Origin of the sequence: Pseudanabaena sp. UWO311 (assembly GCF_006937785.1) — a bacterium.
GTDB lineage: Bacteria > Cyanobacteriota > Cyanobacteriia > Pseudanabaenales > Pseudanabaenaceae > Pseudanabaena.
This window is the reverse complement of sequence record NZ_SJEE01000034.1, coordinates 1-57,671: the sequence shown is the minus strand read 5'-3', so window position 1 is coordinate 57,671 and position 57,671 is coordinate 1. Positions and strand designations below refer to the sequence as shown.

Here is a 57,671-nt window from a genome sequence, read left to right as displayed (position 1 = left end):
ACCTCTCTGTGTATTTTCTTTATTTTGCCATGCATTTAATATCTTCTGCCGTAAATCAAGCGAATATGCTGACATATTTTGTTTAACTTTAGTGATGCTTTAGATTACTAGACTTGTGGCGTGTTTGATCGGAATTTGCTGTAAGCTTTTAAAATCACACATAATCCTTGCCCTACGGACACCATCTTCCCCTCATTACAGAGGATTTCTGTTACCGTACCCGTCACATTAGCAACTATGGTCATTTCCATTTTCATGGATTCTAGAACGATTAAGCGATCGCCTACTTTGACCTCACTACCAACTTGCACTACAACTTGCCAGACATTGGCAGGAATATGAGAAATTACCAGTTCGCTATTGGGTGGAAGAATAAATTCATCTGCGTCAGGGATAATATCGGGTACGGAGTCTGCATCGATAAGCAGATTATCGGCTACCCAGCGATCGCGCTCCGCATCAAAGGACTGCTGCTGTTGAGATTTAAATATAGCCGCTTCATCGGCAATAGCTGCCAGAAAATCATTGTATTTCTTCAAACTGAAAGTTTCATGTTCGATCCGCAGTTTAAATCTGCCGTGGATAAAATCTTGTCGATGCTGTAGTAACTCTGCTTCGGAGACAGGATAAAAACGAACTTGATCGAAGAAGCGGAGCAGCCAAGGTTTTCCTGCTTCAAAATCAGGGGTTTGGCGATAGGTATTCCACATTTGTACGGTGCGCCCAAAAAACTGATAGCCACCAGGACCTTCCATCCCATACACGCACATATATGCGCCACCAATGCCAACGGCATTTTCGGGAGTCCAAGTACGGGCAGGATTGTATTTAGTAGTAACAAGGCGATGACGGGGGTCGATAGGAGTCGCCACGGGAGCGCCTAAGTACACATCTCCTAACCCCAACACTAAATAACTAGCATTAAAGATAATTTGCTTAACAGCTTCTATATCATCTAAACCATTGATGCGCCGAATAAATTCAATATTACTGGGACACCAAGGCGCTTTAGGATTAACTGATCGCATATACTTCTCAATTGCCAATTTAGTCGAGGCATCATCCCAAGATAAGGGCAGGTAGACAATGCGCGTTGGCACTTCCATCTCTGTCACAGATGGCATTTCAGTTTCAGCGACAATCAAGATCTCTAGTAATTTTTCTAGGGGTAGGATCTGACTGTCGTAATGTACTTGCAGCGATCGGATGCCAGGGGTCAATTCCAAAATTCCAGCTAGAGGATTTAGAGCTAACCATTCCATTAGAGCATGAATCCGAAAACGAAGATTCAGATCGAGAACTAGTTCTCCATATTCAATGAGAATATTGTCATCTCCCGAACGGCGATATTTTACGGCAATTTCGTTATGGGGTAATTCATGCAATATCGCCGCCGTACTCAAGGCTGCGATATTTAAGGACGAGCTAGGCAAAAGGGAGAATTCTGTGGATCTACTTTCAATAGCGGCAGTACTGAATTCTAGGGTCGCGACTTGATAGTCTTGTTGAATTTTTTGCTGTAACGCTTGCTCATGGCTAATCCGCACAAATCTGACGGTATTCCCTGGCTTTAGCTGACCAATCTTCCAGATCTCGGCGAGGGCAATAGTGGCAGGACAAACAAACCCGCCCAAGCTTGGGCCATCAACACCGAGAATGATCGGCATATCGCCAGTAAAATCGATCGCCCCCACCGCATAGGCATTGTCATGGATGTTAGAAGGGTGAAGCCCCGCTTCGCCGCCATCGGTTCTCGCCCATTGGGGCTTCGCTCCAATTAATCTGATACCAGTTCTTGCCGAGTTATAATGCACTTCCCAATTACTCGCAAAAAACATTTCGATATCATCATCGGTAAAGAAATCTGGAGCGCCATGGGGGCCATAAAGCACTCCTATTTCCCAATGTTGTGGATACTCAGGGATCAGGGCTGGGGGTAGACGCAAAAGTGTTGCGGAATCAATTGTTTGCTTGTCAGAAGGATTAAGCTTAAGCACATCACCAATTCGTAAAATCCTTCCACAATGTCCACCAAATTTACCTAGAGTAAATGTTGATTTACTCCCCAGATAATCAGGAACATCAAAACCATTTTGGACTGCTAGATAAGATCGCAGCCCATTGCCTGCGATCGCCTTCATTTGTAAAATGCTGCCTTTATTTACCTGTATCGCTGTCCAATAGTCAATTGGATTTCCGTCCAATTCCGCTTGCATGGTCGCCCCTGTCAGACAAATGATCGTATCAACATTAAAACGGAGGGTCGCTCCATTAACTGTAAATTCTAGCGCCGCCGCCGCTTCAGAATTACCAACCAAACGATTAGCATACCTTAACGCTAAAGTGTCCATTGCTCCCGAAGGTGGCACGCCAATATTCCAGTAACCGACACGCCCTGGATAGTCTTGAATAGTGCTGAAAGTACCTGCTTCTAAGACATCTATAGTTCGGGGTGTATAGCTAAAAGAATTCAAAAATTTAGTATGAATATGTCCCGCTATAAACTCAGGTGCTTGGAGGATTTGGTAAAGATAATCTAGATTGGTTTCAATCCCTGCGATTTGGGTATTACCTAAAGCTGATTGTAATTTGGCGATCGCATCGGTTCTTGTCTCTCCATAGACAATCAATTTTGCCAACAACGGATCATAGTAGGGCATGATCTCAGTGCCAGTCTCAATCCAGAGATCGCAACGAATATCTTCTGGTAATCTCACCTCAGTTAAAACGCCCGAACTGGGTTGGAAGTTTTTGGATGGATCTTCGGCATAAATTCTGACTTGGATAGAATGACCGTGAGGAGAATGGTCATAGGTATCAAAAAAACTAGCATCACCCGCCGCCAGCCGAATCATCCATTCGACTAAATCAATCCCTGTAACCGCCTCTGTAACTCCATGTTCAACTTGGAGTCGCGTATTTACCTCTAAAAAATAAAATTCTTGGCGATCGCTATCAAATACAAATTCTACAGTCCCAGCTGACTGATAATTGACCGATGCCCCCAGTTTGAAAGCTGCCTCGTAAAGTTGTTGGCGCAAAGCATCGGAAATATTAGGCGCAGGAGTCTCTTCAATTACTTTTTGATTGCGGCGTTGAACCGAACAATCGCGATCGCCTAAGGTCAACACACGTCCATTGCCATCGCCAAAAATTTGCACTTCAATATGACGAGCTGATTCCACATATCGTTCTAAATAAATGCCACTTTGTTTGAAGTTATTCTGACTCAATCGCTTAACTGTCGCAAACAAATCTGGTAACTGTGCTTGACTGCGACAGAGTTGCAAGCCAATACCGCCACCACCCGCCGTGCTTTTGAGCATCACAGGATAACCGATCTTGTCAGCTTCCCTTAAAGCCTCCTCCACATCTGTCAATAGTCCAGTCCCTGGCAGTAATGGAACTTGATTCTGTGCTGCTAATTCTCTAGCTGTATGCTTTAGTCCAAAACTACGCATTTGGCTTGGCGTAGGCGCAATAAAAATGAGCCCTTGACTGGCGCAAGCCTCCGCAAATTCGGCATTTTCACTCAAAAATCCATAGCCAGGATGGATTGCTTCTGCCCCTGTTTGTTTTGCAGCTTCTAAAATTCTTTCCCAACGTAAATAGCTCTCGGCAGCCAATGCTCCTCCAATTTCTACCGCCTCACTTGCCATGGATACATGCAGAGCATAGGTATCCGCTTGCGAATAAACAGCAACAGATTTAATCCCTAAGCGATCGCAGGTGCGAATGATCCGACAAGCAATTTCACCACGGTTCGCAATTAGAATTTTAGAGAACATAAGAACATAATTAGTATTATTAAAATGATGAAGATTTAGTCAATAGTTATGGGCAGCGCTTTGCACTGCCCATAACTAAATTGTTTTGCGCCTAGCTAGGCATCCCAAATCATCAATTGGATTGGAGTAGGATTGTAAGCATTGCAAGGATTATTAATCTGAGGACAATTGGAAATCAAGAACAGTACATCCATCTCAGCCAGAAGGTCAACCGTACTGCCGGGGTCGGAGATGCCATCAACAATCTCTAAAGTTCCATCTTCACTGACTGGCACATTCATAAAGAAATTGATGTTACTCACCAAATCCCTCTTGCCCATATCATAATCTTTGAGTGCATATAAGTAGTTCTCTACACAGGCATGTAGCCATTTCTTATCCAAACCATACCGCACCGAATTGCTCTCTCGGCTACAGGCTCCACCAGAGGTATCATGTTTACCGCAAGTATCCTTTACAACTGTCATCAGTACATTACCATCACTGGAATAGAGCTTTGTACCAGTCGTGATAAAAATGTTCCCCTGCATTCGGATCGTATCAGGTGCGCTGTAGCGATCGCTAGTATCAGCAGCATTATAAATCAGTACATCCACCGCCTGATTGCCGCCAAGATCGACGATGCGTAATGTTTGTCCCTTCTTGATCAATTGCATCCAAGGGCGGCGTGCAGGTAGGACTTGATTGTAGATAGCCTTTTGAGGATCGAGTTCAACTAAAGTTGCTAACATATACTTCTCCAAATTGAATGTTGTGATTATATAGAGTCGAAATTAAACTAGTGGGCTAAAATCGATAATTCTTCAAAATAGGCATCAGTATTTTGAAATCCCCTGATCGCCTCTGGGCAACTTGTACGGCAGAGATCATCGCTTGTAGGTGCAGGAGATTTCCAAACAGTGACTTGAATCGGTTTAGGATCGTACACAGGATTAGGATCAAGTACATGTGGAGTATTAGAAATTACCGCTAATACGTTCATCTCAGCACGCAAATCAATAAAGTCTCCAGCTTGGGCAACCTGCTCAGCCCAAACCAGATTTCCGTTCCCATCCACCGCAACATGGGCAAACCAATTCACATTAGGCATGATATCGCGTTTACCCATATTCCGTTTTGCCAAAGCCAACAGAAAATTATCCCGCGCACTGCGATAGAAACTATCTTCTCCATATTTTGCAGAATTAGTTGCTACATTACTACATCCAGATAGGGTGTCATGATTTCCACATGTATCTTCTGTAATCGAAAATAAGACCCGTCCCATGTCGGTATATAGCAATTTACCTTTTGTTAGGAATGCATTAAATTGAATTTTAGCGGTGTCAGCAGCATTGTAACGCTCAATCACGTTATCAGCGTTATAACAAAGAAAAGATAGACCCCTAGAACCTTCAGGTGCAGAGATCCGCAGTGTTGTTCCCTTCCTAATCAGATGTGACCAGTAGGTTCCACCAGGAATAGCTTCGTCCCAGATTACCAAGGCTGGATCGAGGTTAGATTTTGTAAGCATGATTAACTCCTTAAAGAAATAGCTATGAAGAGCATACCTACAATAGCGAAAGCCCAGGTAGCCCTGAACAGTAACTCGCCATTGAGTTTGCTGTCATTTGACTCTCCCGGGCTTTTATCCCTCCGTGTGACCAATTCCGAATCGAATAAAAATTATTTCAAATTAATCGATTGAAAATGGCTGCTTCTCTTGGACCAGTCATCACTCTCAACTCAATTTTTTTAAACTGAAATTGAATGTAATCGGAACCCTAGAAACGAATACTTTTTGTTAAATGAACTTAACATTGCATATCATACATTAAATACTCTTTAAGCAGCAACGCAAATTGTATTAAAAATTACTTTCCCTCTAATCATACATATTCAATAATATCTCAAGTTTGTATATTCAAGCACAAATACTTTCTAGTCTACTTGATAGTTTGTTTCCTAGAAAAGTTTTGATCAATAACACAAACTTCTGAGGAATAACTGTCTTACTAACTTCTTAGAAAAAATTTAATTGTTTCTAGGGTTCCGATTTGGTTAAGGTAACAACTACATACCTCACAACTAAGTGCTGGTCCAAGAGAAGCAGGTCAACTACCTTTACAAGTGATTTTATTGGTTTAGTTGGCTACACGGAGGGATAAAAGCCCGGGAGGAACTTCAGGATTAACATCTGAAAGTTTCTTCTGGGCTTTTCCATTTTATTAACTTTGAATATCAACTCTCTAAAATAACTGTTATGAAACTGCGATCGCTTCTATCCTCTCTCCTCGTATTTTTTGTCGCTTTAACTCTCACTATTAGTTGCTCAAATCCCGCTAGCAATATTCAAACTACGGCTAGCACCGCACCGAGTAACTCACCGAGTAAAGCGGCAGATTCATTGCGCTTAGGATTTAGCGCTTGGCCAGGATGGTTTCCTTGGCAAGTCGCTCAAGATGAAGGCTTTTTCAAGAAGAGTAATCTAACCGTTGATTTGAAATGGTTTGATGGTTATTTAGAATCGATCAACACTTTAACCGCAGGGCAAATCGATGCCAACAGTCAAACATTAGGAGACACAGTTAGCTCAGTTGCTGGAGGAGCCGATCAGGTAATTGTTCTAGTAAATGACAATTCAACTGGTAACGACAAAATTATTGTCAGCGAAGGGATTAATTCGATCGCTGATCTTAAGGGTAAAAAAGTTGCAGCTGAGGAAGGTACAGTCGATCATTTTCTACTTCTATTGGGGATGAAAAAAGCAGGGTTATCTCCTAAAGACATCCAATTTGTACCTCTCGAGACTGGTAAAGCTGCTACTGCCTTCGTTGGTGGACAGGTAGATGCTGTAGCAGTATTTGCACCCTTTACGACCCAAGCATTAAAACGGGCTGGAAGTAAAGAACTATTTAGTTCTAAGGAATTCCCAGGGGCTATTTCCGATCACTTGGTATTTACTCGCAAATTTGTTGATGCTAATCCCGAAAAAGTTCAAGCCGCAGTAGATTCATGGTTTGCGACGCTTGATTATATTAAGGCTAATCCAGCTAAAGCCAATGACATTATGGCGAAACGTGCAGGCGTGAGTTTGGATGAGTACAAACAGTACGCTGATGGCACCAAAATCTTTACGGTTGAAGAAAATCTCAAAGCTTTTGAAGTAGGCAACGATATGAACTCTTTGTCGTTTGCTGCGAAAGAAATGAGCAAGTTTTTAAATGAGGTAGGGTTGGCTAAGACTTCTCCTGACACCAGCAAGTTATTTGACGATCGCTTTGTCAAGGCCTATGCCAAAAAAGTGAAATCCCCCTAAACACGATGAATGAACCACCCAAATCAATTCGTGAATTTATCAGGCCGAGAAAGGTTAACTCCAGTGTGTTTTGGCAAATCGCGGAAGAATTACCCCCTAGACTAAACACAGCCCTGATGGTCACTTCGATAGCTCTACCATTCTCACTATGGTGGGCTATCACAACATTTGGACATATTGATACGAAGTTTTTGCCATCACCAGCACAAGTAGCTACTGCATTTACAAGATTGTGGAGTACTGGCGAAATCCAAAAAGATACACTCGCCAGTCTATGGCGTGTAGGTGTAGGGGCTTTACTGGTAGGTTTGTTTTCAATTCCTATTGGAGTCTTAATGGGAAGTTTTGCTAGCATTCGCGCCTTATTAGAGCCTCTGTTTGGATTAGTTCGCTATATGCCTGCACCAGCTTTTATTCCTTTATTAATTCTTTATTTAGGCATTGGAGAAGAGCCAAAAATCACTTTGATTTTTATCGGGGTATTTTTTTTCAATTCCTTAATGGTGATGGATACTGTCAAGTTTGTCCCTAAGGAGTTAATTGAATCCACCTATATTCTGGGCGGTACACGTAGATCCGCATTACTTCAGGTCATATTTCCCCACGTACTGCCTGGAATCCTCGATGCTTGCCGCATTAACTTAGCGGCTGCTTGGCAATTAGTCATAGTCTCAGAGTTAATTGCTGCTACGGAAGGTTTAGGCAGACGCATCAGTGTTGCGGGTAGATTTCTAAAAACTGACGAGATTTTTGTGGGATTGATCGTAATTGGTGTGATTGGTCTATCCTTCGATCTTTTTTTTCAAGCAATGATTCGGGTTTCTTGTAAGTGGGCAAGTCAAAAAATGTAATTGTGTTGCGGACGCGGAGCGCCCGCAACACAATTACTAAATTTTTTTATTAGGAGCAAATTATGTACATACAAATCAAGAATCTCCATAAGAGCTTTCCTACCAAAAATGGACAGCTTGTTGTCTTAAAGGATATTAATATCAATATTGCTCAAGGTGAGTATATTTGCGCTGTTGGAGCTTCAGGATCTGGCAAATCTACGTTATTAAGGCAAATAGCTGGGCTCGATCGCCCTACCTCTGGCGAGGTAATTGTTGATGGTCAATTAATTAACGCTCCAGGACACGATCGCGGCATGATCTTTCAAAACTACACCCTTTATCCTTGGATGAGCGTTTTAGAAAATGCTGAATTTGGGCTTAAGTTGTTGGGTGTCCCGAAAAAGCTCCGTAAAGAACGCGCTAGTTACTATCTAGATGTTGTGGGTTTGACCCAGTTTGGTAAAGCTTTACCCAAGCAATTATCGGGGGGGATGAAACAACGGGTTGCGATCGCTCGCGCACTAGCCTCTGAGCCAAAAGTTCTACTTATGGATGAACCTTTCTCAGCGTTGGACGTTCACACCAAAGAAACCATGCATGAATTTATGATTGATCTTTGGCAGCGTACCAATATCACTATTTTTATGATTACACACGATGTAGAGGAGTCAGTGTTTTTAGCGAACCGTATCTACGCTCTCGGTTCGAGACCTGGCACAGTCAGAAAGGAAATCACCATCAATCTTCCCGATCGCAGTGCTTCCGTTAAAAGACACAAGATATTTCATGATTATCGTGACGAACTGATGGAATTATTGCGCCAACATGGGAAAGAAGTTTCCAACTAAATGTTGCAAAACCCAAAAAATGAGTGGCGGCACTTCGCGCCGCCACTCATTTTTTGGGTTTTACAAAAATCTGCACTCAAAGCATTTCGGCAAGCACTATAGACGATATTGCCGATATATCTCACTAGCAGCCCGATGCAAGATTGAATGTCGATAAACTAGCGATCGCATATCTTCGCAATAACCACCACCGATCACGCAGGCAACGGGGAAACCTTGGGAAACACAAGTACTCAAAACCTGCATATCGCGGCGAAATATACCTGCATCAGTGAGTGCAAGTTTACCAAGGCGATCGCCTATATGTGGATCTACTCCTGCATCGTAAAGTACTAAGTCGGGCTGAAATTCAGTTAATAAATCTGGCAAATAATTGGCAAGAGTGCGTAAATATTCATCATCTTCCATGCCTTCGCGTAGAGGTACATCGCGATCGCTAATTTGTTTGATCGATGGGAAATTAATCTGGCAATGCATTGAGAAAGTAAACACATTTGGCTCGTTCTGAAAAATTAGAGCCGTGCCATCGCCTTGATGCACATCCAAATCAACAATCAGGATTTTTTTGACCAACCCTTCTTTTAGCAATACTCGCGAGGCGATCGCAAGATCATTAAAAATACAAAATCCTGAGCCATAGCTAGGAAAAGCGTGATGAGTACCTCCCGCTGTATTGCAAGCTAAACCATGAGCTAAGGCTAGTCGCGCAGTCAATAATGTGCCCCCCACTGCGATTCTGGTGCGATAGGCAAGCTCTGGACTCCAAGGCAATCCGATACGTCGCTGAGCTTTAGGATCGAGATTTCCTGTCCAATATGCATCCACGTATTCGCGATCGTGTACCAAGGCGATCGCATCTAAATCTGGTAGCTCTGGCACAAAAAACTGTTCTGGTCGCGCTACCCCATCGACTATCAACATCTCATAAAGCAAGCGAAATTTTTCCATCGGGAACCGATTGGTATTAGCGATCGGTGCGACGTAATTGGGATGATAGATCAGTGGTAAATCCATAGTTCTTACCAAAAAAGAACCGTGCAATGCACGGTTCTTTTTTCTATACTTTCGCTAACTGCCTACTCTTAATCACTTCCGCAGCACACATCTTGCCTGAAAGCGTTGCGCCTTCCATACTGTCGATGTAGTCTTGCATCGTGTAGCTGCCTGCAAGGAAGAAATTCTTTACAGGTGTAGCCTGATCGGGACGGAATGGATCTTGACCTGGAGCCTCACGATATAGAGACTGGGCGAGTTTGACAACACTTGACCAAGTGACGTTCAACTTATTGGAAGAAGGGAAAATCTCATGGACTTGAGCAATCATCTTCTCGACGATCGCTTCATTGCTGAGCTTAATGTAATCATCCGCAGGCGTGATCACGACTTGCAATAAAGAACCTTCTCCTTCTTTGTAATAGTCAGTGGGACTAGTAATCGCCAGATCAGCAAAGGTAGAGAAGTCTACTTTAATGGCATAAAGCAAGTTATCAATATCAGTAACCCAACCATCAAAGCGAAGTTGTACGGTAATTACTGGCACAGCATCCAGCTTATAGATATTGTCAAACTGCGACCAAATTCGCCATTTCTCAGGGATGATTCTCTTTACTCCAGGTACATCAGTGGCGCAGATATACACATCCGCTGTCACAATTTCTTCGCCGTCTTCCTTGCCGATGATTAAACCTGTAACGCGAGTATCATCGCCTTCGCCTTCAAAGAGAACTTCGCGCACACCACGACGTAAATGGATTTTGCCACCTTTGGATTCAATATGTTTGACGATAGGCTTATGCAAGAAGTCATTGGGCGAGCCTTCAAGCATTCTCAAAATCGAAGCTTCGGTTCTCGATGCGAAAAATTGGAAGATCGTGAGCATACATCTAGCAGAAATATTTTCGCAGTCGATGAAGCCTAAACCGTAAGCGATCGCATCCCACATCAGGTCGAGACTGGCTTGAGATCCGCCCATACCCAAAAACCAATCTTTAAAGCTGATGTTGTCGAGGGCGCGGATTTCTTTCATTGCGCCAACATGATCGACTAAGCCGCGAATTAATGGACTCCGCCCGATCGCGATTGCATTTTGGATTTTGTCCTTCAGTGGTAATTGTCCTGTGGTTACAAAGGCTTTCAGTCCATGAAAGGGTGCACCACCAAAGTTACGAAAATCAAGGGCTGCTTGTTTGCCACCTGGATTAACGAAAATATGGGTATGTTCCTTGAGTCGGAGATGCTCGAATGCGCCTGTTTTTTTCATCAGGGCAAACAGGTTGTAATAGCAGCCAAAAAACACATGCAAGCCCATCTCGATATGGTTGCCATCTTTGTCCAGCCAACTGCTGACTTTGCCGCCCACAAAGGGGCGGGATTCAAAAAGTTCTACTTCATAGCCTTGCTCGCTGAGTTCGACTGCCGCACTCATACCCGCCAAGCCTGCACCAATAATCGCTGCTTTCATGTCTTGTCTGCTGGATCTTTACTGTCATTATGTTTGCTTAACATATTGTAATCTTGTTTGGATCGAGATCGCCTTACTCAAGCCCATAAATTGATTCAACAATGTGATTCATCGCAGTAATCATCTCTTCTAATTGCTGCATCCTCGATTCCACAATCCAGTTTAGTAATTTGACAACTTCAAAAGGTATAGTCTTTGACTCCTCTTCGCCCAAAAGAACTCTTAATCTCTGCTTGATTTCTAAGGCTTCCTCTGGCTTCTCAAAAAATTGTCTTACAAAAGAGTTGGGAGAATCTGTAAATTCGATTTCTAAGGCTTCAATTTCTAACTTTGTAAGAGAGGTTACTCGATCGTGACTATTCTTCACAAAACGACTATACATGCTTCTAAAGCTTTGGCTACAGCCTAGATATTTGTCATCTAAACTGATCAGAGATCTAGCTCGTTCAAGAATTAGCAGAGTATTTTTAAAAGAAAAACCCTCAAATGCTTTGGTTCGCATCAGAGCTAAAATGCGGTTCTCTTCGTTCCAGATATATCGATAATCACTACCTACGTTACCTAATATATCTCCTTCAGTCAGCAGAATCTCTACAAGTAAGTCAAAAGAAAGTTTAGGGGTGAGTTGAATAACAGACTGTTGGCTAAAAATCCACCAGAGATTCTGCCACATATTATTGGATATTTGTTCAGCTATAGTCTGAGGAATAATGGGATAGTCGCGATCAAAAGAATTTCTTTCACTTTCTGAAATTTGCCAGAATCTTGCTTGCATTGAGGGATGAATAATTGATGACAGATTAACTTGAGCCAATTCTTGTAATACCAAAGGAACTTGTATCCACGCACCTTGATTAGAAAATGGGGCAAAGATCTGAAGTCCTTTATCTCTAGGATCTGAAACTACGCCTCCATCACTATCTATAAGAAAGCGACTACCATACTCAGAATGATAGTTCCACAGTCCAAATCTCTCGCGATATTCTTTAGTTGTTTGCCAAGTGTAATGAAATTTACTGCTCTCGTCGGTAATTTCTAAAACCGCTATTTCACCAGTGTGAGTCTGAATAATATTTTTACCTGCGTTAGGGTCTAAATATAGATAGAAGGGGACTCTGGGCAATAAAGGCAGGTGCTTGTACCAACTATGAGATTCAGTAATATAACTTGCAAATAATGCTGTTTGCTCCATGGTAGGGCGTGGCAATTGACGTATCAGAGCGATATATTCGCGATCGTCTTCCGTAAAACCACTCATAATTGCCCCTATGCAATACAACAATACTTATAGATTTTAAACATTATTAGGGCTCATGAAAATAAACCAAGAACTCAAGTTCTTGGCTAAAAGCTCAAGTCCACTGAAGTGGACTAAAGAATAACTTTCCGTAACCCGTTTCAACGGGTTTGAGCTTTTAGCCCGCACTTGAGTGCAGGGCGACTCAGTATGATCACAGGTAAGATCGATCGCCATTTTCCCTATGCCAGAATTTCCGCAAACCAAAAAACAACTTAGACGCGCATTGCTCAACCATCGCCGCCAAATCCCTGAGCAAATTTGGCAACACAAAAGTCAAATGCTCTGCGATCGCATCACCAATTGGCAGATTTTCCAACAAGCCCAAAATATTCTGGCTTTCACTAGTTTTCGCCAAGAGCCAGATTTAAGTCAGCTTTGGCAAAGATTTCCTGACAAAACTTGGGGATTTTCGCGCTGTGTAGAAAAAGATCTGATTTGGCATCAAGTCACGATCGCCGATTTTGAGAGCAATATGCGATCGGGAGCCTTTGGCATCCTTGAGCCGCGCCATGACTTGCCACTTATGGATTTAGATAATATCGATCTAATTTTGATACCTGCGGTAGCTTGCGATCGCCGAAGTTATCGACTGGGCTATGGTGGGGGCTTTTACGATCGCTGGTTGCCGAACTCAACAGGATTTAAAGCAGGAATAATTTTTGATGACTTTTATATAGATGCGATTCCTAGTGATATTTGGGACGTGCCATTAGATGCGGTTATTACTGAAAAACAAGGGTGACGCAAAGCGCCACCCTTGTTTTTAGCCCCGTAGCGCTTCGCACAGCCAGCAATGTACGGTAAGCCGATCTAGTCCCATACTCATTTCGCAGTATATTAGCACTCAGTGAGACAGAGTGCTAAAGCACGTAATGTGTGATCGAAGTGAGATCAAAATCCACCTTGAGTCATCACTTGCAAAGTCCACTCTGATTAGATTTTAAGGAGGTATGGCATAGTGGCATCGTTAACCCTAAATACTGGTACATTGCAACCCCTAGGCGATCGCCTATTGGTCAAAGTAGCAACTAAAGAAGAAAAGACCGTAGGCGGTATTTTCTTGCCAGATACAGCACAAGAAAAACCTCAAGTAGGTGAAGTAACTGCCGTAGGACCTGGCTCTCGTAATGACAAAGGTACTCGTGTTGCACTAGAAGTCAAAGCTGGCGATAAAGTTTTGTACTCTAAGTATGCAGGTACTGAAGTCAAAATCGAAAACGTAGATTATTTACTACTTGCTGAAAGAGATATTCTCGCGATCGTTGAATAGAGCAATTAACAATTAGCTTTTTTAAACTGTTATTTCACCAAATTGATAAATGAATAACAGGTTCTAGACTAAAAGCCCCTATTACCAATCACCAATTACAAAAACAAAAACATGGCAAAAATCGTAGTATTTGATGAAGAGTCTCGCCGCGCCCTTGAGCGTGGTGTGAACGCACTAGCTGACGCTGTTCGTGTCACCCTTGGACCAAAAGGTCGTAACGTAGTTCTCGAAAAGAAATATGGCGCTCCTCAAATCATCAATGACGGTGTGAGCATCGCCAAAGAAATTGAATTAGAAGATCCCCTAGAAAATGCTGGCGCTCAACTAATTCGTGAAGTTGCTTCCAAAACTAATGATGTAGCAGGCGACGGAACCACCAGCGCTACTGTTTTGGCTCAAGAAATGATTCGCGAAGGTTTGAAGAACGTTGCCGCAGGTGCAAACCCAGTCGGTGTTCGTCGTGGCATAGAAAAAGCAGTTGCTCACCTTGTTGATGTAATTGCTCAAAAAGCAAAGGCTGTTGACTCCAATGCCGAAATCGCCCAAATCGCTACAATCTCATCTGGAAATGATGCTGAGATTGGTGAAATGATTGCTCATGCCATGGACAAAGTTGGCAAAGATGGCGTAATCACCGTTGAAGAATCGAAATCCCTTACAACTGAATTGGAAGTTGTCGAAGGTATGCAACTTGATCGCGGTTATATCTCTCCTTACTTCGTCACTGACAACGAACGTCAGTTGGTGGACTTTGAGAATGCCAAAATCTTGATTACAGACAAGAAAATCAATGTAATTCAAGACCTCGTTCCTATTCTTGAGAAAGCTGCTCGTTCTGGCTCTCCTTTGGTCATCATCTCTGAAGATGTTGAAGGCGAAGCTCTAGCAACTCTAGTTGTGAACAAGCTCAGAGGTTCTCTGAATATCGCAGCCATCAAAGCTCCTGGTTTTGGCGATCGCCGTAAAGCGATGTTGCAAGATATCGCAGTTCTTACTGACGGTCAAGTTATTTCTGAAGATACTGGGTTGGAACTTAGCGCTGCAACCCTTGAAATGCTGGGTACTGCTCGCAAGATCACTATTTCTAAGGACAAAACCACCATCGTCTCTGACATTGCCAATAAGTCCAATATTGACAAACGTGTTGCTCAAATCCGTAAGGAATTAGATCTCAGCGACTCAGACTATGATAAAGAAAAGCTACAAGAGCGCATTGCTAAGCTCTCTGGTGGTGTAGCTGTAATCAAGGTCGGTGCTGCTACTGAAACCGAACTGAAGGATCGCAAGCTTCGCATCGAAGATGCTCTTAACTCTACCCGCGCTGCGGTTGAAGAAGGCATCGTTCCTGGTGGCGGTGCAACTCTTGCTCACCTTGCAGTTGAGCTTCTAGAGTTCAAAGCAACCTTGAAGAACGAAGAAGCAATCGGTGCTGAAATCGTATCTCGCTCTCTGTCAGCTCCTCTTCGTCAAATCAGCGATAACGCTGGGCTAGAAGGTACTGTCGTCGTTGAAAAGGTCAAGGGCATGAGCTTCAATCATGGCTTTGATGCACTCAAAGGCGAATATGTTGACTTGATCGCGACTGGAATCATTGATCCTGCTAAGGTTGTCCGTTCGGCATTGCAAAATGCTGCTTCTGTTGCTGGCATGGTCTTGACCACCGAAGCTCTAGTCGTCGAGAAGCCAGAAAAGAATGCTGGCGCTGGCGCTGGTGCTGCTGGTGGCATGGGCGGCATGGGTGGCATGGGCGGTATGGGTGGCATGGGCGGCATGATGTAATCATCGTCCAAATTTACTCATTTAAAAAGGCAGGGCTACGCGAAGCGTAGCCCTGCCTTTTTAAGTTAAAATCAAGTGAAGTTATTGCTGAAAATTTGCTATGACTATTGCAAGCGATCGCCTAAATTTTGCGGAGTACCTCAAATATATCGATGGTACTGAGCAGCGCTATGAGTTGGTAAATGGAGAATTAATTCCGATGTGTTTGGGAACTGGTCAGCATGGTGCGGTGATCAAGTTTTTGGAAAGAAATCTCGAAGTCGATATTGCTGAACAAAATCAAGATTGGGTAGTTTTACCTGCATTAGTTGGTGTGCGTAGTCCCAAGGGTGGTCGATGGGATACTTGTCGGATTCCCGATTTGGTAGTTATGCCAAGAGAGCAATGGCGATCGCTGCAAACTTGCGAAGCAATTATCGAAATCAATCAACCAGCACCAATCTTAGTTATAGAAGTCGTAAGTGAATCAACTAAAAGTACTGACTATCGCGCTAAGCGTGCCGAGTATAGCGTATTAGGGATTTTAGAATATTGGGTTGTCGATCCATTAGTGAACAAAATTACTGTTTTTAATCTTGAAGACGGATGGTATGAGTCTTGTGAGTTTACGGATAATGAGATTCTACGATCGCGAACTTTCCCAAATTTGAAATTGACTGTCAATCAAGTTTTTGGCAACCTGCTAAAATAATTTACGGCAAGCCCCAATTCTGGTTGCTAGCAAAAATGATAAGCTTAAAGTTATGAACAACTTTAGCGTAGGATTTAAAAAAATATGCTCGCTACTACTGACATCGGCACATTAGTAACTCGTTCCACTGACAAAGACGATCGCCGTCCCATAATTACAGGAACTAGAACTTCTGTTTCTAGAGTTGTAGTTCTCTACAAACAGGGCGCAGATGCAGTAGAAATTGTCCGCCGAATTAGCCATCTAAACCTTGCTCAAGTTTATGCTGCTCTGACCTATTACCATGTCAACCGCGCTGAGATCGAGGCAGAACTTGCCGAAGCAGATGCTGAATATTGGCGATTGGCAGACTTGCATAGTTCAAAGACTGAACTGAGCAGCAGATGAGTAAGATATTAATTTACTTTGACGAAGATTCAATGGATGAAGATTTTGTGCAAGCCTTGCGATCGCGTAATGTCGATGTCCTAACTGTTGCTGATGTCGGAATGCTCCACAAATCTGATCAAGAACAGCTAGATTGGGCAAAAGAGAATGATCGCGTTATCTTCAGTTTTAACACCAGAGATTTTTATCGATTGCATAGTGATCTTCTAGAGCAAGGCTTATCTCATGGCGGAATTATTTTAGCTCCCCAGCAACGATATGGAATTGGGCAATTAATGCGTGGAGTATTGAGGTTGATCAATACCAAATCAACAGAAGCAATGCGAGGACAAGTGGAGTTTCTGAGTAACTGGATTTCCTAATCAAGCTGATTTCGGTCTAAAATAATTCGCAACTTTCTAATAATTTTAAAATTAATCCATTTTTATGACTCAAGAGCCAATCTTACTGCCTGATAATTTAGAAGATACTACTGAACAAGCGATCGCAGCTACACATCAAGCGATCGCAGATGGCGCAAATCGTGTAATTGCCGATCTACGTTTTCCTGAGCTCAAAGTGATGCCGATCGCCTATGAGTTTGCAGCTAGTTTTAATCAACGCTATGGTAAAGCTTGGCAAGCCATTTTCTCAGATGCAGGGGCTGCGGCTCTTGCTAAGCGCGAATGGGCGGATCTTGATGTATCCGTGCGCGGAGTCAACGAAGGACGCAGAGCTATTCGTGAGGAAGATCAAGCATTTCTGGTCATTGAGCCAACTTCAGTTGAAGTTGAACTAGTAGAAAAGTTGGCGCAGCTAGCAGGCGATCGCCCCTTTGTGATGCTTAATCCTCGCCTTGAGAATAGTGAAGTGGGTTTAGGGCTTGCCGCAAGACAAATGCGCGATCGCTTTTTAAGTACTTTCGAGACAGCCTATTACATCAAGCCGCTAGAGCTTGGCGCTTTATGGCGTTGCTATCCGCAAACATGGCAAGTATGGCAACAGACCGAAGAGGGAATGCAGTCGATGGCTGAGGTAGCCCAACGCCCATCTAGTGAAGACATTGATCGTTTATTTAAGCAAAAGACTGGTAAGCAATCAGGGTCATTCTTAGGACGATTGCAACAGTTTCTAAGTGCTCTAGCACGATAATTTTTTGTCTTTTCACAAAAACTGAGGAATTAAAGAAGGATTTAAACTCTCTACTAATTAAGTTCAGAACAAAATAATGAGCGATAGACTCCCCGTCCAGCCTCGCAAATCTCGAAAATTATCACTTAAGTTTATTCTGATCGGTCAGTTTGCGATCTTGATCGTTGGGATATCGGGATTGACGGCGTGGCTGTCTTGGCGGAGTGAGCAGGAAACGATCTCTAATTTAGTCGGACAACTGCAAAATGAAATTAGCGATCGCATTAAACAGAAGCTCACTTCATATCTTATTACTCCTCACTTAATTAATAAAATTAATGCTGATGCATTGCGACAAGGAATATTAAAAAAACAAGGTAAAGCTAGTGAGAGCTATCTTTGGCATCAGATTCAGAATTTTCCCACAGTTTGCTGGATCTATTATGGAGGCGAACAGGCTGGGGAATTTATCGGCGTTACCCGCCTGAACAAAGAGAAAAGTTCAGAACAATCTTTTCAATTAGCGATTAACATGGATGGTCTTCAGCGTTACTATTACAGTCTTGATTCACAAGGAAATCGGATCGGACTTAAAGGTAAACCTGAATTCTATGATGCCCGCCAACGTCCTTGGTATCAGGCGGCTTTGCAAAGCAATAAACCGATCTGGAGTCCAATTTATCAAGATTCTACTTTACCTGAACAAGTTATAACCGCTAGTTTGCCAGTATATAGTTCTAATGGCGAGCGAATCGGCGTTTTAGGCGCTGATCTGTCTTTAGAGAATATTAATAAGTTTCTAGGGGAGTTGAAAATTGGGAAATCAGGACAAGCTTTTATCCTCGAACCTTCAGGCTTATTGGTAGCTAGCTCAACTGTGGAAAAGCCCTATGAAGTTGATAGCGATCGCAAAAAAATACAGAGATTGCTAGTTAAAGATAGTAGTCAACCTATGCTTAGGGCGGCAACTGAGCATCTAGAGCAACAAGTTGGTAGCTTAGAGCAAATTAACACAGAGCAGAATTTAAAGTTTTCGGTTGAAGGGAAGAGTATATTTCTCAAAGTAATGCCCTATCGCGATGAATATGGGCTTAACTGGCTAATCGCCGTGGTAATGCCTGAGACTGACTTTACAGAACAACTTGATGCCAAGCGAAAAACAACTATTTTGCTTGCTTGTCTATCATTAGCTGGAGCGATCGCTTTAGGTGTTTTCACCACTCAATATATCAACAAATCATTGCGACGCTTAACTATAGCGAGTCAAGCTTTAGCAAATGGTGAGTTGGATCGGGAAGTTCCATCAGCAGAAATTGATGAACTAAATATACTCTCCCAATCATTTAATCGGATGGCGGCTCAATTAAAGCAGTCTTTTAACGAACTAGAGGGGGATAATCAATCTCTCGAATTGCGAATTCAAGAGCGGATGACAGAACTACAAATGTCTGAAGCGAAATTTAGCAGTTTAGTTTCTAATCTTTCGGGAATCGTTTATCGATGTGCCTACGATCACGATTGGACAATGATATTTATGGGTGGAGCAGTTGACGAGCTAACTGGCTATCATTCCAAAGACTTTATTGATAATCAAATTCGCAGTTGGGCAAGTATTATTCACCCTGAAGATCAAGATATGGTAGAAAGGATTATTTGGGAAAGTTTGGCTTGTCAAGAACCTTTTGTTTTAGAATATCGAATTATTGATGCCCATGGCGATGTTCGCTGGCTGTATGAAAAAGGTCAAGGAGCCTTCACGGAAAACGATCAATTATTGTGGTTAGATGGAGCGATTTTTGATATTAGCGATCGCAAACAAGTTGAAGCTGAGCTTTTAGAGCGCGTGCATTTATCAATTTTAATGGCAGAGATTGGCTCTGCATCGACACAGCTACTCACATTAGAAGAGGTTCTACAAGCCTTTGTCGAATCTCTATGGCGACATATGAATGTCTCTTTTGCTCAGATCTGGACTGTCAATGCTTTTGGTAATGATTTAGATTTACAAGTTAGCGCAGGAAACTATAGCAAATCAGATAGCGATCGCCTCTCTAATCTAATTACAAAAGACCAAATTTGGTCGATTACCCAAGGCATGTTTCAGCCACTTTTGACTGATCAGATCTTGGCAGATCTATGCGAAACCGATCAATTGTGGTTGCAGGAAAAAGGGATTGTGTCTCTAGTAGGGCATCCTTTGATCGTTAAAGGTAAAATCATTGGTGTAATCCTGATGATTTCTCAGTCACATTTAGATACAGATATTCAGACTATAGATTTACTCGCGAATGCGATCGCGATCGGCATAGACCACAAACAAGCCGAAGAAAGGCTCAGAGTTACCAATGCCGAAATGAAAGCCTTATTTGCGGCGATGGATGAAGTGATCTTGGTACGCGATCGCTTAGGACGTATTCTTAAGATCCCTAAAACGCGCAGAAACCCAGTTTGGCATGATCCAAATGAATTAATTGGCAAACTACCTTCGGAGTTATTCTGTCCCGAACTGGCAGAAGTATTTACTAGTCATGTGCAACAGGTTTTAGAGACTCAGCAAACTCTAAGTCTTGAATATTATCTTGCCTCTACCGAGCAAGGATTTTGGTGGAATGCCAGTGTCTCTCCCATTGACACCGAGACTGTGGTTTGGGTCGCCCGTGATATTACAGAGAGCAAACAAGTCGAGCAACAACTCAATCAAGCAAAGCTAGCTGCCGAATCGGCTAGTTTTGCCAAAGGGCAATTTTTAGCAAGTATGAGTCATGAACTACGAACACCATTAAATGCAATTTTGGGATTTACTCAACTGATGGTGCGAGATAGCTCTGTAAAAGACAATCATCGCTCCTATCTCAAGATCATCCATGACAGTGGCGAACATTTATTGGAACTTATTAATGATGTTTTAGATATGTCTAAAATTGAATCAGGACGTATCACCTTAAACATCACTAGTTTTGATTTGTATCATCTTCTAGAAACATTAGAAAAAATGTTTCGCCTTAAGGTTAGTGATAAGTCATTACAAATGATTTTCACCCGATCGCCAGCAGTTCCTCAATGGATTAGTACCGACGAAGGAAAACTTCGCCAAATCCTAATAAATTTATTGAGTAATGCCATCAAATTTACCAATCAAGGCTCAATAGTTCTATCCATTGATGTAATTAATGGCGTAACTAGTGAAGTAACTAAATCGTTAGAACCAGATTTTCATTTGTCATCTCAGCCTCTAGAGCCATCCCCAACCATCTTAAAATTTACAATAGAAGATACTGGTGCAGGTATTCCAGCCAATTATTTAGAGAAAATATTTGAAGCATTTGAACAGACAGACATAGGGAAGAAGTCTTCGGAAGGAACTGGACTAGGATTACCTATCAGTCTTAAATTTGCTCAATTCATGGGAGGTCAGATTACAGTCAGTAGTCGGTTAGGTGAAGGCAGTATCTTTCAAGTTGATATCCCAGTGGAGGCGTTATCTTCTCCTGTCCCATTAAGGCAAATCAGCGATCGCTATATCATCGGTTTAGCTCCCAACCAGCCAGAGTATCGCCTCCTCGTCGTAGAGGATCGATGGGAAAGTCGGCATTTATTAGTCAAAATTTTAGAAGCTGTAGGCTTCCAAGTCCGTGAAGCCGAAAATGGTGCTGAGGCGATCGCTATTTGGAATGACTGGGAGCCTCACCTAATCTGGATGGATATGCGAATGCCTGTTATGGATGGATATGAAGCAACTCGTCAAATTAAATCCCATTTAAAGGGGCAAGCAACTGTGATTATTGCCTTAACGGCAAGTGCCTTGGAAGAAGAACGAACAATTATCCTTTCCGCAGGTTGTGATGATTTTGTGCGTAAGCCTTTTCGGGAAGCACTTATTTTTGACAAATTGGCTGAGTATCTAGGTGTAACTTATTTGTACGAAGATGAAAGCAATCGTCGTCTTACTGACAGGGCATCAGATGATCTAGAAACTTTAGAAGCTAATCTCAAGAACTCTTTATTACAAATGCCTGATAGTTGGATTAAGGAACTCCATCAAGCGGCAATGCTAGCTGACAATGATTTAATTACTGAATTGATCAAATCAATACCAGAAAACAATACTATTTTAATTCATGCTTTAATCAGTCTTATCGATAATTTTTGCTACAATCAAATCATGGATTCGACTCAGCAGGTTTTTGGCAAATAGTTAAATGATCGCCATATGGATACGAATAAATAATGACTAGAAACTATAGTGGCGATATATTAATAGTTGATGATATGCCAAACAACTTGCGATTTCTATCGACAACGTTGACTGAGCAAGGCTATAAAGTCCGTAGTGTCACTGAAGGATTAATGGCTCTGACAGTAGCCCAAGCTGCCAAACCAGATTTGATTTTGCTAGACATTATGATGCCAAATGTTGATGGCTATGAAGTTTGTCAGAGGCTAAAAGCGAATGAGCAAACCTGTGATATTCCCGTGATTTTCTTAAGTGCTTTGGATGAAGTATTAGATAAAGTGAAGGCTTTTAGTGTTGGGGGGGTGGACTACATCACTAAACCATTTCAATTAGAAGAAGTTTTAGCCCGCATTCAAACCCATTTAAGTTTACGTGCAGCCCAAAAAGAAATTAGCCAACTAAATTCTGAACTAGAACAGCGTGTACGCCAGAGGACTGCTCAATTGGAGCAGGAAATTGCTGAACGCTTGCAAGTTCAAGAGCGTTTGTTGCATCTTGCCTTACATGATGTGCTTACGGGGTTACCAAATCGAACTTGGTTTATGAAACGTTTGGAGCAATTACTCCAACAAGTCAACCAAAAGGCTGGCTATCTTTTTGCGGTTTTGTTTTTAGACTGCGATCGCTTTCAAGCTGTTAACGATTCTTTAGGGCACTTAGTTGGTGATCAGCTATTGGTCTCGATATCTAGAAGAATTGAGCTTTGTGTTCGCCCTGGTACAATGCTTTGTCGTTTAGGAGGAGATGAGTTTGCTATCTTATTGCCAGATGTCGAAAAGAACTCTGACGCAATCAAAATTGCTAACAATATTCTGGGAGAATTAGCCGCCCCATTTCAAATTGGCGACTATCAAGTATTTACGAATGTCAGTATTGGTATTGCTATGGGTAGTGATATTTACAAGCAACCCGAACATATTTTGCGAGATGCGGACACAGCAATGTATCGAGCAAAAGCGAATGGAAAAGCTTGCTATCAAGTATTTGAGCAAACAATGCATAGCCGTGCTCTCCATAACTTTCAGCTAGAATCTGAGCTGAGACATGCCTTAGAGCGCAATGAACTGGTGGCTTATTATCAGCCAATCATTAGTTTAGATACTAACCAAATCAGCTCTTTTGAGGCGCTAGTTCGATGGAATCATCCAGGCAAAAATTTAGTTTCTCCCAATAAGTTTATCCCGATCGCTGAAGAAACTGCCTTGGTAATGGCGATTGATTTATTTGTATTACGCCAAGCTTGTCAACAACTACGTGATTGGCGAGATGAAGGTATTGCCAATGAGTCTTTAACAATGAGTGTTAATCTCTCTGTAAAGCATTTTATGAGTTTTAACTTGCTCCAGCAAATTGACAATATTCTTCAAGAAGTAGGAATTAATGGAAGTTCCTTAAGGCTAGAAATCACGGAAAGCGACATTATGGAGAATGCCGAATTTGCGGGCAAAATTATTTCGCAATTACGCGATCGCCATATTCAATTAAGCATTGATGATTTTGGTACTGGTTATTCCTCTTTAAGTTATCTGCATCGTCTCCCAATTAACCATCTTAAAATTGATCGCTCCTTTGTATTGAGAATGGGCAAAAATGGCAAAAACACCGAGATTGTTAAGGCTATTATTGCACTGGCTAAGAGTTTGGGTATGTTGACGATCGCAGAAGGAGTAGAAACGAAAGAACAGCTAGATCAGATCCGAGAATTAGAATGTGAGTTTTGTCAAGGATATTTGTTTTCTAGACCTGTTGATGCTGTGGCAGCTAGAGATTTATTAATTAAAGGGTTTCCGCAATTCTAATCTTTAAGGCGCTTGATTTTTTATCCATTTCAACCATTGAGCAAGAGAATTCCAACCGTTAAGATAACGCAACTGGGGAGCGCGAGATGTAATTAAACTATCAACCGATCGCAAAGCCGCAAACTGCAAACCCAAAAAGCTATCAACTGCGGCATAGGAGCTACCTAAAGTGGCTGCGCCTGATGCATAAACTCTACCACCACCGTCATTACGCAGTTCTGCAATCTCAAAATCATTAGTCACATTTAATCTGCCCAGAGCATTGACAGGAATGCTGTAACAATCGAGTAGATCAGCATAAAGGGGATTGGTCTCCACTTTGGCATCTAAACCAGTTGCATCAATAATAAAATCTGCTGTTAACTGCAAGATTCCTTCCATTTGGCGGGGACGAATATATGTAGCAGTTCGTCGATCGGGGAGTTGTTCGACCTTTTCGACATCACCAAACGTAATCTGATACCAACCCTCATTCAATCCAGATTGCACAATTTGTTTCCAGTCAGAGCGATCAGCAGTAGTTGTGCCACCCCAATCCTTGAGCAAAGCTTGACGAGTCTGCGGATCAGATGCTTCGAGTAATGCGCGTAAATCTCCACCCCAACAAGCCTTGGGCCAGTTAAAAGGTTGAAATTCATAATGATTCTTGATCGGACGCTGAGCACGACCATAACTATTGCCTTGGGCTTTTGGCGATCGCATTAGGTGCAAGAGATTAATTTTTTGCTGAGGCGATCGCTGCCTGATTTCAGAAATACGCTGCACAATACGTGAAGCAACAATGCCACGTCCACGAATTAAGACTGTGCCGCCATGATTTTCCAAATGTTGATAAATATGCTCATGTTCTTCATAACCATTCACGACTGCGAGAAAGTCTTCCGTTTGACTACGATAGGCTTGTAAGTCTGGCAAGAATTGAATTGCCGCATATCCCATTGCTAAATGCAGATACTTGACTATCAGAAAGGCATGATTGCCTTGACCAAGAGAATAGGCGATCGCATAGCGTCCATCATTAGTTTTGCGGATTGAACGAACTCGCCCATAACAATAAATTTTGTCCCAACCGATTCGCCTTGCTTCGCGATCAATCGAATCGAACACATTTCCCGATCGCGGTGTGTAGGTTTCCGCTAAATCAGGTTCGGCAAAGACTTTCCAAAGATATTTGCAAGCCTGAGAGAGCTTCCCACGAGTTAAGTCATGCCAAGCCTCGCGCCATGCATAGCTAGGAAACCCCCAAATATTATCTGGACAGGAATCGGAATTAGAACGCAACCTTTCGTGCAAGGGAATCTGCGAATTGAGACAGAGGCGTTTATAACGCGCATAGGGTTCAGGTTCTAGCCCCAGCGCTACGATTTGGTCAGCCGCTACACCAAAAATCCGCAAATAGTCTGTCCAAATATAACTTCCCAATCCTCCCCCGATCGCTCCGTAAGTTGTCTCATATACAGGCAGTCCTGTGCGATGCAAAGATTGTACTTCCACAATCGGTAATTGAAAGAAGTCTGGCGGGAAACTAGAAGAGCTAGCTAAACTAGGCTGAGTGACATTTGCTTGAGGTAAGCCTGTGTTAGGGTTAAATAAAATCGTAGGCGCTGCGATCGGCTTGACTGAGCTATTTGACGGTCCTGTAATAATTGTTTGCTTTGTAGATGGCAAATCAAAAGCGATCGCAATTTCATAGCGTCCAATCGTGAGGCGATCGCCACTTGCTAGAACCTTGCGAAGTTCTCTACTCCGATCAATCAAAACCCCATTGACTAACATTCCATTAGTGCTATTTTGATCAATAACTACGACATTTCCTTGCTCAAAAATTAGCAATGCATGATATCGCGACACTGAGCGATCGCTGAGTATTACTTGTTCTACTTGATTTCCATCTAGACTCTCTGGCAAGGAAGTTGCTTCTTTACCTATAGCGATCGGTAACCTCAGCAGCAAAGATTGCGGCTGATTGGTAGCTATTTCTAGCCAACTTAACTGAACGGAGATTTGCATAGTCTTCTAATTATCAAGCTATTCTAAAGATGAGGGGTCGTGCGAATCGCCACATCTCATCTTTTAGACGGTAAAATACTGCTAGCAGCTCCAGCTAGTGAAGTGCCACACCAAGGACATACTAATGTAATTCGTTCGTAGGGTGAAACTTTTGCACATTTTAAATTGGGGCATTGCAATCCATAAACATGATCAGGATTTCTCTGGGGAGAAATGGGTAAATCAATATCAATTTTGGTGATTTGTAATATTTGTTGACCTAACGAGATCGCCATATTCACATTCAATTCGCGTTCTCCCTTTGATAAACTTTGCCCATCGACCATTGGTGGATTAGATTCGCGCATATTTCTAATCCAAAAACTCTGTTTCATTGAATCGAAATAAATCACCACATGCAACCCCGATATTGTGGGATGAGCTAAAACTAAATCGCACCTTGCAGGATCTCGACCAATACGCGCCATTGTCAGACCAATATGATAACTTTTGGTAATTCCTGCTTCTACCCAAGCCAAGGTTAGTTCTGACATAATTGCTTTTAAAGCTGCTTAATTTCAAATATATAGATAGCACAAGATAAGATTATGACTCCTACATTAATCGGAAGATGGCAAACTCGGATCTTACTTTTAGGGACATTGGGGGTACTCGTAACTATTCCCTTTAGCCTCAACGGTGAATTAGTCTATTTTCAGGTGCTATTAGCGATCGCAGTTTTAGGCTGCCTGTGGGATATTATTTACAATCAATTGCAAACTCTCCGTTGGGATCATGATTGGCCAGCGACTTTGCAATTAGGTGCAGGTATTTGGGAAGCCTTCTTCTTTTATGTTCCCTTCAGATTTTTGATTAACAATATCTTGAATATAGGATGGCTGATTGACATCCCTCTTGACAAATTTTTATTCCACTATGCCTGTATTTGGCTAACAGTTTTTACAGCCTCACAAACACTCATGCGAATTATCTTTCCGCGTTGGCGATTTCATGGGGGCGAATGGCTACATAAGTAGCTATAGCAATATTAAGTTTTGATTAGGACATAAAACCCAAATAAGTGAAGGCGGCACTTCGTGCCGCCTTCACTTATTTGGGTTTTGATTTTCCTAGCTATCTCTCTCATTGCAGTTTTTGATGTTGGCAAACAAAAAGAAAGGGAATGATGAGCATTCCCTTTCTTTTTGTTTAAGCTATTTAGCTGATGTGGAAAAAATGCTTCTTTGAGAAGCTAAAAGCAGCAACATAGATGTTTCGTTAAGCCCATTTGTAGCGAGATTTAAACCTACCAGTTTGAATCTCGCTATTTTTGTTGCGCTATTTTATAGAATTTTTGGAACAAATATAGCTATTCATTTAAGCTTATTTATTGCAAGTTAGTATAGTAACATAAACTGGAAGATCTGGTCAGAAATTTTTGCTTTTATGGATGCAACCCTTATTCGTCAACTTGTATGGCTAGACTATCGATTAGCTCTGCTATTTATCTTGGTTATCCCCTTCGGTCTATTGGTCTGGGCTTTACGAAGTCGCAGTGAAGCGATCAAGAGATCGCTACTTTTGTATTGGCGCGTTGCCAGTCTGGTATTGATTACTATTTATTTAGCGATCGGTAGCTTAGGTGTATCTTATATATCGGGCATAGTGGCTGCGGTTTTAATCGTATTTGCACTCTGGTTTTGGCAAGATTTAAACGAAGATATTGGAGCTTCACGCCAAGGTCTTAAGCAAGTTTATTTGGGATGGCGATGGGCTACAACGGTTTATTGCTCTTTAAGCGTGGTATTTCGGCTAATATTTGCTAACTGTGCGTTTATGAATGCTGAGCAACTGAGTGACATTTGCAAAATTTGGTTTGAGCCACCACTGAGTTTTAGCGCTACATTTCATAATGGGGTTCCTGTCGAGAACTTAGCTTTTGTCGGCGCAGTGGGGGGAATTGTTTATATGTTGTACTTCTTCTCTTTTCTCGCTTTTAGCTTACCGAAAACTGGTCGAATCGCATTTCGTGACTAACTGGAGCGCTTTGCGCCCCAAACCTAATAAACAAAGGGTTGCTTCGCAACCCTTTGTTTTACTAAAAGAGGGCGCTTTGCGCCCTCTTTTAGTTTCTATATTGATTGGGATAACGTACCCTTGCGCCTGTCCATAGAAGCTTTTGGCGTAGCGCCTGATAGTAGGAATACTCTTCTCGCAAGACTATAAATTTTGCTTGACACTCTGACATCTGGATATCCACTCTTTGCCCAGGAAAAATTGATGTAGCCATGACTCCATCTGTCCATAGCTTTAGACTAAAGTCATCAGTCGAAAGCGGCCAAATACTGACCGTTAATTTGGGTGGAATCACGATCGCCCGACTCGATAAACTCAATGGACAAATCGGCGTAATCGCAATCGCGTGCATTCCTGAATGCACAATTGGCCCATTTGCCGCCACAGTGTAAGAAGTCGAGCCAGTCGGTGTCGCTACAATTAAGCCATCACCGTGATACTGATCGACAACCTCGCCATCGATCTCTAGTTCTAGAGCCGCAGTGACCATGCGATCGGGAGAAGCTGGTTTAACGCACATCTCATTGAGACATAAAAATGGACCACATGGTTGACCGAGCCTCGTCCCCAAGCCTTCATCAACTGTAACTACTTTTGCTTCTAACATCATTCGCTGTTCGATCGCAAAGCGATCGGACAAAAGTCGTTCCCAGATTTCGACAGTATTTTCACACTCCTCAATTGAATGGGTAAGAAAGCCTAAATGTCCACCGACATTAATTGCTAGTATTGGCACTCCAAGTTTTGCTAAATATCTAGCTGCCCCCAAAGTTGCACCATCGCCACCTAGGACAACCGCAAGATCGATGTCTTGGTGCATCGATTCTAGAAATACAGGATAAGGGTTATCTGTGGCTCCCGTTGGACCAATTAAGACCTTTACTCCAAGTGCTTCTAACTCGTTGCTACATCGCTCAGCCCATACTTTACCAATTTGACTGCCCGACTTATAGGCGATGATAGCTTTACTAATCTTCACAGATTCCCCTCATGTTGGGATTAATGGTTGTCAAAATCGGCGGTACTTTGCCATACCTAATTCTAAGTCTCGATGTCAACTCTTTATTTGTCGCTCAAAGCGATGCTGGTGAAACCGAAAAGAGAGTTGCGGTGCAAAGCCCCACAACTCTCTTTTCGGTTTTAGATATGGCAGAATTTGTCTTTTTTGAGGTCTTTTATAGTCACTATTGTCATAATTGTTATAAATCTTTTTCAATTCATGAAAATTAATGATACAAAAAACAAATTTTTGAGCTAAGATTTGACACTAGGTAAAATTCTTGGTGTGAAGGGTAAGTCATGAGTCAGGCAGGATTTGGCGATTCATCAGCACAAGAGAGCATTAGTCCATTGATGCCAGAGCCGCAAACCCCGCTTCAGAGTGTATCTTCAAACATACACGGTGAGCCAACAACTCTGTTCAACGCCTTGCCCAGACAAGTCTTAGAGCAAGAGCTACAGTTTTGCAACGAGCGCAGTCAGCAAGCTCAAGTTTTGTTGCGTCAAGCCCAAGAGCAACTACAACTATCCCAGCTAGTCATCCAAAGACAGGAAACCCTGACACAAACTCTTCAATCGCGCATCGACCAACTTGAAAGGGAGTTGCAAGATGTACATGTTAATTGCGATGAACTGCGCGATCGCCTCAAGCGCCAACAGCATCACACATCGCAACTAAAAGCAGCCCTCGAACGTTGCCTCGACACGTCAACACCTGCCCCCAATGACATGGCTCTTTCGGCATTAGAGTCTTGGTCGATCGCTAAGCTTGCCGACGAGAAGATTACTCCTGTTGAAGCGATCAACGATTCACCTCTGCAAAATGTGGTCAAAATTGTACCCGCACCCCAACCAATTGAGCTAGAGGATTCTCAAGAGCTAAAGCCTTTTACAACTGATTTTCACCAATCTGAAGTAATTTCTGAAGTATCTACTGAAGAGCCTGAACCACTTCAGTTGTCGATGCCTGCAAGAAGCCAACCAATTTCGCCTTTGATTATACGACCTCATAAGGCTTCTCAAGGTTCACCACTTTCTCCTAATTTGCCACCTTTGCAGATTGTTGCAGAACCAACAAAGGATGAACAGATTACTAACTGGCGTATTGAGTCGAAACCAGAACAACAGCCGATCGCTGTGGCAAAAAATACTACTGCTGATATTACCAATGATGATTCATCTGATCCGTCTCTTTCTTCAATCTCAGCCGTAACTAACTCGACCATGTTTTCCCCTGTTGCTATGCCCAAGTTTATGAAGGCTTTATATGGCAGTGTTGCTAATCCAGAGCGAGAAGAAGACACTCAGCTTGAGATTGCAAATTCCAGCCCTCGTAAAGCAGTAACATCCCTTGCGGCTGTGCAGCTTCCACAGTTTCCGCCATTGCCACGCCGATGATAGGTTTCCTCCGTGGTGCGATCGCTGCTTGCAAAGCTGCCGACAGTTCTCGAAAAAATACACCTTCTTATTGGCTCACCCTTGATGTACAGGGTGTTGGTTACGATATTCAAATTACGGCTAGCACTGCAAATAAGTTGCCACTCGTGGGGGAAGAGACGCAAATATTTACGCATCTGATCGTTCGAGAAGATCAAATGACCTTATTCGGTTTTGCCACTCTTGCTGAACGAGAGTTGTTTCGTCAATTAATTAATGTTTCTGGAATTGGGACTCAGGTTGGTTTAGCGCTTCTCAACAGTTTGGGGATTCAAGATTTAGTTAAGGCGATCGTTTCAGGGAATACGCGGGTGTTAAGTTTAACTCCTGGGGTCGGTACGAAAACAGCAGAAAGATTGGCTCTAGAACTAAAGACAAAACTAGCAGATTGGCGCTTGGCTCAAGTTGGCGTAACCAGCTCTGTTGGTAGCGTAGTTAGTGTGGCAGTGCAGGAAGAGGTTGAGATGACTTTGTTAGCTTTAGGATACACACCAACTGAAATTAGTAATGCACTGAATGCAATCGCGAGTTTACCAATACTTGCTAAAACTCAAGATATCGAAGCTTGGATTAAAGAAGCGATCGCATGGCTATCCCGATGAGAACATTGTGATGCAAGACCGTGCCTTGCACCACAATGTTCTCACTGGATGTGTTTTTAGAGTTTGCTTAGGGCTATAAAAAAAAGATAAGTAGCGGAGCTTCGCTCCGCTACTTATCTTTTTTTTATAGCAGTTGTTCTATGGCATCACATGCTACACCTACTCCATCTTCGGACTGTATGAGATGAGCAGTTTCTCTTGCTCTAGCTGCGTAGTTAGGATTTGCGAACAATTCACTTAATTCTTTGACAATTTGTGGCGTTGAATATTGCTTGCGAGAAAGGGTGCGCGATGTTCCTAACCGCTCAACTCTTACAGCATTATCAGGTTGATCGTGGCTGTAGGGAACTATCAGCGTTGGACAACCAGCCCGTAATGCTTGAGCAGTTGTCCCAATACCACCTTGATGAACAACTACACTAGCCCGTGAAAAAATTTGAGAGTAGGGCGCATAGTTGAGAGCAATAATGTTTTCAGAAAGATTCTCTGGCGGTGCATTCTTGCCCATTAGAAGGACAGCACGACGATTTAATCGATTTGCCGATTGAATGCTTTCTCGATAGAAGTTGCCAGGGGTGATCACTGCGGAAGAACCTAAGGTAAATACAATTGGTGGTTCACCTGCATTCAGAAATTGCATAAGTTCCGAATCTGCTTCCATTTCTTGACTGCCATCGTAAAATGTGAATCCTGTAGCGATCGCATTGGCTACCCAGTCTGGTTGGGGCTTGACCATTAGGGGAGAAAACAAAGCCAGTACCAAGTAGGGTGAATACTTGTCATCAATTAAAGGATTACCGACAAGAGTTGGCAATCCAAGTTCGGCGCGAAGTTGATAGATCGGTTGTGCCCAAGATTGACTTACCAACTTTGCAAATTGGATGAATCCTTGGTTAAATCCAGTCCCTAAAAACCTCAACTTTGCTAGAAAGGGATACTCGGCACGAACAGGCGGATCATAAGCTGAGAAGAATGATGTTGGCTGAAGTACTCCTAAAGCCCAGCGAATATTCAATGTTTCTGCTACCAGTCGAGCTGCGTAGACGAGTTCACCTGCAAGAATAAAATCTGAGTCCTTAGCGATGTTCATTAAATCGGTATAGGTTTCGCGCAGCCTTTCTCCCAGCCAATTGATTACATATTTTGAGCCCGTTCGTAAATCCATCATGCGTGCAGCCATTTGCGGATCGTCGAGCATCAGGTTGTCTGGGCGCATTCGACGAAACTCAAAGCCCAAAGCTTCCACCCTAGATTGATATTCTTGGTGTGTTGCAAAAACGACATAATGACCGCGTTTTCTTAGCTCAATTGCGATCGCAATCTTGGGATGCAGATCGCCAAGACTACCAATGATAGCGATAACAATTCGACTCACGATTTCAAAACCCATTCAAAATAGGCAATTTCAGGTATAGTTCCTATTCTCATAGGTAATACCGAAACTCCTAACCCACGAGATACATATATAGAAATTGAATTTGTTTGATACCAACCACTAACATAGTTCCCACTACGTGGTGGCAGAATGGGCGCAAAGCCGAAAAAAGATAGTTGTCCGCCATGAGTATGTCCTGTCAGCATATATTGCGGCTTATATTCTGACAGGATTCGCAACTCATCAGCAGAGAATACATCCGCATATGCAGGTGAGTGCGCAAGTAATAAATGATTGGGATTGGGGTTAATATTTTGAAGCGATTTAGTTAGATTCGGTTCGCTAACCAAATCATCAATTCCTGTTATTAATAGATTGCGATCGCCTTGTTTATACAAAATACTTTCGTTAACTAGTAAACGACAATTGTAAGCAGCATATATTTGGGTGAGACGCTCTAAATCGACTCTTGATTTATATTCCCAATTCCCCAAAATTGCATACTTAGCTGTTTGGCGATCAAGAAGTGATAAGAAGCGATCATATCCATCTATCTGTTCGGCTTTATCGACGGAATCTCCAGTAAATACTACGATATCTGGTTGGAGTTTATTAACTTGTTCTGCAATCCTTTGGGCGCGATCGTTAAACTTTTTTAGATGGAGATCGCTAATTTGGACAATCTTTACAATGCCATGATTAGAAGAAGCTTCTGGGTTGAGTCTATGATGTGTAACCACAAAAAGATTTGGCTCAATACTAAAAGCATAAATAGGCAGTAATGCTAAAACTGTAATAATGAAAAGCAGAATGTAGCGTTTTTTCTTTATTTTTCGCATTGGAACTTTTGGTGGTTATAAAAACTTTGTTTTGGGTGCAATGTAATTGTTGTATCGATTACTGTACTTTTAACTTTAGCGAAAAAAGTTGGTAAGCGCTCAATTAAAATTCTATGATTGCTATTTGAGATTAGGATGACCTGAAGTGAAGCGTTGCACTCAAAATGGTATGTTAATTAAGTCTGATGCTTCTAATTTTAAAATGCAAGTACCCTTTCAGAATTCTCATTCAAACATAAAATATTATGTTTGAGCATAATCATCAAGTTTATACGGCTCGTGAGATTGTCCAACACTACAGCCAGTTACACCAATTACAACCTGCCGAGCAAAGCATTTTAGCTCTTCTATGCAATAAATGGGCGCATATAAAAATGCTGGATGTTGGAATAGGAGGGGGACGTACCACCCAACATTTCTCTGGGGTAGTTAAGGAATATGTTGGTATTGATTATTCTGAAGAGATGGTGGCAGTTTGCCAGAAGCGTTTTCCATCGTCTTCACAATTAAGAATTGAATTGGGTGATGCTAGAGATATGAGTCAATTTCCAGATAACTCTTTTGACTTTATTTTATTTAGCTTTAATGGTATTGATGTTATCTCCCATTCAGATCGGTTGCGGGTATTGAAAGAAGTTAGCCGAGTCGGTAAATCTGGAGGGTATTTCTTCTTTTCAAGTCATAGCTTACAAGGGCTAGAACGAGAATTTAAATGGCAGAATCAGATTAGCCTAAATCCTCTAAAAACCTATGTCAATATAATCATGTATGCTCTTCTGCGCTTCTTCAATCGTTCAATTTCCCCACAGCAACTAAAACATTCTGAACATGAAATCATTCAAGATGAATCGCATAACTTCCGCTTAAAGCAATATTACATTAGACCTCAAGAGCAGATTAATCAATTAAAAGCAGATTTTGAGAATATCAGAATATACTCTTGGAAAAGTGGTCTGGAAATTACAACTCAACAGGAGCTTAGAGATAACTCTGATATGTGGCTTTATTACCTCTGTGAGGTTAAATGAATGGTGATTCTTGCGAAAATCCAAGATATTGAGTCGGGGATTGAAGAGGCGATCGCAAACTGCTGTAAGACCTAGCGTATTCTAACGGTATTTTCCCCAACTGACTTCAATCTCCTCCAGCGTCAGACCTTTTGTTTCTGGAACCAGAAAGAAGACTAGCACCCAAGTGCTCAGACCAATCAATCCATACAACCAAAAAATACCTGCTTTCCCAAACCATTGAATCAATGTTAAAAAACTAAGGGAAGTGATCAAACTGGCACTCCAGTTGGCAACAGTTGCTATACTCATCGCTTTGGCTCGGAGCTTCAATGGATAAATCTCGGCAATCAGCAACCAAAAAACAGATGCTAAACCAATGACGAACGAAGTAACGTAAACCATGAGACTTACAACTGTAAGCCATCCCAGCCCTGAATCTGGCGATTGGGGTAAGTAGAAAGCCAAACCTAAGATACCTAAACTCGCCACCATTCCCAATATTCCGCTTAGCAATAATGGTCGCCTTCCGACACGATCTACTAACCAAATCGCTAACATCGTTGACAAAAAATTAATTATCGCTATGCCAATAGTTGCCAGAATTGCGATCGCAGAAGAATGGAAACCCGACAATTGCAGAATAGTAGGAGCGTAGTAAATAATCGTATTAATACCAGTAAATTGCTGCAACATGGCTAAACTAATACCAATGAAGAGCGCAGGTCTGAGAGTTGGGTGTAGTAATTCACGCCAATTACCAGATCGTTGTTGTAAGACGGTTTGAATTTCTGACATTTCCTGATCTACATTGGTTGTGCCAGAAATTTGGATGATGACTTTACGCGCTTTATTTAGGTGATTATGGCTAATTAACCAGCGAGGGCTTTCGGGCATTCCTAAAATACCTATAATTAAAATACTTGCAGGAACGACTGAGAGGCCTAAAATCCAACGCCACGGCTCCACAGTCGAGCTGAGACCATAGCTAATTGGATAGGCAATCACCAGCCCCATTGAGAGGGCTAGTTGGTTTAGGAAAACTAAAGAACCTCTTTTATCAACGGGTGCTATTTCAGAAATGTAAAGTGGCGTGACAAAAGAGAGTGCTCCCAGTCCTATGCCAACGAGCACTCTGCCAACTAGTAACCAGAAAATCATCGGAGCCATAGCACTACATAATCCTCCAATCGAGAAGATGATGGAGAATAGTGACAGGGTATACCGTCGCCCCAAGTGATCGCTGAGAATTCCTCCTGCTACAGCACCCCCAATTGCACCTAGTGAGACAGCACTTACAAGTATGCCTTGCCACAAAGGAGAGAGCGCAAATTGGTCGCGAATAAATAAAATAGAACTAGATATGGCTCCAATGTCATATCCAAACAACAGACCACCCAGAGCAGAAATTACAGCAGCAATGTAGATAATGCGAAAATTCTTCTGATGGGGGATTATCATTTTTGCTCTTGACCAAGTTCAGCTTGACGAAACTTCCAAATTGGATCTTCAACTCCAGCTTGATCAAAGCCGCGATCGCGGATTAGACAAGCATGGCATTTACCGCAGCCGCCCTTGATTCCAGCATAACAAGTATGAGTTAATGCCATAATTTCCTCAAAGCGATCGCCTAATACATCAACCGCAAGATCAACGCTCTCGGCTTTGGTCAATTGCATCAAAGGAGTATGGATGATGAAGGAATCAGGATTGCCCCATATACCTTCTCCGATCGCCTTCGCCATGAAATCGATAAATACTTGACGACAATCATAGTAACCTGCAAAGTCAGCTTCACAGACCCCTATAAAAATATCTTTAATACCAAGTACGGCTGCCCGATTTCCTGCCAAGGTCAGAAACAGGATATTACGCGCTGGCACAAAAGTTGGTTCAACACCTCCAGGCAATTCTTCTGTAGAATCGTATTGCCCCAAAGGGGTATCTGACACCAGGGGAGATGTCCCTTTTAGAATGGGACCTAATTGAATAATTTCATGACTCGCAAGGTTAAGAGATTTGGCGATCGTGATCGCACTTTCCAGTTCAATCACATGGCGTTGTCCATAATCAAATGTAATTGCATGGACTTCATCAAACTGTTGACAAGCAATAGCAGCACAGGTTGTTGAATCCTGCCCTCCGCTAAGAACACATAATGCTTTAGACCGTGTCATCATAATCTCCTAATTTAAGAAAGAATTTCAACTCTAAAAGCTAAATCGGTTTATCCCAAAGTATAAAATGGCATAGCCATTTTATACTTATAAAACCCTTACTGGGTCTGATTTTTAATCCACCAAAGTGATGATCAGAGAGGAATGTATGTTTTAACCGCGAGAATCATCCCATATTAATGGCATGACTTTCCTTGACAAATTGAAAACTTGATCCAGGGGTTAGAGTATATACGCAGCTTGATGTGCAAGTTTCATCAATTCGGACAGCAAGTAATCCTGACAATCCCTGCTTCTCAAGTTTTTCAAAAATCCATCGTGCAATCTCTTCGCTAGTCGGGTTCTCTAAACCTGTAGTTTTGTTAAGGAAATAGTGATCCAAATAGTCATCCAGTAAAGGTTTTAGGAAATGCTTAATATCAGCATAGTCAATCAACATCCCCGCTTTAGGACCAGATTCATGCAACGCAGTTCCACTAACGTAAACTACTCCACGCCAGCTATGTCCATGCAATCGGGCACATTTGCCATCATGGTGAGGAAGTTCGTGGGCAGCTTCAAAGCGAAATTCTTTACCTAGAATCCATTCATTTGTCATGCTACACCTATGTATTTATGAGTTTGTAGAGAGAGTCTGTAATTTGGGTTTTGTTGAAGTAGCTCTAGAATGATAGAAATAGCGCGATCGCGAACATTCCATTCTGGCTGTAGGAATATAGGACAATCTTGCACTGTTAGTAAGTAGTCCTTGTAAAATTCCAATTCTTGCCCCGTACTAATTACAAATTTGATTTCGTTTGCACGCCTCCAAAATAGCTCTTTGACTGGGTAGGATGGACTAAGATGATGCTTAGGAGAAAGAGTAATCCAAGCTGATGATGGAATTTCTTGCCAGAATGCTCCAGAAGTTTCAATATTAACTTGTCGGTCTGCATCCAATAATGCTTGTACCAGTTGCGGTAACTGCTTATGGATAAACGGTTCTCCTCCGCTAATCACAACCCTAGGAGATCGTAATTCCTTGAGTAATTCTGCGAACGATTTCATCTCTCTGGGTGCGTTAAGACCTCCATCACTGTAGCCTGTGTCACACCAGCTACAACGAACTGGACATCCTGAAAGGCGAATAAAATCTACTAAAGCGCCTATCCAAAAACCTTCCCCCTGCACAGTGCTCTGAAAAGTTTCATGGATAGGGACTTGCAGCACCTCATATATTGACATTATTGGGACATTCCTGACAATGACCTGAATTAAATTAAGCACTAAATGAATATTTGACGATCAATATATAAGGTATATGTGCAAAAAGTCAAGTTTCTGGCTAACACCAATTTCCGAAAGTCTAGTCATAGCTCAAATTCATTGAAACGAGTTACACTGACAGAATATTTGATCATCTTATAACTCATGACCTGCCCAGTTCCGAAAGAGCAACAACCACTTAATGAATATGTCGAGCTTAAGGAAGCTTTCTTTTATCGCTGGGCAAAGCTAGCGCGATCGCAGTATTTGCGAGTGTTGTTGCTCATGTGGCTAGGTTTCACAGTTGTTTTTTTGCCAGTGGCGATGAGTATTGAGTCACCAAGCCGACATTTGTGGCAATTTATCTGTGTGGCGAGTATTGGCGGCTCTGTGGGGCTAATTTTGCCAGTGTTGCTATTGCTGTCAGGATGGAGTCATGTGAAGCAAAGGCTTGACAGTGCGAAGATTTTTTATGAAGAGTCAGGCTGGTATGACGGACAAACTTGGGAAAAGCCAGAAGCGGATTTAGTCAAGGATCGCTTGTTAGTAGCTTATGAGATTAAACCCGTATTAAGTAGATTGCAAAAGACACTTTTGGGAATCATCGGATTTCTAGCTCTTGGCTTTGGGGCTCTGAATATTCTTTAAAACCAGTTTTGGGAATCGCAGATGCTGAATTTCTTGTTGATAGCGAGGCAGGGCAACCACGGGGGATTGCCCCTACCTAAAAATTTAGAAATTAACGTAGGGGCTGCGCCCCCGTGCCAGCCCTAGACCTATGCTATGAGAGGAATTTATTGCCTTTTTTATGCCCAATAGGGTGAAGCTAATTTTGTAAAACAAGACTTAACATACGTTTACAAACAAACTAAGACTGATAGCAAAACTTCAATAAATCGTGCTTAGTTTCATTTAATGAAGTTTTGGTCTTGAGATTAACTGAGGTAAGGGAATATGACCGTTTTAGACCAATATTTTGAACTTTCCGATCGCGCTAATGATGACGAGAAAGCATTTAACGAATTGGTAGAGTTATTCGCTGAGCAAGCCGAAGTCCATCCATCGGGGGCAAAAAAAGTAGTTGGCAAAGATGAAATTGCACAACTATATCGCAAATTTTTTCAATCTTATTCTGGGATGCAACGTGTTTGGACGACCAGAAAGACCGAGAATGGACTAGAAGCTATTTGGGCGATCGCAGGTAAGCGTGATAGTGGTGAACTATTCGCGATGCAGGGCAGACATATTGCCGAAGTCGATGCCCAAGGCAAAATCTACGCCTTAGAAGTTCATGTATCCAAAGCTAGCTAATCCATCAATTGAAGAATATCTTGCCAGTTTTGATAAATTTGGCATTCACCTTGGTCTAGAGCGCATTCAACAACTGCTCGAAACTTTAGGAAATCCTCATCAACAAGTTCCCGTTATTCATGTCGCAGGCACAAATGGAAAAGGTTCTGTTTGTGCTTTTTTGTTGTCAATTTTACAAGCCGCAGGCTATCGCGTTGGGCGTTATACTTCTCCACATTTACTTGATTGGCGCGAACGAATTACGATTAACGGGAAATGGATTAGTAATGCAGATCTATTAGAGGCTTTGCATCAAGTTGATTCGGCGATCGCATCAGAGTTTCCACCAACGCAGTTTGAAGTTTTCACGGCAGCGATGTGGTGGTATTTTGCTCAACAAAAATCACAGCAAAATCTGGATATTGCGATTATTGAAACAGGTTTAGGCGGTAGATTAGACGCGACTAACGTATGCGATCGCCCTTTAGTTAGTGCAATCACCTCAATTGGACTAGATCATTGTCAGCAATTGGGAAATACCTTAGGTGCGATCGCATCAGAAAAAGCAGGAATCATCAAACCTAAATGTTCCGTAGTTATTGCCGATAATCATCCTGAAGCGATCAAGGCTTTACAAACAAAATCAACAGCATGTGATGCACCCATAACTTGGGTCAATGCATCTACTCGCACAGCAACAGGCGCTGTATGGCAGGGCTTTGCATATCCTTTGCCGTTACTGGGAAATCATCAGTTAATTAATTCGGCGATCGCGATCTCTGTAGTGCAATCGTTGAGAACACAAGGTTGGCAAATTAGCGATGATGCGATCCGAACAGGAATGGCGAATACAGAATGGGCAGGTCGATTGCAATGGATAGAATTTAACTTAAATGGAAAATCCCGCAAAATCTTAATTGATGGAGCGCATAATGTCGCTGCGGCCGAATGTCTTAGACAATTTGTAGATGAATCTTTTCCAAATCAACGTAAGCTTTGGGTAATGGGAATTCTCAATACGAAGGATCAATCTGGAATTCTCCAAGCCCTTCTGCATCCCGATGATTTACTGTATCCAGTGCCTGTTCCTAATCCCGCAACAACATCACCTCAGGATTTAGCCAAGATGGCGACGGCAATTCTCAAGGCTGAGCCTCATGGTTATGATCATTTAGATTTAGCGCTAGAGGCGGCTTTTGATGATATGCGATCGCATGATATTGTGATCCTCTGCGGCTCATTATATTTAGTTGGTGAGTTTCTTGGTCATTTTAAAATTGTCTAGATCCTGCCCAGCCGCCCTTGGGAAGTGGGATTGAGGGCGATCTCTTTTTGGTTTAACAATTAGGAGAGGCAAAAGTGCTGAACGATCTAAATCTTCAAAGTGAATATCGCAGCGATACCTGCGATTTAGTACAAGATTTTTACATTCCTTGTTTAGAGAACTCTATTCTCTATAGTCGAGCAGTGGGATTTTTTTCTAGCACCTCAATGGCAACAGTCGCCAAGGGGCTAATGTCATTACTTCGTTCGGGCGGTAAGATGCGCTTGATTGCTTCACCATGTTTGTCAGAGCAGGATGCTGAAGCAATCGCACTGGGGCTCAAACAGCGAGATGAGGTTATTACACAAAGTTTATTAAAGGAATTAGATCAAGAGTTTGAAGAGGTTGTCAAAGATCGTTTAGCCTGTCTTGCGTGGCTTTTGAGTAAAAATATTTTAGAGATTAAACTCGCTATTCGTAAGGATATTCGCAATCAGAGAGGCATCTATCATGAGAAGTTAGGAATTTTCTCTGATGAAGCGGATAATCTTGTAGCCTTTACAGGATCGGCAAATGAAAGCTCTAGTGCTTTGATGGATAATTTTGAGTGTATTGATGTTTTTTGCTCTTGGGAGGAAGGTATAAGGGAAAGAGCTTTAAGCAAGGCTGAGAACTTTAGACGGTTATGGGAAAATCGCACCCCATTGCTTGATATTCTTGACTTTCCTGAAGCCGCCAAGCGATCGCTGTTGCGTTTACAGCCTGATCAATTTCCTGTTGATGGAATCATGAAAAGAAATTCTGTCATGTCAGAAGCAAGCAAAGAATATATGCCTATTGTTATTCATCAAGATAATGGATTACCGATATTGCCTTCTAATTTAGAACTGCGGGATTATCAAAAAGAGGCGCTCGCTAATTGGTTTAAAAATAATGGGCGCGGTACGTTAAAAATGGCGACGGGTAGCGGTAAGACGATTACGGCGCTAGCGATCGCGACGGAGCTTTATCAAAAGATTGGGTTGCAGGTTTTACTGATTGTTTGTCCTTATCGACATCTGGTAATTCAATGGTCAAGGGAATGTCAAAAATTTGGGTTAGAACCAATCTTGGCTTTTGAAAGTGTTCATAATTGGCAAGATCGGCTGTCTACGCAACTTTATAACGTGAGATCGGGTAATCAAAAATTTTTGACCATTATTACCACCAATGCAACGCTGATCGGTCAGGGATTACAGTCGCAGTTGCGTTATTTCCCTGAGAAAACTTTGATCGTGGGTGATGAGGCTCATAACTTAGGGTCAAGGCGTTTGGTTGAGAGCTTACCGCGTAATGTTGGGCTGAGACTAGCGCTGTCAGCAACTCCAGAACGATATTTTGACGACCAAGGAACGGAGGCTATATTTGATTATTTTGGATCGGTGATCCAGCCAGAATTTATGCTAGCGGATGCAATTAGGGCAGGAGCCTTGGTGCATTATCTTTACTATCCGATTTTGGTAGAACTGACAGAATCCGAGACTGAGAAATATGCTGATTTAACGAAAAAGATTGGTAGGGCGATCGCTTTTGATGGAGATCGTGATGATAACGAGGTAGTAGCGGCTTTATTGATGCAAAGGGCTAGGCTATTGGGTTCGGCGGCGAATAAGTTGGTGGCTTTGCGAGAACTGATGCAGCAACGTTTGGATACATCACATACATTGATTTATTGTGGTGACGGCTCGGTTGAGGATCAAGTTACTGAAGAAAGTACGAGGCAGTTGGATGCGGTGGCACAGTTGCTGGGATCTGAATTGGGATATCGGGTTAATACATATACTGCTGAGACATCTTTAGAAGACCGCGAGAATTTACGACTTTTATTTGAATCTGGTGAATTACAGGGACTGGTGGCGATTCGCTGCTTAGATGAAGGTGTGGATATTCCCGCAATTCAAACGGCGATTATGTTGGCAAGTAGTAGCAATCCGCGTCAATTTATTCAGCGTCGAGGGAGGATTTTGCGGGCACACCCTCATAAAAAACGCGCAACTTTGTTTGACATGATTGTGTTACCGCCTGATTTAGGGAGAAAGACAATTGACGTTGAACGCAATCTACTCAAAAAGGAATTGCAGCGCTTTGTCGAGTTTGCGAATTTAGCAGATAACGGCGGCGAAGCTAGACTAAAGTTATTGGATTTACAACAACGCTATGGGTTGATGGATTTATAAGCAAGAAAAAGTCGGGGATCTGAGAGATTTTTGAGATAAAATCGATAAACGTATGAGTATTTGGAAATGAGTAAAGTTCAAAGTCTAAGTAGTCTCCATGAGCCAATTGAAAAAGCTCCACCTGAAGTTCAACAAATTATTCGTAATGTCTTAAAGATCGAAAAAGATCGGCTCGACAAAAATGAATTGGGGCGGATTAATGAGGATATTCTCAAAATTGTTAAGGAAGCTGTGCAATGAAGCTAATCTCGATCAAGCTGTTTAATTTTCGCTGTTTTTATCAACAAACGCCTGAGATCGTATTGGCAAGACTGGACGATCGCAATATTACGATCATGCATGGCAACAATGGCACGGGTAAAACCTCGCTGCTCAATGCTTTTACATGGGTGTTATACGAAAAATTCACCTCAGCCTTTGGCGACTCTGAGCAGCTCGTCAATCGTCAGGCGATCGCGGAATCACAATTAAATCAGCCTGTAGAATGCTGGGCTGAAGTTTTATTTGAGCATGATGCTAAGCGCTATCGGGTGCGGCGGTTAACCCGCGCCTATCAGCTTGCCAATAATGGCGAGAAAAACATTCAATACAACAAAAGTGAGTTGTTTTTGCAAGTGGCGGGGGATGATGGACGTTGGGTGACTCAAAATCATCCTGAAGCTGTAATTAATGGCATTTTACCTAAGAGCTTGCATCAGTACTTCTTTTTTGATGGTGAGCGAATTGAGCAGATTGTGCGATCGGACAATCGCTATGAGATTGCTGAAGCAACCAAAAAGCTTTTGGGTGTGCAGGTTTTGGACAATGCGATTAAACATCTTAAAGAAGCTAGAAAGTCCCTTGAGGATGAACTCAAAAGTATTGGCGATGCTCAAACTAAAACCCTGATTTCGCAAAAGCAGAATCTAGAGAGTAATAGCACTGAATTTGAAGTAAGAATCAAGGAAATCGAACAGGAACTAGAAGCACAAAACCAACTAAAGATATCTTGCAATCAACGATTGACAGAATTGGGTGGTATTGATGAAATCCAAAAGCGACGTGAGGCTCTTGAACAACAAGAACGGGAAAACCGCAGTAATTTACGAGGTTTAAAGAACCAACTAAAGACAGATATTTCTACCAAGGGCTATAGTGTGTTCCTGTCTGGGGCGATCGCTGATTTTCGCGGGTTAGTTGAGGGTTTGCATGAACGCGGCGAACTACCTGCGGATATTAAACAGACCTTTGTGATTGATCTATTAGAACGGCGCAAATGCATCTGTGGTGCAGCATTACATGATGGTTCTCCTAACTATGAACAGGTCAAGTCTTGGCTAGAGAAAGCTGGGTTAGCGGATGTGGAAACTGCGACTCTGAAACTGGAAGGTTTTGTCGATGAAGTAGAGAAACAGGCTACAGATCTTTGGCAGAGTATTGATACTAAGCAAGCAAGTATCAGTAATGTAAAAAATACTCTTTCTCGTCTTGAGTTAGAGTTAGAAGCAATTAGCGACCAGTTACGCAAGAGTCCTATTGAGGATGTTCGGAACATGAAAGCTCGCCTTGATGAGATCGATCGCAAGGTTGAGGACTTAACTTTAGAGAAGGGTAAGAAGCTCCAGAAATGGACTGATTATCAAGGGCAAATTGAAAATCTTCAGAAGCAAATTAAGAGCAGTAAGCAAAATGAAGGTAAGCAAAAGCTTGCCCAAAAACGCATTGATGCTGCCCAACAGGCGATCGATCTCCTGAGTGAGTTAAAAACTAACCGTAATGAGCTATTTCGTAAGCAATTGGAAACTCGGATCTGTGAAATCTTTAGCCAGATCTCGTTCAAAGCGCAAACGCCAAGACTAAGTGAAAAGTATGAATTGAGCTTAGTAGAAACTGTAGCTGGTCAAGAAGTTCAGTCGGGTGCATCGACAGGAGAGAATCAGATCCTCAGTTTGTCTTTTATCGGTAGCATCATCGATCGCGTGAGGGAATGGAGCAAGTCTGGTTTGGTGATGGGGCCTGACAGTAGTACTTTTCCGATGGTTATGGATTCACCTTTTGGGAGTCTAGACGAAATTTACCGTCGGCAGGTGGCAAGATTGATTCCCCAGTTGGCAAATCAGCTTGTGGTGATGGTTTCTAAAACGCAGTGGCGGGTGGAAGTTGCCGAGGAAATGACTCCTCGCGTGGGTAAGGAATATGTGTTTGTATTCAACTCCAATAAACCTGATACGCAAACCGATGACATAGTTCTCTATGGCAAGAGCTATCCATTGGTGCGAAAAAGTGCCTATGATTATGAATATACCGAAGTCTTGGAGGTGAATCATGGTTAATACAGTTACTACGGCTCCTAAAGTAGAGCTTGATTGCGATCGCTGGATTAAGGCAAGTTGGGATGAGTTTATTACTCTTTCTGACGACCCTACTCACGCGGAAAAGGCTAGGTTTTATTATGATCACGACACAATGAGGATTGAGATGGCGGCTTTGGGACCTTTGCATGGACGCAATAATTCGGTTGTTTATGATGTGATTAGTCTATTTGCGATCGCTAGAAATATTCGTATTCTCAAGCTGACAAATACTAGTTTTCGGAAAACAGGTACTCAAGAATGTCAGCCTGATTGCTCTTTTTATATTGGCGATCGCTTTCTATTAACACCTCAAAATAATAGTTCTATTGATCTCGATCAATTTGAGGTTCCACATTTGGTGGTAGAAATTGCTACGACATCCCTTAATGATGACTTGGGGCGCAAGCGGATTTTGTATGAGCAGTTGGGAGTAAAGGAATATTGGGTAGTGAATGGCGGAGATTCACAGGTTTATGCTTTTGAAATGTCAGGAGGACGCAGTGGCACAATTAAAGAGTCACAGGTTTTAGAGGGTTTAAGTATTGCCATAGTTGAAGAAGCGCTTAAACGAAGTCTGACAGAAGATGATAGCGCGATCGCGCGATGGCTATTACAGACTTTTAATGGGTAGGGGTATGACGGGCGATTCTGTAAGTTTATCTGACACCTATACTGAGTTATTAATTGCGTTAAAGCAACGGATTCGGGCTGCTCAATATGAGGCTTTGAGGGCGGTTAATCGGGAGCTAGTGATGCTTTATTGGGATCTTGGCAAGATGATTGTGACTCGTCAGCAGGGGGAAACTTGGGGGAAGTCGGTCGTGGAGAAGCTGTCTAAAGATTTGCAAGCTGAGTTTCAAGGTGTAAGTGGGTTTTCTACGGCTAACCTTTGGCGAATGAGGCTTTTTTACCATACTTATGGTGACAATGAAAAACTCGCGCCAATGGTGCGAGAAATTGGATGGTCGCATAATTTAGTAATTATGGAGAGATGTAAAGATGATTTGGAGCGGGAGTTTTATTTGCGGATGACGCGCAAGTTTGGCTGGACAAAAAATGTGTTGATTCACCAAATCGAGAATCAAACCTATGAAAAGACTTTGCTGAATCAGACAAATTTTGATGTGACTCTATCGGAGGATATTCGCGACCGCGCAAAGTTAGCGATTAAGGACGAATACACCTTTGATTTTCTAGAATTGGGTGATGAACATAGTGAGAGGCAGCTTGAGGCGGCGATTTTAGCTCAGGTTGAGCCATTTTTGCGAGAGATGGGTGGGATGTTTGCGTTTGTGGGTAGTCAGTATCGGTTAGAGGTGGGAGACGATGAGTATTTTATCGATTTGCTGCTGTATCATCGGCATTTGCGCTGTTTGGTAGCGGTTGAGTTGAAGATTGGGAAGTTTAAGCCTGAGTATGTGGGTAAGATGCAGTTTTATTTGGCGGTGTTGGATGATAAGGTGCGGATGGTGGATGAAAGGCAATCGATGGGAATTATTCTCTGTAAGTCGAAGGAGCAGACGATTGTGGAATATGCCTTGAAGGATGCGAGTAAGCCTATTGGGGTGGCAACTTATCGGTTATCAACGCTGCCGAAGGAGTTGAGGGATCATTTGCCTGCGCCTGAGCAGGTGGCGATGTTGTTAAATGGTATTGAGGAGTAGAGCGATCACTTTTAGTTTTGCTACTTTTCATCAGTGCGATCGCTTGTTACTGAGAAATGAAATTTGCTGTAAAATGATATGCAAGTTAGATGTCTATTCATGGATGCAGTATAAGCTCCAAATTTTTTGAAATTATCAACTATGTCAAAAACTGCTCTTGAACTAACGCTCCATGAACGCAAAGCATATTGCCCAGCCAGAAATCTGGATAGCTTACAGGATGAGGCTAGATGGACTGAGGCATGGAAAATTGTTCACAAGATAGCAAGCTTATTACGCGATCGCTATAGGACAAAGCAAATAATTGTTTTTGGCTCATTAACAAATAAGGAGCGTTTTACAAGGTACTCAGATATTGATTTGGCGATTAGTGGATTAACTTTTAAACAGTTTTATCAAGCTGTGGATGATATAGAACTTCTTGCCCGTGATTTTAAGGTTGATCTAGTGAATCTTGATCGCTGTCGTCAATCCGTCGCGGAACGTATTAATAGAGAGGGTTTAGCAATTTGAAAAGTTCTCTAATAGATATCTCTGAGCAAATTAGGAATGATTTGGTTGAAATAGAAATGCTTGTGGAGAGAGCGATCGCTTGTTGATGATGGCTGGTTTGATGGTAATGAATCGATCGCTTGTGTGTAAGATGTTTTTAGATTGGGTATTGAGGAATAAGTAAGAATGGCTGAAGCAAAGGTAAAGATCGCGAATGATAAGGCGGAGTTGGGGGCAAATAATGAGCTTTCGTAGAGTTTATATTGCTGAAGACAAAGCTGAATTAGTACGTTCTTTAAGATCTGCCGAAAACCCCACTGCGCCATTTCAGACCTATGCTGACGTGATGACTTTTGCGGCTGTCCTTGGGGCTAAGCGAGGAAAAAAGCTTCCTCTTGGTAAAACATCAAGAAAAGAACCCGATCCAATTCCTCAAGATCAGTTTTTAGCTAGAGGCTATGAACCTGTAATTAATTTAATTGCGATCGCCCATACAAAAGATCCTAAAAGTCTTGCCCTTGATGAAGAATCTGGAAATATCCGAGTTCAGATCTTTGAAGAGTACGCTAATGGAGGGCTTGAAGTTTTACAGAACACTTTACAAGGAAGTGTGGATTATACAGATGCAATTTTGTTGATGCTGTTAGCTGAAAAAGATCAAGAATCTTTAGAAGATTTCGATCTGAGTAGATTTCTATGAGCAAAGATTTACTGTACTATTCCAAAAAGTTTGCGAAGTTGCGTGTAGACCGTGTGCGGGGAATTGCACCTCATAAACCAATATTGCTTTTATCTGCGATCGCGCTAATCCAACAGGGAATAATCAGACAAAATCGAATATTTTTATCACCTGAATTAATCGCCACATTTCTCAAATACTGGAGTTTTTTGGGTTCAGAATCCCATCGTTCAGATATTGCTCAGCCCTTCTTTCATCTTCAAAGTGAAGGCTTTTGGCATCTAAAAGCAAAGGCTGGATTTGAACCTGTAATTAACTCCAAAGTAAAAATCAAAACCTTGAATGGGTTGAGAGATTCGGTGCAATATGCTTACTTTGATGATGAACTTTTTGAGTTAATTCAGAATCTATCATCAAGAAATAGTTTGATTGATATTCTTGTAAATACTTGGTTTTCTGATAAATCATCACAAATTGAACAACTTTTTCAAATCAATTCCTTTCAAGAATTTCAAGATCGCTTACGAGAAAGAGGTGGTGCTGTCTATTCAGTTGATGAAGTAGAAGATGAATCTAAATTAATTGTGCGCGATGCGGCATTCCGTAGAATAGTTGTTTCTGCCTATGAATATCGATGTGCATTTTGTGAGTTACAGGTTCTTAATTCTCTAAACCAACATATCGTTGATGGAGCGCATATCAAGCCGTTCTCACAATTCCGAGACGATCGCTTTGATAATGGGCTTTCTCTTTGCAAAAATCATCATTGGGCTTTTGATCGTGGTTGGTTTACCGTTGATGATGACTATCGAATAGTTGTCTCTAATGATCTTAGGGAAGAATCGCCTCACGCACAGATAATGCGAGATTTTCACGGTCAGAATATCGTTTTGCCAGCACAACAGAGCTATTTGCCAAGAATTGAAGCTTTGCGATGGCATCAAGAAAATGTTTTAATCAAGGTGAGCAACTCTTTTTAGAGTACTAATCGCTCATATACAGATTCTTAAATTCTTTTGCTGCGTTGGGATTAATTTTTTCTAGCGCTGCCACAATCCGTAAAACCGTTTCAGAGTTAGGATCTCTAACTTCATTGATCCAACGATAAATATTTGAACGACCAACGCCTAAAGCATTAGCCAGATTTGTTTGGCTAATACTGTATTTTTCAAGAACTTGTCCGAGTGTTTTACCTGCTTTACCCATACCTTTGATCGTGTCAGAGGATGTATAGCCTGTAAAGAAATGTGTCCAAATGGACTACAAGAGTGTATAATTTTGTAGTCCATTTGGATTCGTGCGATCAATTTGTAGACTAAGTGGACTACATAACTTTTACTATTTAATTTCTAACGTCATGAGCTACCAAGAAATGCTTCACCCTTGGGCGATCGCTCGTCCTCTCCCCAATAATATTCAAAGCGTAATCGTAGGAAGATTTCGCCGCAGAGTAGATGCGGAAGAACATTTGAAGTTTCTACGTCAGCGTATTCCTGCGGTTAAATTTTTTATTGTTTTTGACTGCCAAATCGATCAGTTGTCGTTGCCTCAAAATAACAGCAGGTAACAGTACATTGCTGCGAAATATTTCTGAGTTAATAGAAGACATCAAAGCCCTCATAACTGATATCCAGCAGTTGTATTACCATGATGAAATCCCTTGGATTATTGGCTATTCAGGCGGCAAAGACTCCACTGCCACCCTGCAACTCGTTTGGCAAGCCCTCCAACAACTACCAAGCGATCGCCGCACCAAACAAATTCACGTCATCACCACCGACACCCGCGTTGAAAACCCCATTGTCGCTGCATGGGTCAAGCGATCGATCGCCAATATGCAAGCCGCCGCCACTGAGCAAGGCTTACCAATTTCTGCAAACTTACTAGTCCCCGATGTCAAAGACACCTTCTGGGTCAACCTCATTGGCAAAGGCTACCCCGCACCCCGCAACGGCTTTAGATGGTGTACCGAACGCCTCAAAATCAAACCATCCAACCAATTTGTCCAAAACGTAGTCAGGGCAAAAGGTGAAGTAATCATCGTCCTTGGCACACGCAAAGCCGAAAGCTCTAGGCGATCGCGATCGATGAGCGATCACGAAATGGGCAGCATTGGCGATCGCATTGGCGATCGCATTGGCGACAACAGCCTCACATCCCTACTTTATAGCGGCAGCCTACCCAACTCCTTAATCTATAGCCCCATTGCCGACTGGAGTAATAGCGAAGTATGGCTATATCTCATGCAATATCCCAACCCTTGGGGCAATAGCAATCAAGACCTCTTTACCATGTATCGTGGCGCAACTGCCGACAATGAATGTCCTCTGGTAATCGACAGCAATACGCCTAGCTGTGGTGACTCCCGCTTTGGTTGCTGGGTATGCACCCTCGTCAACAAAGACAAATCTATGGAAGCGATGATTCTCAATGATGACGAAAAAGAATGGATGCAGCCCATGCTAGATTTGCGAAATGCCCTCGATAGCCCTGATGACTGGGACAAACGTGACTTTCGCCGTATGAGTGGCAACGTACAGCTATTTACCCACAACAGCGACGGCAAACAAGAAGTCAAACCGATCCCTGGTCCTTACACAAAAAAATGGCGCGAACATTGGCTGAGGGAATTACTCAAAGCACAAACCGAAGCACGTAAAAATGCACCTCCTGAAATGCAAGAGATCGAGCTAATCACTCAAGCTGAACTCAGTGAAATTCGACGCATTTGGCGTGAAGACAAACATGAATTTGATGATGCACTGCCCCATATTTATCTCGATGTAACAGGCGAAAAATTCCAAGATATTAACAATCCCAACAATCAAAGCTTGCTAGGAGCCGATGAATGGGAAATCCTAGCTCGGCTGTGTGGTGACAATGCCATGCACCTTGAACTCACTACCAAACTGCTCAGCGTCGAAAAGCAACATTATGGCAAAATGCGCCGCGTCGGTATCTATGAAGCCCTCGAAAAATGCTTTGAGACCAGTTCGCGATCGCCAGAAGAAGCAATTCAAAATGCCCATAGGGTCAAAAATATAAAAGATGCAGCGGAGGAAGGAGATGCTAATAAAGTTCGTCAACTTGCGCTAGGGCAACCAGTCAAACCAGCCGAATCAGAGTCTCCCCAAAAAGCTAATAGTTGGGCATCCATGAAATTTGGCACACCAGTCGAAGAGGTACAGTCTTGATTTTCCGAGAATTAACTCTGCAAAATTTTGGTGCTTACCAAGGAAAGCACACGATCGATCTTTCTGTCGATATCAGTCAAGACCATCCACCAATTGTTCTGCTCGGTGGCTTAAATGGTGGTGGTAAAACGACCTTTATCGATGCCCTTCGCCTTGCCCTGTATGGCGCAAAAGCCCAATGCTCCACAAGAGGAAACTTAAACTATGGCGAATTTCTCTCTCAAAGCGTCAATCGCGAAGCCAAAATCGGCGAAGAAGCTGCGATCGAATTGGTCTTTGAACAAGCCAGCTTCAATAAATCCGAACTGCGCCAAGTTCCGATCTCGATCTCCCGTCGTTGGACACAGCAACCAAAAAATGGGCGCGATATCTTAGAAGTCCGCGTTGATGGCTGGAATAACGAAACCCTGACCAACACATGGGATGAATTTATCGAAGAGATCATGCCAATTGGTATTTCAGGTTTATTTCTATTTGACGGGGAACAAGTCCGAGAACTTGCGCTGCAAGACACTCCCACACAGGGCATTGTCGATGCTATTCGCACAATTCTCGGACTAGAACTAGTCGATCGCTTAGAAATTGATTTAGAAGTCTTAGCCAGCAAAAAACGGCGTGAATCATCTGACACTGAAGCTTTTAATAAACTTACAGAGATTGAAACTCTAATTGCTCAACAATCCACCGAGATTGAATTAGAAGAAACACATAAAACTCAACTGGAAGCCGACCTCGAACAAGCTAAAGCCACTTTTGCAGAAGCTGAACGTGAATTTATGCGTAAAGGAGGGAAAGCCGCAGGAGATAAGCAAGAGCTAGAACAAAGCTATCAAAGACTCAAAGAAGAAGCCGATCAGCAAAGAAAAGAATTGCTAGATTTAGCAGAGACTTGTTTACCTCTGATGCTAATTCAATCACCCCTCTTAGAACAAGCGCTTTCCCAAAGTCAAAAAGAGCTCCATCTGCAAAAAGCTAAAGCTGCTCTAGATCTGATCAAAGAACGCGATCGCAAGTTGTCAGAATTTATAGACCAGAACTTCCCTAAAAAATACAATCGCCTAGTCCAAGAGTTTTTGGAAAATGAACTCGCTCAACTCGAAGATGAATCGCAGCATGGAGAAATATGGCTTGGTAGCGATCTCGATCTAGTGAATGCACTCTCAAATCTTTTAGAGCATGATTTACCTAAAACCGTCGCTTTAGCTAGTACCGCAGCGCAAAAATTAGAATCTTGCGATCGCGAAAGCTCTCAAATCCAAAATGTGATTGCCTCTGCGGCAAGTCCAGAAATATATCAACAACTCTTACAGAAAAAAGAAGAAGCTGCATCAGTTTGTGAGTCCTTAGCAAATGAGCTAGACGACTCTCAGCGTAACTTAGCTCTACTCGAACGCAAGTTAATCTCTAGTAAAAGAGAACTAGAAAACTATGGAACAACCATAGTCGCAAGAGGCAATCTAGAATTTTTCTTTCAGTCTGTTGTTAAAGTGCAATCAACAATGGATTCATTTAGAAAAGAACTCACCGCCCATAAAATCGCTCAACTAGAAAACAGTGTCACTGAATGTTTTCTCCATCTTCTACACAAATCTCGTCTTGTACACCGCATAACAATCGCTCCTGAAACCTTTCGTCTAGAGCTATATAATGCTGAAGGCAAGTCAATCCCAAAACATCGCCTTTCCGCAGGAGAAAAACAGATGCTAGCGATCGCTTTCCTATGGGGATTAGCCCGTGTCTCAGGTTGTCAGTTACCTGTCGTGATTGATACCCCTCTCGGTCGTTTGGACTCATCCCACCGCCTCAACCTTCTAGATCGATATTTCCCCAACGCCAGTCAGCAAGTCATCCTACTCTCAACCGATACTGAAATCGGCAAAGAAGAAGTAACTCGCCTACGCCAAAATCAACTAATCGCCCATGAATATATCCTAGATTACGACGAATCAATTAATCGTACCTCCGTGCGTTCAGGATACTTCTGGTAACCAATCACCAATCACCAATCACCAATCACCAATCACCAATCACCAATCACCAATCATCTAACATATGGAACCCCCTATTGACCGCATCCGTATCTCCCAAAATGCCAGAGAGCAACTACTCAAACTCAAACGGGCTACCCATATCGAGAATTGGAATGTTCTCTGTCGATGGGCGCTATGTAAATCTCTAGCTGAACCAACTCCTCCATCAATTATTAATATTGTCACTGATAGCAATGTGGAAATGACTTGGCAAGTCTTTGCTGGCAACTTATCAGACATTCTCATAGTTGCTCTAAAACAACGCTGTCACAACGATGGACTTGACACAGACAAAGAAACCCTTGCTACACAGTTTCGTTTACATCTCAATCGTGGCATTGGCTACTTATCAGGCGATCCAAATCTTAAAAAGATTGAGAACTTAATTCTTCTTGCTAGCCACGTTGAAGATTAGCACTTTATCAGGCTGCAAAAAATTGATGCTATGTCAATAGACATCTCAACCTACACAAAAGCTAGCTTTTTTGATAGATTGTCAATACTAGAATTACACTTTTGCATGTATTCTAGCCATGCATCAAAACCCCACTGACAGACAGCATCATTATTGGTCTTTAAATATTCTATCCATTCAGGATGTAATGAAATTGTTTCATTTTGATCGTTAATGGAGTATAAAGGCTTTTGGTCTTGAAAGCGATCGCGTGATAATGCGGCAATATTTTGATTTGTCTCACCACTTTTAACTCCCTTGAGTTCCATTTCAAAAAATGGTCTAATCAGACGATAAGGAGCAAATTTTTTCAACTCTTTAGTAGTACTTAACATTTTAGAAGAGATCGCCTTTCGTAGCTCTTCTCCTGACAGATTGCCCCCAACCTCAGTAAAAACATCAAATCTGCCAGCGATCATATCCTTATTGCCAAACGATAACCGATGGGGATGATATGCCTGCCAAGCAATGACCAACATTTCAACCATAAGATCCTGTAGTGCAATAGGAGCGCGATCGAAGTTTCTTTGCTTCAGAATATTCAACAACGCCAAGAAAAATAAATATTTGTAAGAGTTCGCTGTATGCGTAAATAGCTTTGAAAATGCTTCAATATTTAGCTGTTCTGACTTTGGTAATGCATTAGCGCCTTGACTCATTAACGATCTCCACTCAGTTTGTTGTTAAAACACGTTGCAACAAGAATACATCGCACAGGTCAACAGCGATCGCTATCACTTATATCTCTCCTGAAAAGCTAACACCGCATCTAATTGAGACTCCATCAGCAAACATTGCTCCAAATGAGAAATATCCAAATCAGGCAAACAGCCACTTGCTTCAACCTGTGCATATTCTTCATCCTGTAAGCAATAAATTTTAATCTTGCCGTCTTGCCAAAACCAAACCTCAGGAATATTTCTTAATTGATACTTTCTTAGCTTTTTGACGCTACCGCTAGTCACCACAACCTCAATACATAAATCCGTAACTTTAGGATCACTACCAAAAGCAAAAGACAGATCAGATTGAAACTCTAACTTAGTAGCAATAGATTGGGTATAAGCTCCCGTTGAGGTAAACCGCATCCGTTTAATCACAAAATATTGTCCTAACAACAACCCCAACAAAGCCGTGATCATTTCATGCAATAGCCCAATACCCACAATTTCTACCACTCCCTCACAATAATTTAATCGCACCCCACCAATCTCTTCAAAAGCAGATTGCAGAGCCTTGAATTGTTCCCATGTCACAGCCTGCTTGACGAGATATTGATCAGCCGTTTTAGTTAAAGTTAGAGTCATGGCTTTACCTTGGCAATTACTTGGGTAATGAGGTGTTACTAGTATAATCTAAACATTCAATAAAGCTCTTGTCGCAATGATTACAGAGTATAGTCACAACCAAGTCATTGCCCTCTGCCAACAAAGCAAAGTTGGCAAAAAGTTACCCACTGCCCTCTATGTTCATATATCAGCGATCGCCTCTTTATCTCCACAATTACAAGAATGTGATCGCCAAGCCAGATCACTTCTTCCCAAAGAAAGCAAATTCACCATCATCAAATTCAACTACGAACAACCCAAAATCTCCTATTTGTTCTATCCAGACTTTGATACTGACCCACATCCTGCATTGCATCACAGTATTCAAGTTGACCTCCAGACCCAAACTACTCAACAACGCGATTATCATCAATCTCCCAATCCGCCAATCCTGCATCGCAAAGAAACCTTTGTAAATCAAGACTATCCGCTTTATCAGATGTTTGCTCAACTAACCAAACAAGAAGAAGCGATCAGCTTATTTCATGAGACCCGTACCATCGGCACTCGCAAAGTGTGGGAACAACGTCTACAGGAATACAATATTGAACTTAAAGATCATCAAGTTATCTTGCCCCCCTCTCCTTCTGAGAGAGGGGCTGGGGGTGAGGGAAATATCAAAATCGATCGTCATAAAGCTGCAATTCATCGTCCTGACCTATCCAAACCAGTACGCCTCGCCCTAGAAGCAGGACTATTTACAGAAAATACAACCTTCTTTGACTATGGCTGTGGTCATGGTGAGGATATCAAGAGAATTAGCGATCGTGGCTTTGCCAGTAATGGTTGGGATCCATACTATCGAACACAAAGCGATCGCACCAGTGCCGAAATCGTCAACCTCGGCTATATCATCAACGTCATCGAATCACAGATCGAAAGAAGAGAAGCACTAATCAAAGCATGGGAATTAACACAAAAAGTATTGATAGTATCAGCGCAAGTATTAATTGGTGATGTGGGTAAAGGACAAATCGCTTATAGTGACGGTGTGGTGAGTAGCCGTAACACATTTCAGAAATACTACGAACAAGAAGAACTCAAACTCTATATCGATCAAGTATTAGGCGTAGATTCAGTCCCTGTAGCTCTCGGCATTTATTTTGTGTTTCGCGATGAAATGCAAGCCCAAAGCTTTAGAGCATCAAGGTTTCGGTCAAGAGCCACCACACCCAGAATCCGACTTGTCTCCAAACGCTTTGAAGACTATCGCGAATTACTTACTCCCCTCATGGATTTCTTCACAGAGCGAGGCAGATTACCCGTCGGCGAAGAACTGTCAAACTTTGAGCCGTTACTAACAGAATTTGGAACGGTACGCCGCGCCTTTAACTTGATTGTCAGTGCCACAAATCAAGATGAGTGGGATGCGATTTCAGATAAGCGCCGCCAAGATATTCTTGTATTTCTTGCACTCAGCAATTTTGATAATCCAGACAAAAGGCTTAAACTTAGTCAGCTTTCGCCACTATATCAAACCGATATCAAAGTTCTATTTGGGTCATACCAAGGGGCAAGTACTACTTCTGCTTTGATGTTATTTAATTTAGGAAAATCTGGATTCATCAAAACCTGTTGCCAAAACAGTAAGATTGGAAGATTAGATAGTAAAGCGCTCTATGTGCATGTCTCGGCACTTGACAATTTGGATATTATGTTGAGACTATACGAAGGATGTGTCAGTCGTACAATTGGCCGAATGGATGGTGCAACCTTGGTCAAGTTCCATTTGCATAAGCCCAAAATAACCTATCTATTTTATCCAGACTTTGATACAGATCCACACCCCAAGTTACAGACATCAATACAAATTGATTTGCGAGATTTACAAGTTCGCTATCACGATCGCTGTAGCTCGACCAACCCACCGATCTTACATCGCAAAGAAGCCTACTTGATGCCTAGCTATCCGCAGTACGAGAAGTTTACTAAGCTCACCCAACAGGAGGAAAGTTGGGCATTACTAGACAATATTAATGAAACTTGTCATCTGCAAGATTGGCAACAGATTCTCGATCAGAATTATGTCGAACTTCAAGGACATAGATTAGTCTGGCGTAAAGATGCCGATCCTAATGCAATTAAGTTACTGAAAGCTAAGAGAAAAATAAAATCCCATACAAATAGTTCATAAACTACTCTTAGAACTTATACCAATTCACAAAAGTGTTAAACACTTTTGTGAATAAAAAAACAAACCCAGCAAGGGGTTTAAAAACACAAAATGGCACAGCCATTTTGTGTTTTGGCATTAAATATCGTGAAATTCTTTGGCGATCGCAACAAGATATTCATCGATAAATTTTGACCAGCCAATTACGATTAATTGATTGTGAGTTAGCTTTTCAGAATTAATATCATCGTATCCAAATCCAATTTCGCGACCTTCGAGATCGCAACAAATTAACCCTGCCGCCTTCGCGATCGCTAGTGGACCGACCGTATCCCAGAGCTTAACGCGGCGATTGAGATAAATATAGGCACTTGCCCGACCTTGGACAACTTCCATTACCTTTAAGCCAAAACTACCGAGACTATAAAACTCGACATTGGGAACAGCAGTCCGAATTGCATCGCCATAGGCGAGATCATCTTTTTTGCTTACAATTATGCGATCGCGACTTGCACCAATTGGTTCATGAGGATATAAAACCTCAGGGACATTTCCATTCGTAGCGATAAATAAGCCATTGATTGCAGTTCCGCCAAAATATAAGCGATCGCTTTTTGGAGCATATACCCAGCCAAGAACTGGCTGAAATGCCTCTAAAGCACCGACCATAACTGAGTAGAACTCCCGACCATGAATAAAGTCATCAGTGCCATCAATGGGATCGATAAACCAGAATTTCTGGTTAACTTTTGATTTTTGTTGCCAGAGTTCTAGCGATCGCGTATTTTCTTCGCTAATTATTCCATCATTAGGAAACCATGCCTGAAACCTTTGACTTAAGAGGTGATCAAGTTCGCGATCAACATTTGTCACATAATCATCAAAACCTTTTTCATCAACTTGAAAACCCAAATCTCTCAAATGAATTGCCTTTTGACCGATTTCACGAATAAACTGGCAAATTTCTGTTTGTAATGCAGGATTCATAATAACTAAAAAGAATAAATAGAACTGAATTAACTTTTAGCTAGTAATCTATAAGGATTGGCGGCGCGAAGCGCCGCCAATCC

General features: G+C 42.1%; 53 protein-coding genes and 1 riboswitch. Of the genes, 34 read left to right on the top strand and 19 right to left on the bottom strand.

Annotation, left to right across the window (positions count from 1 at the left end; all coding sequences use genetic code 11):
• Positions 1–107: 107 nt before the first annotated feature.
• The 3 genes from uca to PseudUWO311_RS20080 all read right to left on the bottom strand — a co-directional run bounded on the left by uca (position 108) and on the right by PseudUWO311_RS20080 (position 5,301).
• The gene (gene uca / locus PseudUWO311_RS20090; RefSeq protein WP_142657016.1) at positions 108–3,788 is read right to left on the bottom strand and encodes an urea carboxylase; all 3,681 of its coding nucleotides are present in this window, start codon (positions 3,786–3,788) and stop codon (positions 108–110) included.
• Positions 3,789–3,883: 95 nt separating this feature from the next.
• Positions 3,884–4,519, bottom strand: coding sequence for an urea amidolyase associated protein UAAP2 (locus PseudUWO311_RS20085; RefSeq protein WP_142657015.1), 636 nt, complete (start codon positions 4,517–4,519; stop codon positions 3,884–3,886).
• Between the two features lie 47 nt (positions 4,520–4,566).
• Positions 4,567–5,301, bottom strand: a complete 735-nt coding sequence (locus tag PseudUWO311_RS20080; protein ID WP_142657014.1) for an urea amidolyase associated protein UAAP1 — start codon at positions 5,299–5,301, stop codon at positions 4,567–4,569.
• 499 nt (positions 5,302–5,800) lie between these two features.
• Positions 5,801–5,948, top strand: a riboswitch (guanidine-I (ykkC/yxkD leader).
• 82 nt (positions 5,949–6,030) lie between these two features.
• On the opposite strand from PseudUWO311_RS20080, the gene PseudUWO311_RS20075 reads away from it, so the two are divergent.
• The 3 genes from PseudUWO311_RS20075 (at position 6,031) to PseudUWO311_RS20065 (ending at position 8,767) form a co-directional block, all read left to right on the top strand.
• A complete protein-coding gene (locus PseudUWO311_RS20075; RefSeq protein ID WP_190303583.1) occupies positions 6,031–7,086 on the top strand; it encodes an ABC transporter substrate-binding protein in 1,056 nt (351 codons plus the stop codon).
• A gap of 5 nt (positions 7,087–7,091) precedes the next feature.
• Positions 7,092–7,937 carry an ABC transporter permease gene (locus PseudUWO311_RS20070; protein ID WP_142657012.1) on the top strand — a complete coding sequence of 282 codons (846 nt, stop codon included), beginning with the start codon at positions 7,092–7,094 and terminating at the stop codon, positions 7,935–7,937.
• A gap of 62 nt (positions 7,938–7,999) precedes the next feature.
• Positions 8,000–8,767: an ABC transporter ATP-binding protein gene (locus PseudUWO311_RS20065; RefSeq protein ID WP_142657011.1), complete on the top strand. Its 768-nt coding sequence runs from the start codon at positions 8,000–8,002 to the stop codon at positions 8,765–8,767.
• 96 nt (positions 8,768–8,863) lie between these two features.
• On the opposite strand, the gene PseudUWO311_RS20060 is transcribed toward PseudUWO311_RS20065, so the two are convergent.
• The 3 genes from PseudUWO311_RS20060 to PseudUWO311_RS20050 all read right to left on the bottom strand — a co-directional run bounded on the left by PseudUWO311_RS20060 (position 8,864) and on the right by PseudUWO311_RS20050 (position 12,486).
• A complete protein-coding gene (locus tag PseudUWO311_RS20060; RefSeq protein ID WP_142657010.1) occupies positions 8,864–9,781 on the bottom strand; it encodes a histone deacetylase in 918 nt (305 codons plus the stop codon).
• A 43-nt stretch (positions 9,782–9,824) separates the two neighbouring features.
• The gene (gene zds, locus PseudUWO311_RS20055) at positions 9,825–11,228 is read right to left on the bottom strand and encodes a 9,9'-di-cis-zeta-carotene desaturase (protein ID WP_142657009.1); all 1,404 of its coding nucleotides are present in this window, start codon (positions 11,226–11,228) and stop codon (positions 9,825–9,827) included.
• 73 nt (positions 11,229–11,301) lie between these two features.
• Positions 11,302–12,486, bottom strand: a complete 1,185-nt coding sequence (locus PseudUWO311_RS20050) for a hypothetical protein (protein WP_142657008.1) — start codon at positions 12,484–12,486, stop codon at positions 11,302–11,304.
• A 223-nt stretch (positions 12,487–12,709) separates the two neighbouring features.
• Here PseudUWO311_RS20050 and PseudUWO311_RS20045 point away from each other — a divergent pair, with 223 nt between their 5' ends.
• The 9 genes from PseudUWO311_RS20045 to PseudUWO311_RS20005 all read left to right on the top strand — a co-directional run bounded on the left by PseudUWO311_RS20045 (position 12,710) and on the right by PseudUWO311_RS20005 (position 23,798).
• Positions 12,710–13,270 (top strand): 5-formyltetrahydrofolate cyclo-ligase, encoded by a 561-nt coding sequence (locus PseudUWO311_RS20045; RefSeq protein ID WP_142657007.1) that lies wholly within the window; start codon positions 12,710–12,712, stop codon positions 13,268–13,270.
• Between the two features lie 216 nt (positions 13,271–13,486).
• Positions 13,487–13,798 carry a co-chaperone GroES gene (gene groES / locus PseudUWO311_RS20040; protein ID WP_142657006.1) on the top strand — a complete coding sequence of 104 codons (312 nt, stop codon included), beginning with the start codon at positions 13,487–13,489 and terminating at the stop codon, positions 13,796–13,798.
• 111 nt (positions 13,799–13,909) lie between these two features.
• Positions 13,910–15,577 carry a chaperonin GroEL gene (groL, locus tag PseudUWO311_RS20035; protein WP_142657005.1) on the top strand — a complete coding sequence of 556 codons (1,668 nt, stop codon included), beginning with the start codon at positions 13,910–13,912 and terminating at the stop codon, positions 15,575–15,577.
• Between the two features lie 100 nt (positions 15,578–15,677).
• On the top strand, positions 15,678–16,268 hold the full coding sequence (locus PseudUWO311_RS20030) for a Uma2 family endonuclease (RefSeq protein ID WP_142657004.1): 591 nt from the start codon (positions 15,678–15,680) through the stop codon (positions 16,266–16,268).
• Between the two features lie 84 nt (positions 16,269–16,352).
• Positions 16,353–16,655, top strand: a complete 303-nt coding sequence (locus PseudUWO311_RS20025; RefSeq protein WP_142657003.1) for a DUF433 domain-containing protein — start codon at positions 16,353–16,355, stop codon at positions 16,653–16,655.
• The gene (locus PseudUWO311_RS20020) at positions 16,652–17,017 is read left to right on the top strand and encodes a DUF5615 family PIN-like protein (RefSeq protein ID WP_142657002.1); all 366 of its coding nucleotides are present in this window, start codon (positions 16,652–16,654) and stop codon (positions 17,015–17,017) included. The genes PseudUWO311_RS20025 and PseudUWO311_RS20020 overlap by 4 nt, the downstream gene beginning before the upstream one ends.
• 64 nt (positions 17,018–17,081) lie before the next feature.
• Complete coding sequence (locus tag PseudUWO311_RS20015) at positions 17,082–17,786, top strand: DUF1995 family protein (protein ID WP_142657001.1); 705 nt, start codon at positions 17,082–17,084, stop codon at positions 17,784–17,786.
• A gap of 76 nt (positions 17,787–17,862) precedes the next feature.
• Entirely contained in the window at positions 17,863–21,960 is a 4,098-nt protein-coding gene (locus PseudUWO311_RS20010) for a cache domain-containing protein (protein ID WP_142657000.1), read from the top strand.
• A 32-nt stretch (positions 21,961–21,992) separates the two neighbouring features.
• Positions 21,993–23,798 carry a GGDEF domain-containing response regulator gene (locus tag PseudUWO311_RS20005; protein WP_142656999.1) on the top strand — a complete coding sequence of 602 codons (1,806 nt, stop codon included), beginning with the start codon at positions 21,993–21,995 and terminating at the stop codon, positions 23,796–23,798.
• 3 nt (positions 23,799–23,801) lie between these two features.
• Here PseudUWO311_RS20005 and PseudUWO311_RS20000 read toward each other — a convergent pair whose 3' ends face one another.
• Together PseudUWO311_RS20000 and PseudUWO311_RS19995 are read right to left on the bottom strand one after the other, a co-directional pair.
• Positions 23,802–25,808 (bottom strand): FHA domain-containing protein, encoded by a 2,007-nt coding sequence (locus tag PseudUWO311_RS20000; protein WP_142656998.1) that lies wholly within the window; start codon positions 25,806–25,808, stop codon positions 23,802–23,804.
• A gap of 56 nt (positions 25,809–25,864) precedes the next feature.
• Entirely contained in the window at positions 25,865–26,341 is a 477-nt protein-coding gene (locus tag PseudUWO311_RS19995; RefSeq protein ID WP_142656997.1) for an FHA domain-containing protein, read from the bottom strand.
• Between the two features lie 54 nt (positions 26,342–26,395).
• Between PseudUWO311_RS19995 and PseudUWO311_RS19990 the strand changes: the two genes are divergently transcribed.
• On the top strand, positions 26,396–26,824 hold the full coding sequence (locus PseudUWO311_RS19990; RefSeq protein WP_142656996.1) for a hypothetical protein: 429 nt from the start codon (positions 26,396–26,398) through the stop codon (positions 26,822–26,824).
• A gap of 409 nt (positions 26,825–27,233) precedes the next feature.
• Positions 27,234–27,824: a DUF3177 family protein gene (locus PseudUWO311_RS19985; RefSeq protein ID WP_142656995.1), complete on the top strand. Its 591-nt coding sequence runs from the start codon at positions 27,234–27,236 to the stop codon at positions 27,822–27,824.
• 88 nt (positions 27,825–27,912) lie between these two features.
• Here PseudUWO311_RS19985 and PseudUWO311_RS19980 read toward each other — a convergent pair whose 3' ends face one another.
• Positions 27,913–28,842 carry an NAD(+) kinase gene (locus tag PseudUWO311_RS19980; RefSeq protein WP_142656994.1) on the bottom strand — a complete coding sequence of 310 codons (930 nt, stop codon included), beginning with the start codon at positions 28,840–28,842 and terminating at the stop codon, positions 27,913–27,915.
• A gap of 11 nt (positions 28,843–28,853) precedes the next feature.
• Here PseudUWO311_RS19980 and PseudUWO311_RS19975 point away from each other — a divergent pair, with 11 nt between their 5' ends.
• The 3 genes from PseudUWO311_RS19975 to ruvA all read left to right on the top strand — a co-directional run bounded on the left by PseudUWO311_RS19975 (position 28,854) and on the right by ruvA (position 30,901).
• Positions 28,854–29,093, top strand: a complete 240-nt coding sequence (locus tag PseudUWO311_RS19975; protein WP_142656993.1) for a hypothetical protein — start codon at positions 28,854–28,856, stop codon at positions 29,091–29,093.
• Positions 29,094–29,162: 69 nt separating this feature from the next.
• Entirely contained in the window at positions 29,163–30,260 is a 1,098-nt protein-coding gene (locus PseudUWO311_RS19970) for a hypothetical protein (RefSeq protein ID WP_142656992.1), read from the top strand.
• Positions 30,257–30,901, top strand: coding sequence for a Holliday junction branch migration protein RuvA (ruvA, locus tag PseudUWO311_RS19965; RefSeq protein WP_142656991.1), 645 nt, complete (start codon positions 30,257–30,259; stop codon positions 30,899–30,901). The genes PseudUWO311_RS19970 and ruvA overlap by 4 nt, the downstream gene beginning before the upstream one ends.
• 124 nt (positions 30,902–31,025) lie before the next feature.
• On the opposite strand, the gene PseudUWO311_RS19960 is transcribed toward ruvA, so the two are convergent.
• Together PseudUWO311_RS19960 and PseudUWO311_RS19955 are read right to left on the bottom strand one after the other, a co-directional pair.
• The gene (locus PseudUWO311_RS19960) at positions 31,026–32,276 is read right to left on the bottom strand and encodes a glycosyltransferase (RefSeq protein ID WP_223807654.1); all 1,251 of its coding nucleotides are present in this window, start codon (positions 32,274–32,276) and stop codon (positions 31,026–31,028) included.
• Positions 32,273–33,115: a metallophosphoesterase gene (locus tag PseudUWO311_RS19955; protein WP_142656988.1), complete on the bottom strand. Its 843-nt coding sequence runs from the start codon at positions 33,113–33,115 to the stop codon at positions 32,273–32,275. Before PseudUWO311_RS19955 ends, PseudUWO311_RS19960 begins: the two co-directional genes overlap by 4 nt.
• A gap of 245 nt (positions 33,116–33,360) precedes the next feature.
• On the opposite strand from PseudUWO311_RS19955, the gene PseudUWO311_RS19950 reads away from it, so the two are divergent.
• Positions 33,361–34,143, top strand: a complete 783-nt coding sequence (locus tag PseudUWO311_RS19950) for a class I SAM-dependent methyltransferase (RefSeq protein ID WP_142656986.1) — start codon at positions 33,361–33,363, stop codon at positions 34,141–34,143.
• A gap of 81 nt (positions 34,144–34,224) precedes the next feature.
• Here PseudUWO311_RS19950 and PseudUWO311_RS19945 read toward each other — a convergent pair whose 3' ends face one another.
• The 4 genes from PseudUWO311_RS19945 to PseudUWO311_RS19930 form a co-directional block, all read right to left on the bottom strand.
• Complete coding sequence (locus PseudUWO311_RS19945) at positions 34,225–35,583, bottom strand: sugar porter family MFS transporter (protein WP_223807653.1); 1,359 nt, start codon at positions 35,581–35,583, stop codon at positions 34,225–34,227.
• Positions 35,580–36,299: a 7-cyano-7-deazaguanine synthase QueC gene (gene queC / locus PseudUWO311_RS19940; RefSeq protein ID WP_142657018.1), complete on the bottom strand. Its 720-nt coding sequence runs from the start codon at positions 36,297–36,299 to the stop codon at positions 35,580–35,582. The genes PseudUWO311_RS19945 and queC overlap by 4 nt, the downstream gene beginning before the upstream one ends.
• 166 nt (positions 36,300–36,465) lie before the next feature.
• The gene (gene queD / locus PseudUWO311_RS19935; protein ID WP_142656984.1) at positions 36,466–36,897 is read right to left on the bottom strand and encodes a 6-carboxytetrahydropterin synthase QueD; all 432 of its coding nucleotides are present in this window, start codon (positions 36,895–36,897) and stop codon (positions 36,466–36,468) included.
• Positions 36,894–37,523 (bottom strand): 7-carboxy-7-deazaguanine synthase QueE, encoded by a 630-nt coding sequence (locus PseudUWO311_RS19930; RefSeq protein ID WP_142656982.1) that lies wholly within the window; start codon positions 37,521–37,523, stop codon positions 36,894–36,896. The genes queD and PseudUWO311_RS19930 overlap by 4 nt, the downstream gene beginning before the upstream one ends.
• A gap of 186 nt (positions 37,524–37,709) precedes the next feature.
• On the opposite strand from PseudUWO311_RS19930, the gene PseudUWO311_RS19925 reads away from it, so the two are divergent.
• From PseudUWO311_RS19925 to PseudUWO311_RS19880, 11 genes are all read left to right on the top strand, one after another.
• Positions 37,710–38,192, top strand: coding sequence for a CGLD27 family protein (locus tag PseudUWO311_RS19925; protein WP_142656979.1), 483 nt, complete (start codon positions 37,710–37,712; stop codon positions 38,190–38,192).
• Positions 38,193–38,498: 306 nt separating this feature from the next.
• On the top strand, positions 38,499–38,855 hold the full coding sequence (locus PseudUWO311_RS19920) for a nuclear transport factor 2 family protein (protein ID WP_142656977.1): 357 nt from the start codon (positions 38,499–38,501) through the stop codon (positions 38,853–38,855).
• A complete protein-coding gene (locus PseudUWO311_RS19915; RefSeq protein WP_142656975.1) occupies positions 38,836–40,119 on the top strand; it encodes a bifunctional folylpolyglutamate synthase/dihydrofolate synthase in 1,284 nt (427 codons plus the stop codon). Before PseudUWO311_RS19920 ends, PseudUWO311_RS19915 begins: the two co-directional genes overlap by 20 nt.
• Before the next feature lie 809 nt (positions 40,120–40,928).
• On the top strand, positions 40,929–42,314 hold the full coding sequence (locus tag PseudUWO311_RS19910) for a DNA phosphorothioation system restriction enzyme (protein WP_142657017.1): 1,386 nt from the start codon (positions 40,929–40,931) through the stop codon (positions 42,312–42,314).
• 66 nt (positions 42,315–42,380) lie between these two features.
• On the top strand, positions 42,381–42,554 hold the full coding sequence (locus PseudUWO311_RS24175; RefSeq protein ID WP_181016079.1) for a hypothetical protein: 174 nt from the start codon (positions 42,381–42,383) through the stop codon (positions 42,552–42,554).
• Positions 42,551–44,626 (top strand): AAA family ATPase, encoded by a 2,076-nt coding sequence (locus PseudUWO311_RS19905; protein ID WP_142656973.1) that lies wholly within the window; start codon positions 42,551–42,553, stop codon positions 44,624–44,626. Before PseudUWO311_RS24175 ends, PseudUWO311_RS19905 begins: the two co-directional genes overlap by 4 nt.
• Entirely contained in the window at positions 44,619–45,278 is a 660-nt protein-coding gene (locus tag PseudUWO311_RS19900) for a Uma2 family endonuclease (RefSeq protein WP_142656972.1), read from the top strand. Before PseudUWO311_RS19905 ends, PseudUWO311_RS19900 begins: the two co-directional genes overlap by 8 nt.
• Positions 45,279–45,282: 4 nt before the next feature.
• Complete coding sequence (locus tag PseudUWO311_RS19895; protein WP_142656970.1) at positions 45,283–46,311, top strand: YhcG family protein; 1,029 nt, start codon at positions 45,283–45,285, stop codon at positions 46,309–46,311.
• Between the two features lie 141 nt (positions 46,312–46,452).
• Positions 46,453–46,824 (top strand): nucleotidyltransferase family protein, encoded by a 372-nt coding sequence (locus tag PseudUWO311_RS19890; protein ID WP_142656968.1) that lies wholly within the window; start codon positions 46,453–46,455, stop codon positions 46,822–46,824.
• Positions 46,825–47,044: 220 nt separating this feature from the next.
• On the top strand, positions 47,045–47,503 hold the full coding sequence (locus tag PseudUWO311_RS19885) for a DNA phosphorothioation-associated protein 4 (RefSeq protein ID WP_142656966.1): 459 nt from the start codon (positions 47,045–47,047) through the stop codon (positions 47,501–47,503).
• The gene (locus PseudUWO311_RS19880) at positions 47,500–48,462 is read left to right on the top strand and encodes an HNH endonuclease (protein WP_142656964.1); all 963 of its coding nucleotides are present in this window, start codon (positions 47,500–47,502) and stop codon (positions 48,460–48,462) included. The genes PseudUWO311_RS19885 and PseudUWO311_RS19880 overlap by 4 nt, the downstream gene beginning before the upstream one ends.
• A gap of 4 nt (positions 48,463–48,466) precedes the next feature.
• Here the strand turns inward: PseudUWO311_RS19880 and PseudUWO311_RS19875 are convergent, their stop codons facing one another.
• The gene (locus tag PseudUWO311_RS19875) at positions 48,467–48,688 is read right to left on the bottom strand and encodes a helix-turn-helix domain-containing protein (RefSeq protein WP_055074264.1); all 222 of its coding nucleotides are present in this window, start codon (positions 48,686–48,688) and stop codon (positions 48,467–48,469) included.
• A 151-nt stretch (positions 48,689–48,839) separates the two neighbouring features.
• Here PseudUWO311_RS19875 and PseudUWO311_RS19870 point away from each other — a divergent pair, with 151 nt between their 5' ends.
• The 4 genes from PseudUWO311_RS19870 to dndE all read left to right on the top strand — a co-directional run bounded on the left by PseudUWO311_RS19870 (position 48,840) and on the right by dndE (position 53,121).
• On the top strand, positions 48,840–49,049 hold the full coding sequence (locus PseudUWO311_RS19870) for a hypothetical protein (protein WP_142656962.1): 210 nt from the start codon (positions 48,840–48,842) through the stop codon (positions 49,047–49,049).
• The gene (gene dndC, locus PseudUWO311_RS19865) at positions 49,036–50,676 is read left to right on the top strand and encodes a DNA phosphorothioation system sulfurtransferase DndC (protein WP_190303584.1); all 1,641 of its coding nucleotides are present in this window, start codon (positions 49,036–49,038) and stop codon (positions 50,674–50,676) included. The genes PseudUWO311_RS19870 and dndC overlap by 14 nt, the downstream gene beginning before the upstream one ends.
• Positions 50,628–52,664, top strand: coding sequence for a DNA sulfur modification protein DndD (dndD, locus tag PseudUWO311_RS19860; protein ID WP_142656959.1), 2,037 nt, complete (start codon positions 50,628–50,630; stop codon positions 52,662–52,664). The genes dndC and dndD overlap by 49 nt, the downstream gene beginning before the upstream one ends.
• A 64-nt stretch (positions 52,665–52,728) precedes the next feature.
• Positions 52,729–53,121, top strand: coding sequence for a DNA sulfur modification protein DndE (gene dndE, locus PseudUWO311_RS19855; RefSeq protein ID WP_142656958.1), 393 nt, complete (start codon positions 52,729–52,731; stop codon positions 53,119–53,121).
• 50 nt (positions 53,122–53,171) lie between these two features.
• Here dndE and PseudUWO311_RS19850 read toward each other — a convergent pair whose 3' ends face one another.
• Both PseudUWO311_RS19850 and PseudUWO311_RS19845 read right to left on the bottom strand, forming a co-directional pair.
• The gene (locus PseudUWO311_RS19850) at positions 53,172–53,819 is read right to left on the bottom strand and encodes a hypothetical protein (protein WP_142656957.1); all 648 of its coding nucleotides are present in this window, start codon (positions 53,817–53,819) and stop codon (positions 53,172–53,174) included.
• Between the two features lie 75 nt (positions 53,820–53,894).
• Complete coding sequence (locus PseudUWO311_RS19845) at positions 53,895–54,467, bottom strand: Uma2 family endonuclease (RefSeq protein ID WP_142656956.1); 573 nt, start codon at positions 54,465–54,467, stop codon at positions 53,895–53,897.
• 76 nt (positions 54,468–54,543) lie between these two features.
• Here PseudUWO311_RS19845 and PseudUWO311_RS19840 point away from each other — a divergent pair, with 76 nt between their 5' ends.
• On the top strand, positions 54,544–56,622 hold the full coding sequence (locus tag PseudUWO311_RS19840) for a DNA phosphorothioation-associated putative methyltransferase (protein ID WP_142656955.1): 2,079 nt from the start codon (positions 54,544–54,546) through the stop codon (positions 56,620–56,622).
• Between the two features lie 117 nt (positions 56,623–56,739).
• On the opposite strand, the gene PseudUWO311_RS19835 is transcribed toward PseudUWO311_RS19840, so the two are convergent.
• Positions 56,740–57,588, bottom strand: coding sequence for a 3'(2'),5'-bisphosphate nucleotidase CysQ (locus tag PseudUWO311_RS19835; protein ID WP_142656954.1), 849 nt, complete (start codon positions 57,586–57,588; stop codon positions 56,740–56,742).
• Positions 57,589–57,671: the final 83 nt, after the last annotated feature.

Coding starts and splice junctions, on each gene's coding strand:
- PseudUWO311_RS19850 (WP_142656957.1), bottom strand. CDS start 53,819: ATGAGTCAAGGCGCTAATGCATTACCAAAGTCAGAACAGCTAAATATT.
- PseudUWO311_RS19835 (WP_142656954.1), bottom strand. CDS start 57,588: ATGAATCCTGCATTACAAACAGAAATTTGCCAGTTTATTCGTGAAATC.
- PseudUWO311_RS20065 (WP_142657011.1), top strand. CDS start 8,000: ATGTACATACAAATCAAGAATCTCCATAAGAGCTTTCCTACCAAAAAT.
- PseudUWO311_RS19880 (WP_142656964.1), top strand. CDS start 47,500: ATGAGCAAAGATTTACTGTACTATTCCAAAAAGTTTGCGAAGTTGCGT.
- PseudUWO311_RS20070 (WP_142657012.1), top strand. CDS start 7,092: ATGAATGAACCACCCAAATCAATTCGTGAATTTATCAGGCCGAGAAAG.
- PseudUWO311_RS20025 (WP_142657003.1), top strand. CDS start 16,353: ATGCTCGCTACTACTGACATCGGCACATTAGTAACTCGTTCCACTGAC.
- PseudUWO311_RS19990 (WP_142656996.1), top strand. CDS start 26,396: ATGACTCCTACATTAATCGGAAGATGGCAAACTCGGATCTTACTTTTA.
- queC (WP_142657018.1), bottom strand. CDS start 36,299: ATGACACGGTCTAAAGCATTATGTGTTCTTAGCGGAGGGCAGGATTCA.
- PseudUWO311_RS20075 (WP_190303583.1), top strand. CDS start 6,031: ATGAAACTGCGATCGCTTCTATCCTCTCTCCTCGTATTTTTTGTCGCT.
- PseudUWO311_RS20020 (WP_142657002.1), top strand. CDS start 16,652: ATGAGTAAGATATTAATTTACTTTGACGAAGATTCAATGGATGAAGAT.
- queD (WP_142656984.1), bottom strand. CDS start 36,897: ATGACAAATGAATGGATTCTAGGTAAAGAATTTCGCTTTGAAGCTGCC.
- PseudUWO311_RS19910 (WP_142657017.1), top strand. CDS start 40,929: ATGCCTATTGTTATTCATCAAGATAATGGATTACCGATATTGCCTTCT.
- PseudUWO311_RS20060 (WP_142657010.1), bottom strand. CDS start 9,781: ATGGATTTACCACTGATCTATCATCCCAATTACGTCGCACCGATCGCT.
- PseudUWO311_RS24175 (WP_181016079.1), top strand. CDS start 42,381: ATGAGTAAAGTTCAAAGTCTAAGTAGTCTCCATGAGCCAATTGAAAAA.
- PseudUWO311_RS19945 (WP_223807653.1), bottom strand. CDS start 35,583: ATGATAATCCCCCATCAGAAGAATTTTCGCATTATCTACATTGCTGCT.
- PseudUWO311_RS19915 (WP_142656975.1), top strand. CDS start 38,836: ATGTATCCAAAGCTAGCTAATCCATCAATTGAAGAATATCTTGCCAGT.
- dndE (WP_142656958.1), top strand. CDS start 52,729: ATGGAACCCCCTATTGACCGCATCCGTATCTCCCAAAATGCCAGAGAG.
- PseudUWO311_RS20045 (WP_142657007.1), top strand. CDS start 12,710: ATGCCAGAATTTCCGCAAACCAAAAAACAACTTAGACGCGCATTGCTC.
- zds (WP_142657009.1), bottom strand. CDS start 11,228: ATGAAAGCAGCGATTATTGGTGCAGGCTTGGCGGGTATGAGTGCGGCA.
- ruvA (WP_142656991.1), top strand. CDS start 30,257: ATGATAGGTTTCCTCCGTGGTGCGATCGCTGCTTGCAAAGCTGCCGAC.
- PseudUWO311_RS20005 (WP_142656999.1), top strand. CDS start 21,993: ATGACTAGAAACTATAGTGGCGATATATTAATAGTTGATGATATGCCA.
- PseudUWO311_RS20030 (WP_142657004.1), top strand. CDS start 15,678: ATGACTATTGCAAGCGATCGCCTAAATTTTGCGGAGTACCTCAAATAT.
- PseudUWO311_RS20050 (WP_142657008.1), bottom strand. CDS start 12,486: ATGAGTGGTTTTACGGAAGACGATCGCGAATATATCGCTCTGATACGT.
- PseudUWO311_RS19875 (WP_055074264.1), bottom strand. CDS start 48,688: ATGGGTAAAGCAGGTAAAACACTCGGACAAGTTCTTGAAAAATACAGT.
- PseudUWO311_RS19885 (WP_142656966.1), top strand. CDS start 47,045: ATGAGCTTTCGTAGAGTTTATATTGCTGAAGACAAAGCTGAATTAGTA.
- PseudUWO311_RS20085 (WP_142657015.1), bottom strand. CDS start 4,519: ATGTTAGCAACTTTAGTTGAACTCGATCCTCAAAAGGCTATCTACAAT.
- PseudUWO311_RS19840 (WP_142656955.1), top strand. CDS start 54,544: ATGATTACAGAGTATAGTCACAACCAAGTCATTGCCCTCTGCCAACAA.
- PseudUWO311_RS20015 (WP_142657001.1), top strand. CDS start 17,082: ATGACTCAAGAGCCAATCTTACTGCCTGATAATTTAGAAGATACTACT.
- PseudUWO311_RS19970 (WP_142656992.1), top strand. CDS start 29,163: ATGAGTCAGGCAGGATTTGGCGATTCATCAGCACAAGAGAGCATTAGT.
- PseudUWO311_RS19955 (WP_142656988.1), bottom strand. CDS start 33,115: ATGCGAAAAATAAAGAAAAAACGCTACATTCTGCTTTTCATTATTACA.
- PseudUWO311_RS19950 (WP_142656986.1), top strand. CDS start 33,361: ATGTTTGAGCATAATCATCAAGTTTATACGGCTCGTGAGATTGTCCAA.
- groL (WP_142657005.1), top strand. CDS start 13,910: ATGGCAAAAATCGTAGTATTTGATGAAGAGTCTCGCCGCGCCCTTGAG.
- PseudUWO311_RS19985 (WP_142656995.1), top strand. CDS start 27,234: ATGGATGCAACCCTTATTCGTCAACTTGTATGGCTAGACTATCGATTA.
- PseudUWO311_RS20010 (WP_142657000.1), top strand. CDS start 17,863: ATGAGCGATAGACTCCCCGTCCAGCCTCGCAAATCTCGAAAATTATCA.
- PseudUWO311_RS19975 (WP_142656993.1), top strand. CDS start 28,854: ATGTTGGGATTAATGGTTGTCAAAATCGGCGGTACTTTGCCATACCTA.
- PseudUWO311_RS19890 (WP_142656968.1), top strand. CDS start 46,453: ATGTCAAAAACTGCTCTTGAACTAACGCTCCATGAACGCAAAGCATAT.
- PseudUWO311_RS19895 (WP_142656970.1), top strand. CDS start 45,283: ATGACGGGCGATTCTGTAAGTTTATCTGACACCTATACTGAGTTATTA.
- PseudUWO311_RS19995 (WP_142656997.1), bottom strand. CDS start 26,341: ATGTCAGAACTAACCTTGGCTTGGGTAGAAGCAGGAATTACCAAAAGT.
- uca (WP_142657016.1), bottom strand. CDS start 3,788: ATGTTCTCTAAAATTCTAATTGCGAACCGTGGTGAAATTGCTTGTCGG.
- PseudUWO311_RS19845 (WP_142656956.1), bottom strand. CDS start 54,467: ATGACTCTAACTTTAACTAAAACGGCTGATCAATATCTCGTCAAGCAG.
- PseudUWO311_RS19930 (WP_142656982.1), bottom strand. CDS start 37,523: ATGTCAATATATGAGGTGCTGCAAGTCCCTATCCATGAAACTTTTCAG.
- PseudUWO311_RS20080 (WP_142657014.1), bottom strand. CDS start 5,301: ATGCTTACAAAATCTAACCTCGATCCAGCCTTGGTAATCTGGGACGAA.
- PseudUWO311_RS19900 (WP_142656972.1), top strand. CDS start 44,619: ATGGTTAATACAGTTACTACGGCTCCTAAAGTAGAGCTTGATTGCGAT.
- PseudUWO311_RS20000 (WP_142656998.1), bottom strand. CDS start 25,808: ATGCAAATCTCCGTTCAGTTAAGTTGGCTAGAAATAGCTACCAATCAG.
- PseudUWO311_RS19925 (WP_142656979.1), top strand. CDS start 37,710: ATGACCTGCCCAGTTCCGAAAGAGCAACAACCACTTAATGAATATGTC.
- PseudUWO311_RS19920 (WP_142656977.1), top strand. CDS start 38,499: ATGACCGTTTTAGACCAATATTTTGAACTTTCCGATCGCGCTAATGAT.
- PseudUWO311_RS19905 (WP_142656973.1), top strand. CDS start 42,551: ATGAAGCTAATCTCGATCAAGCTGTTTAATTTTCGCTGTTTTTATCAA.
- PseudUWO311_RS19870 (WP_142656962.1), top strand. CDS start 48,840: ATGAGCTACCAAGAAATGCTTCACCCTTGGGCGATCGCTCGTCCTCTC.